Raw genomic sequence first — 57,671 nt, forward strand, 5'->3', positions numbered from 1 at the left:
AGTTATGCGTAATCTTCTGAACCGAGATGTTTCCTGCAGTTGAACCTGCAACATATACAGTGTAGATTTTTCCTGCGGCTAAAGTAGTGATGTCAAAGTTTCCAAGATTGGTAGTTTGTCCTGCTCCGTAAACCTGCAGAGAAAGAATACCAGGTGCCATTGCTACAAAGCTACTGGCATTATCGCGTCCAAGATTGGCAACGATGTTGGTGCCTCCGGCATTTCTGATATCGATACTTGCCGGTGCTGCATCGCTAAGGTGCACAAATCTCACTTTAGCCTGTCCGCTTGCAGGGGCAGTAAGGTCATCTTCATAAAGCTTTACCCTTGCAGATTGTCCGTCGCCAGCCAGGAATACAGTATACGTTTTGCCACGGTCAACATTAAAAGTACCTGTTGCATATGCTGTTGCTGAACCGTCATTGCGGAACTGTAATTCCAGGTTATTGCCAGAGTTGGTAATCACGTAATCTTTTTCATTACCAAACGCAAGCCCGCTTTGTACAATAGTTTTGTTGGCCAGGTAAAAACCCTGTGGGGTAGAAGTTGGAGAAGCATTTACAACTTTAATACTTGCAGTACCAGAATCATCCACGTCATTTTTGCTGCATGAAGAAATAAATACTGATACTGCCAGAACTGCTGCTCCGGTAAATAGATTTTTAAATAATGATTTTGTTTTCATATAAGTAATTTTTTATAGGTAATATGCACACAACATTAGTGTCGTGATTCTCCTCATTACAACTGTTGAACCATGATGTAAAATTATTTCTTATTCATGAGCCTGATGCGCTTATGTGGATAGTAAATCAGCGTGTTAGGGATAACTCAGGTCAATTTACAGGAAAGTCGGGTATTCTCAAAAGGTGTATATAAAAACAGACAATGCTGTTTTAAGCGGTAGTCAGCCACCAGGTGTTTCCAAAAGGATCTTCCACACCTCCGCATCTTCCGTAATCCATGTCGGTAACCACAGTCACGATAGAAGCCCCGTGAAATATCGCGCGGTTAAATGCTTCGTCGGCATCACCTACGTAAATAAAAAAATTACCAGCCGCTTTTCCATATTTATCCTTTGCCTCTGAGAGCAATATCACAGTATGCCCTATTTTGATCTCTGCATTCAGCACCGTGCGGTTATCTTCAGCCATATTGATTAAAAGTACTTCCGCATTAAATACAGTTTGGGCAAACTCAATAAAAGCTACTGCATTTACCAGCATGAGGTAGGGTATAATAGTCTGTTGATCTTTATAATTTTTCATTTGTCTTTGTCGTGCTTTTTTTGTCTTCAGGACTCACCAGCCGGTGAATGTCGTGAAGATTGTTACGGTTTATCATGTTGCATAACAAATAATTTTAGGAAGGGTTTGTTTTGAAAAAAACCGTTGTGGCGTGATGGCTCCTTTTTAAATATTAAATCATTTTAGCAACTTCATTTTTCCACTTTTTTGATTTCATAATAGGTTAATTCCTTGATAAATAATAAATTTGAAAGGTAAATCACATTCCGCTGCAATACTTCTGCTGTTTTATTTGCGCAATTCGCTAAGCATTCTAATTTCAAGTCAAACGCCTCCTTTTTATACAGTCTGACTATGAAGTTAAAGTTGTCAGAATGTAAAATTTAATCTTGCACGTGTTAATTTTTCCGATATTGTTAAGAACAATGATGGAAATTGTAATCTGATTTCTATTTTTGCCTGGATGAGAGGGATGGATTCTGCCTTAAAAGTCCGCTGTCTCAAAAATTAAGGATAACCAATTTCGATAATGCAAAACCAGGAAAAAAAAATCAGAGTTGCAATTTTAGGCGTAGGCAATTGCGCAAGCTCGCTCGTTCAGGGCGTAGAATATTATACAAAGTTTACTGATAAAACATCAGGTTTAATGGCTGATGATATCGGTGGATACAAAGCAGCAAACATAGAATTTGTTTGTGGATTTGATGTAGATGAGAGAAAGATCGGCAGCCCCTTAAAGGATGCTATTTTTGCCAAGCCAAACTGTACGATGGTATTAAATGCCGATATCGAGTCGCAAGCTCCAATTTACAGGTCTCCTGTAATCGATGGTGTGTCTCCTCAAATGTCTACCTATCCTGAAGCCAACAGGTTCGTGATCAAAGACGAACTTAAAAATACAGATCTGCTTAAGGATGGTATTTCATATGATAAAAACCAGGTGAATGCATTACGCGAGGAAATCATCGCTCATTTACGTGAGCATGATGCCGAAGTACTCATCAACTATCTGCCCGTTGGATCACAGCTGGCAACAGAATTTTATGCAGAGATCTGCCTTGAACTGGGCATCTCACTCGTAAACTGTATACCGGTATTTATTGCTTCTGATCCGGTTTGGGAAAAAAGATTTATCGATGCGGGTATCCCGATCATTGGTGATGATATGCGCAGCCAGTTTGGTGCAAGTATCGTATCTCAAATGCTGCAGGAACTTGCCTTTGAAAGAGGCCACCATGTGAAAGCACACATTCAAAGGAACGTTGGCGGCAACACAGACTTCCTTAACATGGAAGATAAGAACCGTTTAAAATCTAAAAAAATATCTAAAGAGAACGTGATCAGGGCGCAGAATGATATCAGGGGTATCTCTACGGAAGACAGTTTCTTGCATGCAGGCCCTTCTGAATATATAGCTTTTTACGGAGATAACAAGGTAGCTAACTTCCGTCTGGAATTAGAAGGCTTTATGGGTGCGCCCGTAGTGTTTGATGCACAGCTTTCTGTTCAGGATTCTCCTAACTCCGCAGGAGTGGTAATTGACGCAATCAGATACGTATACGTAGCCAGAGAATTAGGCCTGGTAGGCGCATTGAGAGGCCCTTCTGCATCTACACAGAAAACCCCGCCAGAGCAAATGATGTTCAGCGATGCAATCTATGAATGCCATGCACTTGCAAAACGTGAATTAACAACTTCTACAAGGAAACAACTGAAAGTTGCAGTAGCACAGGCTGTATAATATAAAAGTACAGACCTTATAAAAAATAAACCCCGCTTAGGATTCGGCCTGAGCGGGGTTTATTTTTTACTGGCAATTATGAGGTGATATTAACCCTTGTTCTTTAGTAGCTTATCAATCTTCTTCTCAAACTCTTCTTTAAATTTCGTGTAATACTCGCCAGTTCCCGGGCCAAAGAAATCCGTAGTGATCTCCGCTACCTTACCGCTTCTGTCCAGGATCAGTGTAGTAGGGAAAACCTTGATCCCTGTTAACTGTGGCAAAGTTTTTTCGGTGCGCTGCGGATCTGATACCGTAACCGGAGTAATGAGCAGGGGATAATGTACGTCAAAGCGTTTTTTGAATTTGCTTAAACTTGCTTTTGAGCGTGCCAGATCAGTAGTGTATTCATAGGCAAGGCCTATCATCTCCACACCGCGTTGTTTGTTTTTATCATAATAGGCACTCATGAAAGCAGTTTCATCCATACAGTTGGGGCACCATGAACCCATCAGCTGGATGACTACAACTTTGCCCTTAAAACGTTCATCTTTGATCGATACCTGTTTTCCGTCCAGGTCAACAAAAGTAAAATCAAGTGTACCATCCTGGCCATCTTTGATCCTGGTTAAGGTTTCTGAGGGTAAGAGCACATTCGGATCTTTTAATGCCGACCATTCCTGAACAGGCGCCTTGCTGCTGAACATTTTTGCTTCGCTTAGTTCTTTCCCCTTTACCTTCGCTGTAAAAAGCATGGCATGTACACCATCAAAGGTTGAAAGCTGTAGAAGATCGCCTGTAACAGTTCCAGCGAGAAATCGGTAGTCACCAGAGTTGGTAAGGATTGATCCTGTTACCACATTGCCCTTCTGTGCAAAGTTACCAATAGCAGGCCCGCCGCCTTTCATGAAATCAATTTTCCATTTTCCCTCAACGTTTACTGCTGCATTTCCGTTCACAGCTGCAAAGCGGTAAGCCTGTTTCGCAGTCGCGGTAAATGGCATTTCCAGATCTTTAACAGAACCTCTCTTAATCCATGTCCCGGCAATACTATCTTTTGATATGATTTTGAGTTTGAATGATGATTCAAATACCGGCATATCAATAAATAATGAATCGTTAACCCTGTTCACATCTTTTACCGGCACCCTTTCCAGGCCGTTTACCACATACAAAATCGTTTTTCCCTTTTGTTGTTCCACATCAAGATTAAAGATGATATTGTTTCCATCTTCTCTGTGCAGGGCGGCACGCCATCTGCCTTGCTGAAGGACCGGATCGGCTTTTGTGCCATACGACAGCAGGCCCAGCAAACTGAATATTGAAAGCGCTTTTAACATAGGTAAGTTTTTTATTGTCTTTGAAACAGGTGAATATAACAGTATAATTGATGCGAAGATAACATTCTTATTAAAATCTACTGATTATATAGAGTAACAGTATTGTCACCAATATAAATTGATAAAATAATCATCTGCCTGTCAGGCAAATTGCGTATATTCAATATGCCAGATTATTTATCATGAACAGGTTAAAGGTTATCTTTGTCACATTGCTGCTGTATGCCGGGCTCCCGGTAGTGCAGGGGCAGGAGAAAGCTGTGCCGGTCGACTTCTATGGTCATAATTTTTATTTTGTTCCAGAGGGTACAATCGCTGCAGACCTTCCCAAAGATCCTTCGGCAGCAGCAGTAAAGCAAGCATACACATCCATTGAAGCTGCCAACTACAGGCCGCTGATCGATTCGCTTTTGGCTTACAAGGAAAAATATCAGCTGAACGACTGGCTGTACTATCAGCTGATCCGCAAGGTGGCGCAGCAACTTTGCCCCAAAGAGCAGAACTATGGCAGCTATACCTTTTATAAATGGTTTATGCTGGTTAAATCCGGCTACGATGCCCGCCTGGCACTTAGCGGGCACAGGATGATATTTTATGTTTTCAATGATGAAGATATATCTGATATTCCGTTTTTTGAGGTAGATGGGAAAAAGTACATGTGCCTCAACTACCATGATTATGCCCAATCCAATCTCAATGATGATCCCCCGGTTCCGGTAAAAATTGAATGCCCATCCGCTAAAAATCCCTTTTCCTACAAAGTTACACGCATGCCGGATTTCAGTCCCGCCAGTTACACCGAGAAAAAACTGAACTTCACCTATGATCATCAGCAATATCATTTTACTATCAAACTCAATGCGGCGGTAAAAACTATCTTTGCCAACTATCCCGGAGTAGACTTTGAGACCTATTTTAACATTCCCCTCAGCAAGGAAACCTACAGCTCCCTGATCCCCTTACTGAAAAAAAACATCGGTAAAATGGACCAGAAGAAAGGGGTAGATTATCTGATGCGCTTTACACGCTACGCTTTTTTGTACGAGAACGACCAGGAGAACTTTGGCAAAGAAAAACGCATGTCCCCGGAAGAGACGTTATCTTCCACTTACAGCGATTGTGATGACCGCGCGGCACTGTTCTTTTACCTTGTCAAAGAGATATACAACCTTCCGATGATCGCTCTGCTCTACCCAAGACATATTACGATGGCTGTAGCCTTCAGTAAACCCGTGGGAGACCCTATCTGGTACGGGGGAAAAATCTATTCTGTGTGTGAAGCTACTCCCGAAATTGAAGACCTGCCTGTGGGCAAACTGGCAGCAAATCTTAAAAACGTACCGTATCATATTGTTTATCACTACGATCCCCTGTACTGATAACGCCCTGCGATTATTTTTTACAGAATCAAATATACACTTGTAAGCTGCGTGATAAAAGTGTACAATTGCAGTTGATGGAAATGCAACAAAAACTCAGGCCTGTCATGTTCGTAGGAACATCATCTGATGTAGGGAAAAGTGTGATCACAGCGGGATTTTGCCGGATATTTAAGCAGGACGGCTATGCACCTGCACCTTTCAAGGCGCAGAATATGTCGCTCAACAGTTATGCCACCCCCGAGGGACTGGAAATTGGGCGTGCTCAGGCCGTACAGGCCGAAGCTGCAGGAATTCCCTGTCATACAGATATGAACCCGGTTTTGCTCAAACCTACCTCAGATAAAACCTCGCAGGTGATCCTCAACGGCAAATCCATCGGCAACCAGACTGCAAAGGAATACTTTATGTCGGGCGACCGGTCTGCTCTCTTTGAGGAAGTTAAGCTGGCATATTCCCGTCTGGCCTTAAGATATCATCCCATCGTGATGGAAGGCGCAGGAAGCATTTCAGAACTCAACCTCAAAGCAAGGGACATCACCAATATGCGCATGGCTATTGCTGCCGGTGCCGCCACCTATCTGATTACTGACATCGACAGGGGAGGTATCTTTGCCAGTTTGTATGGTACCATGCAGTTGCTGGAGCCTGCCGAGCGGGCCTGTATCAAGGGGATTATCATTAATAAATTTCGTGGTGATGCCGCATTGTTCCAGGAGGGGAAAAAGATTATTGAAGAACTTTGCAAAGTACCTGTGATTGGCATCCTGCCATACTTCAGGGATATTTTTATCGAAGAGGAAGATTCCGTAGCCCTGGAACAGAAAAAAAGAGAGCCGGTAAAAGATAAGGTTAACATTGCCGTAGTGCTGCTCGGCAGGATGTCTAATTTTACGGATTTTGATCGTCTTGATAAAGATGAGCGGCTCAATTTATATTATACCCACACGATATCGGGAATCAGCGGAGCAGATATCATTATCCTGCCCGGAAGTAAAAACACAATCGAAGATCTGATCGGGCTCAGGAATAACGGAATGGCAGCAGCGATCATCAGCGCACATAAAAGTGGTAAAACGGTGATCGGTATATGCGGTGGTTATCAAATGATGGGCGAAACAATTTCAGATCCCCTGCATGTAGAATCATTGCACGGCGAAATTACAGGGCTTGGAATTTTGCCTGTACAGACCGTGCTGCTCGCAGAGAAAACCACCAGGCAATGCAGCTTCAGCTTCAGGGACCGCGCTGAGCAATGCAAAGGATACGAAATCCATATGGGCGAAACTACAATATCAGCCGGTACGGAACAGAAAAATCAACTCAGTATGAGGCATCAAACCGCCGTACTGTCTGACGGGCAGCCTGACGGTTATTATCTTTCAGATAAATGCTGGGGTTCCTATCTTCATGGAATCTTAGACAATGCCGTAGTGATCAATGATCTTGTTGCCCCTTATACAGATGTAAAGGTTGAAAGCAGAGATTACCAGTCCTTCCGCGATGAACAATATGATAAGCTGGCGGCCTTATTAAGGGCGAACCTGGATATTGAACAGGTTTATCAGCATTTAAAATACTAGCAATGCTTAAGGGACACGGAGACGACGGATATTTACACGGTAAGCCTGTACTAGCTGATTTCAGTACCAATGTATACCATGGCGGGGCACCCGCAGGTTTAAAGGAACACCTGTTTGCACAATGGGACAAGGTGATGCGCTATCCCGAAGTGATTGCGGAAAGCCTCGCTGAAAAAATCGCCGGAGCATACGGTCTTTCTGATCAAAATATCCTGGTGACCAACGGAAGTACAGAGAGCATTTACCTGATTGCGCAGGCCTTTAAAACCCGGAAATCTACAATCGTAATTCCTGCTTTTGCAGAATACGAAGACGCCTGCCGCATGCACGGGCATTCGCTTGATTTTATTCACTGGCAGGATTTCGGCGGAAAAATCGCTGCCGACCTCCTGTTTATCTGTAACCCCAACAACCCTACAGGTGAAATCATAGACAATCTGGAGCAGACTATTTGTCAGTTCCCAAAAACAATTTTCGTTGTAGATGAGGCTTTTATAGAGTTTACTTCTTCAATTACTTCTGTATTGGCACTTACGGTACGATATCCTAATCTGATCATTATGCGCTCGATGACCAAGGCCTACGCCATACCCGGTTTGCGTCTCGGATATATCGTTGCTTCACCAGAACTGATCAATTTGCTCAGATCAGAAAAGCAGCCCTGGACGGTTAATGCCATGGCAATGGAGGCAGGGCATTTTATCTTTGATCATATGGAAAATCTGGCTTTGCCACTGGAGCAGATATTAAAAGATAAAGATAATTTCGTCAGGGCACTGGCAGGTACGCCGGTCAGAACATACCCCAGCCACACTCATTTTTTCCTCGCAGAAACACAAGTTCAAAACGCTGCAAAGCTAAAAAGATGGCTGCTCGATAATTTCGATATTCTAATCAGGGACGCAGCAAATTTCAGGGGACTTTCAGAAAACCATATCAGGATTGCAACGTTAAGTCCTGAGAAAAACCAAATATTAATCAACGCTTTATCAGAATGGATACAGATATAATCATCATCATTCCGTTGCTGGCAGGATACCTGCTGGATCTGGTACTTGGCGATCCGTACCGTCTGCCACATCCGGTTCGCTTTTTTGGTACCCTTATCGGCATTGCCGAACGACGGCTGAATAATGGAAAATACCGTTTTTTGAAAGGCCTGGCCATGGTGCTGCTGCTTTGCACAGGCATATACTTATTTTTTTACAGCATTGTCCATTTTTTACTCGTGTATTGTGTGCCGCTGTACTTTCCTTTTGCTACCGCCTTTATATTTTACGGGCTTGCCAATCAAAGCCTGATAACAGAAGGGAAAAAAGTGTTCGATGCCCTGCAGCACAAGGGGCTGGAGGCAGGCAGGGAACAACTTTCCTGGATTGTAGGCCGTGATACCTCTCAGCTCAGCGCACAGCAGGTCCGTACGGCAGTTTTCGAAACCATGTCAGAAAACCTCAGTGACGGGGTAGTGGCGCCCTTGTTTTTCTACTTTATTGCAGGTGTACCGGGGATGCTTACCTACAAAATGATCAATACACTCGATTCTATGATCGGATATCGCAATGAAAGATATGAGTACTTTGGTAAATTCGCAGCACGGCTGGATGATGTTGCCAATTTTATTCCTGCGCGCATCACCGCAATACTGATGCTGCTGGTTACGCTAAGCTTCCGCGGATGGCGTTTTGTGCTCCTGTACGGACATCAGCATAAAAGCCCGAACGCCGGTTACCCTGAGTCGGCACTGGCCGGAATCCTGGATGTACGCTTCGGCGGACCAAACATTTATCATGGAAAGATGGTAGACAAACCCTATATTGGTGTCAATAACAGGCAAATCAAACACGAAGAATTCAAAGTAGTAAGCAGTATCAATCAGGGCGTTTGCCTCATCATGGTCCTATCCATTGTGATCTACTTTTTTCACTTTTAATCCAAAATGGACCATAACAGAAGATATGTGATCACCGGAGGGCCGGGTTCGGGAAAATCCACGCTTGTAGAAGGACTGGAAAAAGCAGGCTACACCTGCTCTGCCGAGATTTCAAGGGAGATGATCAAAGCTGAGGTGGCCAAAGGCTCCAACTGCCTTCCCTGGCTGGATATTTCCTGCTTTTCTGACAAGGTGATCGCCGAAATGACCCGGGCATGGAAAAAGGCTCCGGAAAACGAAATGACGTTTTTTGACCGTGGCATCCCTGATGTAATTGCCTACCTGCGGATTGCCAATCTCCCTGTTCCTCAAAGCTATCTGTCCGGTTTATCAGCGCATCCCTATGAAAAACGGGTGTTTATTCTTCCGCCATGGGAAGAGATTTATGTAAACGACTCCGAGCGCTGGCAAAGTTTTGAAGAAGCCACAGCGATCTACCATATCATCCGGGAAACCTATACCGGCTTTGGCTTTGAACTGCTCGAACTGCCAAAGGCATCCGAAGAGCTCCGCATTTCCTTTATTTTAGATGCTGTAAAATAATTGGTTCCTGATTTTATTAATGTTGAAATTTTTGTCTTAGGTTTGCAGCATTAGGTAGTATTTCTTAGGAAATGCTTTAATAGGGAATGCTGGTGTAAATCCAGAACAGTCTCCGCTGCTGTAAACCTCATCAAAAATAACTGTTAACAGGCCACTTTCCGCAAGGAGGGGAAGGCAGCAGTTAGAGGAAGTCAGAAGACCTGCCTTATAAATGTTTACTTACGCTTTCGGAAGAAAGGCTAACAGTTATGATGAGAAAAACAAACTATCCTTCACTTACAGGAACATTCTTCTGTTTGCTGGTTTTCCTGTTGCTGAGCAGTTCATGCAGGCAGGCGCCCGCTGCAAAAAAACAAACGTCCGCAAGAACCGGCAGTGCAGAAATCAGGTATGCCCAGGGCTTTCGTATCGACTATTTTGACAATTATAAGTTGCTGAGCATCTATTCCGGTATAGGGCATGCGGCCGATACTGCCCAATACGTGTTGCTCAAGAAAGGCGCAAAAGCTCCTGAGGGTTATACCAAAGCACAGCTGATTACCATTCCGGTGCAAAACCTGGTGGCGATGGCTTCCACACATGTGGCCCAGGCAGAATTTGCAGGCGTGACAGACGCGATCATTGGCCTCGGCAGTTTTAAATATATCACCTCTCCCGCTGTGCGGAAAAATATCGCTGCTGGCAAAGTAAAGGATGTGGGCGTTGACGGAACCATGAACGATGAAATGCTGATCAGCATGAAACCCGGTCTGGTGATCGTAATGGGCAATCCCGATGCCAAATTCACAAAATATGCTACGCTTACCAATGCCGGTGTACCGGTAATGCTCAATTCTGAATGGCTGGAAACCACGCCGCTTGGACGTGCCGAATGGGTAAAGGTAATGGCTGCATTAACCAATAAGGAAGAGTTTGTAAATGCAAAGTTTGATGCGATAGAAAAAGAATATCACCGTCTGGCAGAGATCGGCAGGAATGCAAAAACCAAACCTGCTGTTATCAGCGGAATGCCCTACAAAGGAGTATGGAACGTGCCCGATGGGGATAGTTATATGGCACAGTTTTTTAAAGACGCCGGAACAAAATACAAATGGAGCAGCGTAAAAGGTAAAGGCAGCCTCGCCCTCAACTTCGAAACTGTTGCGCCCGAGGCCCTAAAGGCAGATTTCTGGATCAATGCGGGTTATGTGGATTCTAAAAAAGATATCCAGGCCCTGGATGCCCGGTACGCTGACTTCAAACCCTTTAAAAGTGGGACAATTTTTAACAACAACAAAAGGGTAAACGACCTGGGATCTAATGATTACTGGGAATCAGGTTCGGTAAGCCCGCAGCTGATCCTGGCCGACCTTATCAGGATCCTTCATCCCGAACTGCTGCCGGGGCATCAGCTGGTATATTATAAACAACTGAACTGATTGTTGGCAGCGCTGCGCCGATTACACCGCTGGCTAAACTCATTTTCGCAAAATTTACACAATTGAACAAGTTAAAAATTCTGGTATTGCTGTCGCTGCTGGTGATTGCTTTCCTGCTTGATGTAGCCTTTGGTTCTGTGCATATTCCTGTAAAGGAAGTGATCAGGGTATTGTTTACACCATACGCCAGTAATGAAAGCTGGATCTATATTATTGAAAAGATCAGGCTGCCCAAGGCGCTCACAGCCATTATTGTGGGCTGCGGGCTATCCGTCAGCGGATTGCAGATGCAAACCATTTTCCGTAACCCGCTGGCCGGCCCCTCGGTGCTGGGCATTACCGCTGGTGCAAGCCTCGGCGTGGCCCTCGTGATGTTTTCCGTAGGCAGCCTCACTAGTTTGTACACCATCAGGGAACTGGGGCTGTCCGGAAGCTGGCTGATCATTATTGCTTCCTCTTTGGGTGCAGCGCTGATTATGCTGGTGATTGTATCCATATCATCCTCCTTAAAAGACAATGTCATTGTGCTGATCGTTGGGGTCATGATCGGAAATATCACCCTTTCGCTGATCAGTATCTGGCAGTACTTCAGTTCTCCGGAGCTGATCAAAGATTACCTGATCTGGACTTTTGGCTCGCTCGGCGGAGTCACCGGGAACCAGCTGCTGATCCTTGCAATCGTAGTTTCCCTGGGACTGGTGATCTCCTTTCTGTCCTCCAAAATGCTCGACGCGCTGCTGCTTGGAGATAACTATGCGCGCAGCATGGGCCTTACCGTAAAGCGCGCCCGTCTGGTCATTGTGCTCAGCACCAGCATCCTTGCCGGTGGGATCACTGCCTTTTGCGGACCTATCGCTTTTATCGGGATCGCAGTGCCCCACCTTGCCCGGGCGCTGTTTAATACTTCAAATCACCGTGTACTGATCCCTGCATGCTGCCTTATAGGGACAGTATTAATGCTTACCTGTGATATTGTAGCTCAATTGCCCGGAAGTCAGACAGTTTTACCAATTAACGTAATTACAGCTTTAATCGGTTCACCGGTGGTGATCTGGATCATTGCAGGGCCACGCAAACTAAGGGGATTCTGATGGAAAATGTGGTCTTACAAACTACCGGGCTTCATATCGGTTATCATGCCGGTAAAAAACAGGCCAGCACCATTGCCGGTCCCCTGGATTTATCCCTGTACCCCGGACAGATGATCTGTGTGCTTGGGCCAAACGGCTGCGGTAAATCAACGCTGCTCCGCACAGTTTCGGGTCTGCAGCAGGCAGTTTCCGGATCGGTTGTCCTAAACGGGCGCGATCTGTCCCGCTTAAAACCTGCTGAACTGGCACGGCAGATAAGTTTGGTGCTTACTGATAATATCCGAAACGGCAACCTCGATGTGTATTCAGTGATCGCCCTTGGCCGCTATCCTTACTCGGGCTGGCTTGGTATATTGAACGAAGCGGATAAAGCTGCTATCAGCAAAGCCGTACAGATGACAGGCACAGCTGAATTCCTGAACCGTAAAATAGATAGCCTCAGTGATGGCGAATGTCAGAAAGTATTGCTTGCGCGGGCGATGGCACAGGATACGCCCCTGATTGTTCTGGATGAACCCACCGCACATTTAGACCTTCCCAGTCGCATCCAGCTGATGCGGCTGCTGCATCAGCTGGCAAAAGAAAGCCCAAAGGCGATCCTTATTTCCACACATGAACTGGACCTGGCACTGCAGGTTGCGGATCAGATCTGGCTGATGGACAGCAATGGCCATCTGGCGGCCGGACTGCCGGAAGAACTGGTCTTAAACGGTGCTTTCCGGCAGGCTTTTGATAAGGACGGAATTTCATTTGATGCTGCAACGGGCACTTTCCCCGTCCATATCACCGCTAAGGAAGATGTAGCTGTACATGGCGATGGAACCGCCGCTTTCTGGACCAGGAAAGCCCTGATCAGAAAGGGCTACGCCATAAGTACATCGGGCAATGCCAGTATCCTGATTACGATAGCTGAAAACCCCGAAGCAACACAATGGACAATGAAAACGACAGGGACTGAACAAAAATTCTATTCGATCAGAGAATTTCTTGAGGCTCTGTAGGCCGTTCTCCCGTCATCACAAACAACAATAAATCAATATAAAACAAGCAAATGAATAAAAATTTACAATTTATATCTTTCAGAAATGTGCTGATCGCCGGGGCTTTAATCAGCAGTCCGGCACTGGCGCAGGATAAGAAAGCTGATACCATTAGAACCAATGCACTGGACGAGGTAGTGGTCACCTCTTTACGTACCGAAACTAAGAGACGCGATGTACCGCAAAATATCACGGTGATCAGCAAACAGGCGATGGCACTAACTGCCTACGGCGAAGTAACCGACTTACTTAAAAAGAACTCTTCCGTAAATATCATCCAGTACCCGGGGCTTTCTGCCGGGATCGGAATCCGTGGTTTCAGGCCACAGATCAGTGGCTTAAACCAGCGTTCATTGCTGCTGGTTGATGGCCGTCCGGCAGGTACGGCAAGTATTGCAACCATTAATCCTGCGGATATTGAACGGATTGAAGTGCTAAAAGGACCGGCATCAGCTCTATATGGTTCTTCTGCCATGGGCGGGGTGGTCAATATCATTACCAAAAAGTCCTTCGGCGATGTACACGGCAATGTATTTGCAGAATATGGCTCGTATGAAACCGCAAAACTGGGTGCCGATGCAGGCGGCAATATCACAAAGAAGCTGGATTTTAATTTATCCTTCCTCAGTTACGACAGGAATAAAAACATGAAACTGGGAAAAGGAAATCTTTTCAGGAATCTCTTTGATGCGGATAAAGCGGTAAAAAACTATACAACAGGCCCCGTTGAAGTAGATGATAACCGTTCTGATGGATTAAGGCGCGACTATACCAGGCTCAACTATAATACGGGAAGCCTGCGCCTGGGATATCAGATTGATGATACCTGGAGACTGGATGTAAGGGGAGAGCGTTTCGTTGCCAAAGGTGTAGAAGCGCCAAGTGATATCTTTTATGGCAATGCACAGCCCAGCACAAAAGATATCGAGCGCCACAATGAAGAAGCAACACTTTCCGGCAATCTGTTCAGTCACAAGCTGTCGCTAAAGGGGTATACTTCCGAAGAAAATAACCTGAACTATACGCTTACTGCTTCTGGTGTAAAAATTGCTCCCTACGCTTCCTTCAGCAGTGAAACCAGCTGGAAGGGTATACAGGCCAAAGATGCCTGGTCTTTAGGAAAGCATAACGTAATATTTGGTTTAGACTACAGCAATGCTGCCACCAGTTCAAAATCCTTTCTGGCAACAGGTGCAGAGAAAGCACCTTTTTCACCAAATTACAGTCTCAGCTCCGCGGCAGCCTATGTACAGGGCCAGCTGAACTTTCTAAACAACCGGTTGGTAATTAACCCCGGTATCCGTATGGACCTGATCACCTATGATGTAAAACAAACGCCCCTGTTAACCACCTATGCGGGCGGGAAACAGACCAATCCTTTTGTGAGCCCCAGTTTAGCAGCTCAGTATGCAGTAACAAAGCTGTTTACTGTACATGCAACTACAGGAAGGGCATTTGTTACCCCTGATGCTTATAATGTGGCGGGATACTCCGAAATCCTGTCGGACGGCAAAGCTACCGTTACCCAGGGAAATCCCGGCTTAAAAAATGAAAACAGTATTTCCTGGGACGCAGGTTTAAGAATCTCAAAATCTGAACTGGGTTTAAGCGCTGATTTTACGTATTACAGCACTTCGGTTAAGGACAGGATCACTACACAGCGCAGCATTCCGCCTGCCACACAATTAACTCCCGGTGGATTACAGATCAATAGCATCACTACCTACGTTAATGCGAATAAAGCAAATATCAATGGTTTCGAGGCAGATTTTGCCCTGGATTTTGGAACACTGGCACACAAAGACTATGCACTGAAGCTGTTTGCCGATGCTACAAAATCTGCTAAAGCTAAAGAAGTAACGATTGCCGCTGACGGCACCCAAACGGCGAAGGATATTTATAACGTGGCTGATTTTACGGCCAGCTATGGCCTTGAATATAACAATTTAAAAGGGCTTGACCTGCGTTTGAGCGGACGTTATGTGGGTAAACGTAATGATACGGATTTCAACGATCCGTTGTCGCCGGAAATTGTTTACCCTGAGTTTATGACCCTGGATTTTGGTGCCGCATACACCTACAAAAAGAAACACACCATCAGTTTCCTGATGAACAATATCACAGATGAGAATTATTATGAAAAGCGCGGGTACAATCTTGCAGGCCGTAACTTCTCCCTCAAATATGCTTTAAGCTTTTAAATGAAATCAGAGCTGATAAAAAATTCTTAAATTTAAACCTTGGCTTCATCGTTGTGATCAACAGGCAGCGATGAAGTTTTAAATCTATACGATGAAGATATATACTAAAAAAGGAGACAAAGGAACTACCGGGCTTTTCGGCGGCAAACGGGTAAGCAAAGACGATGTAAGGGTAGAGTGTATCGGTACGCTTGATGAAGTCAACTCGACGATAGGTTTTCTCCGGGTAAAACTGGGCGATTCACACGAATGGCAGCCTAACCTGCACAAGATCCAGAAAGATATGATGGACATGATGTCGCATCTGGCGCGGCCTTCGGATACCAAAAAGATCAATACCAATCCTATGCCGGCAGATGGGCCTGAGTTTTGTGAATCCTGGATTGATGAACTGGAAGGCGCAATGACACACCCCTCTGACTACTTTATACTTCCCGGCGGAAATGAAATCTCGGCCTTATGCCATATGATCAGGACACAAATGCGCAGGGGCGAACGTCGTTTGGTAAGTCTCATTCAAACGGATGAGGTAAATGAAATTATTCCGGCATACATCAACCGACTGTCTGACCTGTTCTTTACACTATCGCGTGCAGAAATGGACAAAGCAGGCGTTGCCGAAGAAAAATGGCAGTTGTTCCTGTATAAAAAGTTTAAGAAAGCCGAACCTGCACCTGAATCTTAATTTATGCTGATTTATGTAAGTGGCGGGGTAAGAAGCGGCAAAAGTGCCTGGGCGCAGCAGCGGGCAAAAGAATTGACTGCCCAACCAGTGTATATCGCCACAGCAAAAATCTGGGACGAAGATTTCCGTATGCGTGTACAGCGACATCAGGATGAGCGCGGGCCGGAGTGGACTACTTTCGAAGCTTACCGCGACCTGCACTTGTTACCTTTAAAAGGCCGCATTGCAGTGATCGACTGTGTAACCTTGTGGCTGACTAACTTTTTTATGGATCATGAGAATAATATTGATCTGTCTTTAGCAGATTTTAAGAAAGAAATTGATCAGTTATGTTCCATCGACGCTACATTTATTATCATTTCCAATGAACTGGGGATGGGCATGCATGCCGATACGGAGATCGGGCGTAAATTTGCAGACCTGCAGGGCTGGGCAAACCAGTATGTAGCGGCCAGGGCAGAGGAAGCTGTTTTTATGGTTTCGGGCTTGCCTTTGCATTTAAAGAAATAAAAAAACGCAAGTAATTGAACTCATGATCAACCGGGAACTGAAACTTTTTTTTACCGCATTGTCCTTTTATACCAGGTTGCCGGCGCCAGCTGCTATGCGCGATGAGCCTATTGGCTTATTAGCTGATGCGATTAAATACCTTCCCCTGATTGGCTGGATTACCGGATTTGTTGCTGCTGCGGTTTATCTGCTGGCAAACTTTCTTTTTGGGAATGCCCTGGCCGTGCTTTTTTCGATGCTTGCCGGCCTGTTGCTGACGGGTGCTTTTCATGAAGATGGGTTTGCGGATGTTTGTGACGGATTTGGCGGGGGATGGACAAAAGACAAGATTCTGGAAATCATGAAGGACAGCCGGCTCGGCACTTATGGTGTGGCCGGACTGATCCTGCTGCTGGGCATCAGGTTTATAGCAATTATCCAGGTCACGTCAGACGTAAATGCAATCGTGATCCTTGGTATTTTTGTGATCGCACATTCGCTGAGCAGGTTTTCGGCAATGATCGTTGCCTCCAACCATAGTTATGCGCGCAGTTCGGAGAGTAAGGCCGGTGTTGCGGTAGCAGAGAAAAGCAAGGCCGCTAACCTTATTGTCGCGGCCATATATACATTACTGCCTCTCGCGGGCCTGATCTTTTACACCGGGGAATCTACTATTGCTTTCATCCTGATTCCTGTGGTTTTAACCAGTTATTATCTTGGCTATTATTTTAAAAAATGGATAGGGGGATATACAGGAGACTGTCTTGGCGCCGTACAGCAGATAACGGAAGTGGTGATTTATCTTTCTTTGTTCCTGGTATGGAAATTTATCTGATCAGGCATACGACACCTTTGACGGAAAAAGGCCAGATCTACGGAAGGACAGATGTAGCGCTCGGTGAAAGCTTTCAGGAAGAAGCAGCAAAGATTCTGGCACAATTACCTGTCCATATGGATGCTGTATTTTCCAGTCCATCATTAAGATGTACCCGGCTTGCGGCGGCTATTACAGATCATTATTCAGAAGTTTCCGGCGCTGAAACACGGGCTGTCGATGAACTGCCTTTTCAAACAGATGAAGCTTTGTATGAACTCAATTTTGGCGACTGGGAAGGTAAAACCTGGGATACTATAGACCGCGCAGCATCAGAAACCTGGATGAGCGATTTTGTACATCTCTCACCACCAGGCGGCGAAACCATGCTGGAAATGCAGCACAGGGTTTCTAATTTCTGGGATCGATTACTGCAGCAGCCCTACAAGAATGTATGCGTAGTTACACACGGGGGAGTAATCCGTATTCTCCTGGCCAGGTACAAATCGGTTCTGCTTAAAGATTCCTTTTCTATAAAGGTAGGCATGGCAGAAGTTTTTAAACTGTCGGTTTCCGGCTGATCAAACGGATCTCATCACCAACACGGATCATCCCGCTGCCCTGATGGATCAGGTTTTGCCCAAATAATACCTTTTTATTAATGGTACGGTATCCGGCCAATGTTTTTAAAGGCTCCTGGCCCTTTTCACCCGTTTGCTGGTCGATCGTAGTAAGAACACAGCGGGCACATGGCTTTACTGCTGAAAACAGCATTTCCCCAACATAAAAGCTGCCAAAGCTGTCTTCAATGTGCGGCTCTCCGCCTGTAAACACAAAATTAGGACGGAACCTGTCCATCCTTACCGGCACCTCAAGTTTTTTATTGAGCCCGTCAAGTGAAGCCTGACTAATCAGCAGACATGGATAACCATCCGAAAAGCCAACGATTTCATTATTTTCTGCGTACCTGGGATCTACCAGTCTTCTTGCATCTGCCGGCATTTTTACAAGCCGAACGGACATCTGCATAAAATCAGAAAACCACTCATTTAAGAGTTTGCTCACCTCCAGGCCTGTGGATTCGTCATCCCAGATGGAAACAGGAATGCTGAGGCCGGTATTTTCTTCCACTGAGAAGGAGATTGATTGGGCAGGGTCTTTTTTATGGGTTACTGTTATTCTTTCTGCGTCGATGCCCACCTGCAGCATCGCCAGTTCAAAGTATTTCCTTTGGGTAACGAACACGCCTTTTTCATCTATCAGCATCCATTTCCGGTCGTATTTTAAACCTGTTTCTACAAGTTCAGCTTGTTGCAAACTGATGCCTCCCAAAGATTTAACCGGATATATATAGAGCTCAGACAAATAAAAGTTATTCATTGCATAAAGTTAAAAAAACCTGAGGATAATTCTTCATCATATTTTACCCGGACTTTGCTGTAGGCAGGTACTCAGTAGCCCCAAAGTAAGGAAACACTCACAAGTCATAAATGACAGAAAATGAGGACTGAATGACGCGCTGCTGATTACTTACTGATGACTTGCTTACAGCAAGCTCCGGGAAAGCTCCGGACAAACTTAATACAGCATTGATCATATACATTGATATTTATAATTAAATCAACAGATCTATTATGAATTTGCTAAATTTGAATAGCGGAAGAAGGATAAATCTGACGGGGAAGTAAATTTACATACATGGGACTATTCGATATTTTTAGAAAAACTGATACGGCAAAAGCACAGGCAGAGGATAAAACAAAACAGGCACCAGCAGCGAAAGCAGATCAGCCTGATCAATCTTCTGAACCTATTGCAGCAGTTGCAGCAGAAATAAAGTCGCCAGTTACCCCTCAGCGCAATTCCGGCGATCTTAAAAAAACTCAGGCACTGGCTACATTGCTTGAGATCCCAAAAGAAGAGAGAACTGAAACCTGGGTAAACCAGTTTTTAGCCGATCTTCCATTTGCTGCCCTTCGCTGCGGAACGCCGCAACTGATTGCCGGTCCGGATGGGTTTCCCTATTTCCAGTTATTCATTCCAGCGCCCGGCGAAGAATTCCAGTCCTATGTGATCGATGAGATGATTTCTGGTTTCCTTGTAGAAAGAGGATACGGGGTTGTGCTTAATCCCGGAGCAGGTCAGCCCGACTGGGTATTAACCTACGGAGATCTCCTTAACTATCATTTGAACGGAGCTTTCTTTACACTTGACAGCCTATTCAGCCACAGCAGTAATATCACAGAAGAAGTTGCCGCTGGCGAAGAAATAATGGTGGGCCAGCCATCAGAAACCATCCTGCCAGCACAGACGAGAAAATTATTGAAAGACTTTTTTGAACTCAACGGTATCCAGGGACCAAAAGTAATGCTGATGATGCGCAAAAACGCTGAAGAAGTTAGTCAGGATCTCGCTTTTAACATCACCCCCGATTCTTTTGAATCAGAGGAGCACTACCGCAACATGATGCAAACAGTAACCTGGTACCTGCCAAGGCATTATTCTGTGGTCGGCTTACACGACAGCCATGTAGAAAACGGTTTTATGTCCTTGTAACCGGATATTGAGCGTATCACGCACCTTATTAGTCGCAGATAATGAATATCAAAACAACTCCCATTTTAATTGCAATTCTGGTCTTCATCTCAATAACTGGATTTTATTCCACTAATGATGCACCATCTGATGGATGGACAGAAATAGGGTTTCCATATCCTTTTTACACATTTACTGGCGGTAAAATTGATCCGGCTGCTGTTAATGAAATAGAGATGGGATTTATTTTGAGATATTTCCTGATCGATCTGCTAGTGTTAGCTCTTTTTATTTACGTTTTCAACTATGCAGACAAAACTTACAAAATTGTCAAAAAATAAGATAGAAGTAAAGATACCCCTATGCCTTTGTAACCCGCTCCGGCGCTGCTGCGGATAACCAGTTTTTTCCTTCTGTAAACCGCGTCACAAGCATTGCCGCTACGGTATCTCCTGTAGAGTTCAGGAGCGTAGCCATTGGATCTACCAACGTACCGATAATCATTGCCGGTGGAAGCGCCTCTGGCGGAAAACCATATGCAGATATAAACAGCAGTTCTCCAACATACCCCCCGTTAGGGATACCCCCTTCAACTACACTCACCAGAACTGTCATCCCCAGTGCAAGCATGATCGTCTCTGCACTGTCGAAGCCTTTCCCGAACAGCGCAAACACCACGGCCATCTTGATGATCGAAGAAATACTTGAACCATCTTTATGCAGCGTAGCTCCTAAAGGAATAGTCACATTTGAAATGTACTCCGGTATTCCCATTTTCTCAGCAGCCTCCAGGTTAGCCGGGATATTGGCGATGCTGCTGCAGGTACCCACTGCAGTGGCCGAGGGTACAATATTGTTCTTCCAGTATTTCTTAATGCCTCTCACTCCGCCGGCCACAAAAGCATAAAAGCTGAACAGGAAGACAAAGTAAAAAGCGCCTACACCATAATATATACCCAAAGAGCGCGCATACGTACCAAATAACTGCGGACCAAAAACACCTACCTGATAGGCAAAATATGCACCCAGCCCTACGGGCGCAAGTTTCATGATGATCACGAATACATTTTTGAACACCTCATTTCCCGCCTGAAGAAATCCCGCAAATGCAGCGCCCTGACTGCCCGCACGCAAAGTAGCAAAGCCAGTGAGCACCGAAAATATAATCATCGCCAGCATACTCTTGCGTGACAGCAGTTCAAAGAATTCGCTGGTCGTGAGCAGCTGCGTAAGCTGGTCGCCAAAAGGCTTTTTAACAATGGTTTCTGTAAGCCTGGCTGCCCCCATATGCTCGTGGATAGAGAATATCCTTACCGCGAGGATCGTCAGCATCGCCGAGATCAGCACGGTAGCCAGAAAAACAAGCGCCATCACGGCCATCATCCTGCTCAGCTTGCCCGTCTCCTTTAGGCCCCCGATTGCAGAAGCAATGGAAAAAAATACCAGCGGGATCACAGCCGTGAACAGCAGGTTGAGAAAGATCTCACCGATCGGCTTCAAAACACTTACGCGGCCGCCAAATACCAGGCCCGCAATGCTGCCCGCCACGATGCCTGCAATCAGCCAGATGATTCCCTTATAATTAGTGTAAAAGCTGTTCATGTAGCGAAGATAATCTTAAAAACTTTAATTTAATATTTAAGACAGAAGTTATACACTATAAAAGATTTATATATTTTTTGTTTATTCTGGTTTGATTTTTGGGGTTAAAAGATAGTTTAAACCCTAAAATTTAACGATGTCCTATAGAATTCCCTGGCGCAGGCTTTCCGGTTCTGTTGTATTATTGCTGCTGCTAACGCTTACAAGCTTGAATTCCAGTGCACAATTGTTTAACCAGGATAGCCTCAAATTAATCTCAGCTCAGTTTTCTTTTGCAGAAGGCCCCGCCGTGAACAAAAGGGGAGATGTTTACTTTACTGATCAGCCGAACAATAAAATATGGAAGTACAGTGCTGATGGAATTCTTTCATTATTTAAAGGCCCGGCGGGCCGTGCCAATGGTCTGTATTTCGACCGCAGGGGAAACCTGCTGGCATGTGCCGATGAGCAAAATGAACTCTGGTCCATCAGCAAAAGCGGTAAAGCAACAGTTTTGCTTACAAATGTTGACGGAAAAAAACTGAACGGCCCCAATGATCTCTGGGCAGACCGCAAGGGAGGCATATATTTTACTGATCCCTATTATCAGCGAGACTACTGGACAAGGAAAAAGCCGGAACTAGAGGGGCAAAAGGTTTACTACCTGCCGCCAGGCAAAGGAGCCAAATTGCGGGTAGCAGCGCAGGATGTTTCCAAGCCGAATGGTATCGTTGGATCGGCAGATGGTAACTATCTTTATATTGCGGATATCGAAAAAGATAAGACCTATCGCTATACCATCGCTGCGGACGGCAGCCTGAGCAGTCAGACTTTAGTGATCAATCAGGGATCTGATGGCATGACCATTGATAACCAGGGCAACTTTTATCTCAGTGGCAAGGGCGTATCAATTTATAATCCGGCGGGCAAGTTAATCGGTCATATTGATGTAAAAGAGCCCTGGACGGGAAATGTTTGTTTTGGCGGAAAAAATCGGAGCGATCTGTTTATCACCGCATCAACTGCCATCTATACGATTCCTATTCATGCCAAAGGAGTAGAATGAACCATACTGAGTAGGTAAAGTTTGAAAATTTATATAATATTGAATTCTGTTAATGCCCCGGCATTGGCAACACCTTATATTGAATAATGGAAAGAAGATCTTTTGTGCAAAAGGCAGGGCTGTTAACTGCCGCTTTATTTTCCGGGAAAGTGTTTTCCTTTGCGGCAGAGCCGGATTTTCCTGTAGTGAGAAGAGCGCAGGCCCTGCGCCGCTTTAACAGCAGAGCGGTAGAAAATGTGATCAATGAATTTAGTTCTAAAGTAAAGAACAAAGAATTTACCTGGCTGTTTAACAACTGCTTTCCAAATACCCTTGATACCTCCGTTACTTTTACTGATTTTGAAGGCAAACCCGATACCTTTCTGAGCTGTGGTGATATGGATGCCATGTGGCTGCGTGACAGTTCTGCGCAGGTATGGTCTTACCTGCCGCTGATGAGAAAAGACAAAGCATTGAAAGACCTTGTTGCAGGCGTGATCAACCGCCAGGTAAAATATATATTGAAAGATCCCTATGCAAGTTCTTTCTTTAATGACCCTACCAAAACTTCCGAATTTAAAGAAGACCTCACCAATATGGTCCCCGGTGTTCATGAAAGGAAATGGGAGATAGATTCTTTATGTTATCCCATACGCCTGGCTTACCGCTACTGGCAGCAAACTAAAGATACCAGCCATTTTGATGCGAACTGGCAGGAGGCCATGAAGACAATCCTCAAAACCTTCAAAGAACAGCAGCGCAAGGAAAACAACGGGCCATACCATTTTCAGCGTGCTACAGCATGGGCCACAGACAGTTTGCCGATGCAGGGTTTTGGCTATCCTGTAAAACCGGTTGGACTGATCTGTTCCGCTTTCCGGCCCGGTGAGGATGCTACAGTTTTCTCCTTTCTGATTCCATCTAATTTCTTTGCAGTTGTCAGCCTTCGTCAGGTGGCAGAACTTTTCAGAGTGATCAAGGCAGATGAAAAAATAGCTGCCGAAATGGACGCAATGGCAATGGAAGTAAGACAGGCCCTTCAAAAATATGCAATCATCGAACACGAAACTTATGGAAAAGTGCTGGCCTACGAGATCAATGGTTTGGGCAGCTACCACCTGATGGATGATGCCAGCATTCCCAGCCTGCTGGCGATGCCTTACCTGGGTGCCATGTCTATGAGCGACCCTGTTTATCTGAATACCAGAAAAATGGTGCTTTCAGCAGATAATCCATTTTTTTATAAAGGTAAAGTTGCCGAGGGAGTAGGGGGACCGCATATTGGGAAAAATATGGTGTGGCCCATGAGCATCATTGCACGGGGGTTAACCAGTACCGATGATGCCGAGATCAAACAATGCCTGGCCATGCTGCAGAAAAGCCATGGTGATACCGGGTTTATCCATGAATCTTTTCACGTTGATAATCCGCGCCAGTATACCAGGGCTGCATTTCCATGGGTAAATTCCCTGTTTGGAGAATTCCTCTGGAAAACTTATCAGGAGCGTCCGGAGCTGCTGAACACCGGCGCTTAGGCTAAAAGCGTGCAAAAAATCCTATAAGGGAATCATGTTCGTCTGCAGCAATTGTCATTTGAATGAAATTATGAATATGGCTTAACATTAAATTAACATTAGGATAGCCATATTTGCACATGTTCTTAGAAATACTCGCCGGCGCATTTTACCTTTTTACGATTATTGCTGCATTTAAAATGGAAACTCCCCTAAAGGGTTTGCTGTTTATGCTTACTGTGCTGGCAGTCAGTGGAATTTTGTATCTGTTTATCCTGTTTCCCGGTATTTCCGGAATTGTAGTTACAGTGATGCTTGCGGCTTTCATTCTAAAACAAGGAAGCCGTTAAAAAATTGAACCACCTGAAAGCACAATTCAGATGGTTCGGGATAGGAAATAAAAAGGGTATTAACAGTTAAGGATAAGCTTATCTAAAATTTCTGATCAGTCTGGTGATCTTAATGCGCTTGGCTGTGTCAGCTGGTTGTGCACTGACCAGGCCCCTTGCCCAAACAGTATAAATTTCTTTACTGTCCAGTTTTACATCAGTCAGTGTAGACACGATTTCATTTGTAGCCGTATTTCTCAGGTTCAGGGTGATGCCCGTTTTCGCAGTTACCGGCTTAAATCCGGTATATTCTTTGTACGCCCTGTTGGTAAATGCAGTGGTGTCACCGCTATACTCAAGACTGTAGGCCGGTGCATCCGGTGAAAGGTTAATAAAGCGGACCTGCGCTTTTCCATCAGGAGTACTGGCAGACCAGTCGTCCCTGATTCTAAGGAATGACAGCGTATCTGCTGAGTTTACAATAAAGATAGAATGGTAGCGGTCATTTTCCAGATCGATCTTTTGTGTAAGGATACTCGTTGTATTACCGGAAACGGTAACTTTCCCTGTTCTGGTACCGGTTACTGCCAGCCAGTAACCCGTACTGTTCCCATAGTTGAGAGCGGTACTGCTTCCCACAGTCGAATTGTTCACTTTTTGATTATCGAGATAAAAATCCACTGAAGGTCTTGTAGGAGAGGCATTGGTAACGCTGAAGGCCGCCTGGTTGGGAATAATTACTTCATCGTCATGCTTGCAGGAACTGAGACAGATCGCAACATAAGACATTGCTGCTAAAATGTAGACTTTTCCGGGTTTTTCTGAAAATAGAGTAAGATTAAATTTCATGTTTAAAAGTTTTAATTTGCAATATGTATTTGGAGTGTAAAACGAACGGTCTTTACACAACGCTACAGATTTTTTGGTATTTTTGTAAAACGTATGATCTGTAGCGTTTTGGATGCGGTAAACGTTTTACCGCTGAATGCTGCGTTGGACGCATACGAAAAATTGTAAAATTGGCAGAAAAGAGAGGCTTAGCGTAGCGTGGATAAAAAAGATACAATGTTCCGGGAGATCATTGCGGGTCTGAGTGCGCGTGATGAGCGTATACAAGAACGTATCTATGTTCATTACTGGGGTTATCTCATGGGAATTTCCACCCGGTATTTCAAAGACCGGAATATTGCCAGGGAAGTGGTGAACGATAGTTTTATGAAAGCGTTCAAAACGATGTACGATTTCAGGCATGGCGGCGACCTCCTGGATTTCCAGAAAATATTTAAATCCTGGCTGTCTACCATTACTGTACGTACCGCATTGGATAAAATACGGGCGAATAAGACTGCTTTGACTTATGTGGAGGAATACGAGGAAGTGCAAACCGGCCATGTAGAAGTTGAACATAAGCTCTATGCAGAAGACATACTTAAACTGCTGGATGAGCTCCCCGATCTGCACCGGGCAGTCTTCAACCTCTATGAGATTGAAGGTTTCAGCCATGATGAAATCGCATCAATGCTAAATATACCCGTCAGTTCCAGTCGTACATATCTAACCCGCGCAAAACAAAAATTGAGAGAGCTTTATAAAAAGAGTATAAAAATTACAGATGGAACAGTCTAATAAAGAATTAATAAAGGAGATAGCTGATCTTTTCGAAGATTACGAGGAATCCTATGTTCCGGGCGAATGGGAGTCATTCCTGAAACACAAGAAAAAGAAGTACCCCTTTTTTCCTAACTGGATTAAAGTTGCCGCTGTGCTTTTCCTGATCGTTTCTGTGTTTGCATATAACAGGAGAGATCTGCTGCAGCAGGATGGAAAAGGAAGTCCTGCCGCCCAGCAACAGACTGCAAACACTACCGGTGCTGCAAAAAAGAGTAACGGCCCTGCAGAAAAACCTGCCGGCGCAGCCCAGCAGCTTTCTGCCGTACGTAAATCCACTACAGTTAACTCATCAAAAAGCAATTCATCAATCATCAGTTCTTCAGCTTTAAACTTTTCACAATTCAAAGCTGTAAATACTAATCCAGCAACTGTAAGCCCTCCAGCTTTTAGTACTGCTGAAAAGACAGCCGCTGCAGACCAGGGCAGCGTAGTAGTTGCTGAAAATAAAATCAATGCCTCTGCAGCAACCATAGTTCCTGCACCATCCCTAAACCAGGCCCTTGCGCAAACCCAGTTAAAAGCTGATGCCGCAGTCCCTCCGGCGCAGCTGACAAAGGACAGCCTGATGGCGCCGAAAAAACCTAAATTAAGCACATCAGAATTCCTGCTTGCAGAATCTAAAAAAGCTGACAGAAAAGAAATCAAGAAGCCAGCAGTTTCCAAATGGGACTTTGGTTTGCAGGTGATGCCTACAGCTACACATACCAACATGAACTTTGGTGGCGGACTGGTTACTGCTTATCACATTTCAGACAAGATTTCATTAAGTTCAGGGATCACCCTGATGCAACTGGGTTCCGGCGAAAATGTATCCTCAGCGGCACCTGCAGCTGCTTCTGGTGTGGCTTATTCCATCGTGAAGTCTTCGGCAGAGAGCCGGCAGCTCCTGGCTGTGGATGCCAATATTAAAGCTATTGACATACCCCTCGGGCTGGTGTATAAAGTAACCAAACATTATTATACCAGCGCCGGGATTTCATATTTTAATGTGCTTAGCGAGAAAAGAAACAATACGTACTCGGAAACGGTTCCGGTCAATAAAATGAGCAGGGATCCTTCCACCGGTGAGGTGATGAGTTTCAGTGCGCTGGAGACCCAGCAGGTTGATGAAGAAGCTACCGACCGGCCGCTGAAAGGAAACAGCTACCTCGGCTTTTTTAACTTTTCTATTGGCCGCCGTCAGAATATTTTTAAACAGTACAACATCCAAATCGAGCCTTTTATCAAGGTGCCTATCGGAAAATTATCTTCACAAGACCTGAATTTGATGAACAGCGGAATTAAATTTCAACTTTCTTTTTAGCCTGTTCCAATTTTTTTTTCAAAATGCTGTCCGGTTGATTCAATTCGGACAGTGTCGCTGCGCTGTTGTAAATTCCAGGTTAAAGAGGATAATTATCTGTTTAATTAACAGTCTGTTATGTTGTTTTTAAGGCGGCTAAAATGTTTTATTATTTTAGATTTCTACTCCAAATAATTTTCATCAGAAATATTCTAAGAATAAATTTTACAGATGTTTTTAGGCTATATAAATAATTCTAATAGTATTGCAATAAATTTCAATTTCTTTTTGTAATATTTATGTTAATTAATTGCTATTTTTATTTTCAAACAAACACCAATTAAAATATTTGAAGATGAAAACACTTGGACAAAAATTTAAAATTCTCCGCCAGAAGAAGGGACTGAACCAAATGGCAATGGCAGAACTGCTGGACATTTCTATTCCGGCCTACTCCAAACTTGAAACCGGGATCACTGATCCAAACTTCAGCCGGATACACCAGATTGCCAGTGTCCACCAGATCGACATCAGGCAGTTGCTAAGCACGGGAGAAGATGAGAAGAGCGAGCAGGAGGGAGAAATCGAGAGGCTCAGGCTCCGCGTGCTCGAACTGGAATCCAGCGTAATCCGTTTGCAGGGCAAGCTGATCGATCTTTATGACAAGGAAGACCGCAGAAACAAGGCGGATTAGCAAGTATTATGGTATAAATCCGCTGTTTCATGACAGAAAAAACTTCATGTTAATTTAACGTTATTATCATACGAGTGTCGAATTTGATTCAGGAACTTTTTATTTCATAACTTTTATAATACTTTTGGACCATAATTGAATTTCGGTCTAATGATTTATTATGTTGGTGAATGGAAAAGGATGAGATTGTAATAGAGGAGATATTATCGGGAGCAAAAAAGTTATTTGGAAAACATGGTTTAAAGAAAACAACCATGGAGGAAATCGCTACAGCTGCCGGTAAAGGAAAGAGCACGCTCTATTATTATTTTCCAAGCAAGAATGAGATTTTTGAGGCCGTTGTTGAAGACGAAATGAAAAATGTAGTGAAGCGTATACGGGAAGCCGTAAACGCTTCACTAACAGCAAAGGAAAAATTGAAAGCCTTTTTACAAGCCCAGATTACATCCATCATTGGTTTTCATAGCTTTAGGGAAGTTCTTTTTGATGATTTGCTGGCCAGCATGAGAATGCTGATCTGGATCAAATCAAGATATGAACAAATTCAGATTGATATGATCAAAGAAATCCTTCTGGGCGGTTGTCAGTCGGGAGAGTTTAAAGATATGTCGGCCGACAGGATGAACAAAATGTCCTTCGTTATGGTGACGGCATTCAGGGGGCTTCATTTTCCTTTATCTGTAGAATTATCTGAATTACAGACCAATGAATATTTCGATGAAATGATCGATATGTTGATAGCAGGTATAGGAAATGATACTGTAAAAAAGAAAATTGAATAAAAAAAACAATCCGGATAGGGTGTTGCACCACTGAGGTGTAGTACCTTTACAGGGTTACAAAAATTAGTGAAAAACGTTAATTTCATTATTTGACAATAATATTATAGACTAAAATACGGTTATGGTCTAAGAATAATTTACTTTTGTCTATCTTAAAATTAACATATTTTTAATATATTAGATCATGTTTCATTGCGGTATTTTTAGTATCAATCTGTATATGAATAAAATAAACTTATGAATCTATCTGAAGTAAACATTATACAATTCAGGCATGCGTAAAAAATTGGGCGATAGGATTGCAGCATTTCAAGATGCAAATGCAATAAAGGAAAAAGGATTATACCCGTATTTCAGATCAATAGAGTCAGCACAAGACACTGAGGTCATCATTGATGGTAAGAAAGTTTTAATGTTCGGGTCCAATTCTTATTTAGGATTAACCAATCACCCGAAGATTAAGGAAGCTTCCAAAGCAGCAATACAGAAATATGGAACTGGCTGTGCCGGATCAAGGTTTTTAAATGGAACACTCGATATCCATCTGGAACTGGAAAGAAAGCTTGCCGCGTATGTTGGTAAGGAAGCTGCTGTACTTTTCAGTACAGGATTCCAGGTTAACCTAGGGGTTATTTCCTGCCTGCTGGATAGAAATGACTATCTTATTCTTGATGAATATGACCATGCTTCCATCATTGACGGCAGCCGTCTCTCATTCTCACGTTCGATTAAATATGCACACAATGATATGGACGACCTGCGCAAGAAATTAAGCAGGCTGCCGGAAGATTCTGCTAAACTGATTGTTGCCGACGGGATATTCAGTATGGAAGGGGACATTGTTAAACTTCCTGAAATTGTAGCACTGGCAGAAGAATTTGGTGCCAATATTATGATGGATGATGCACACAGCTTAGGTGTCATTGGTTTCAACGGTGCCGGCGTATCTTCTCACTTTAACCTCACTGACAAAGTAGACCTGATCATGGGTACTTTTAGTAAATCGCTTGCATCGCTCGGCGGATTTATTGCTGCCAGTGAAGAAACGATTGAATTCATCAAACACAGGGCCAGGTCACTGATGTTCAGTGCAAGTATGCCTCCTGCATCTGTCGCAAGCGTAATTGCTGCACTTGATATTATTGAATCAGAACCAGAACGTATCGATAAACTTTGGGATAACACAAACTATGCAAAAAAACTACTTTTAGATGCAGGATTTGATATAGGACATACAGACAGTCCGATCATACCTGTTTATATCAGAGATAACACAAAAACTTTCCTGATCACAAATATCCTGCACAAGAACGGAATATTTGTAAATCCTGTTGTTTCTCCTGCTGTACCATCAGACTCTTCGCTAATCAGATTTTCACTGATGGCGACGCACACTTTTGCTCAGATAGAGGAAGCAATTGAAAAACTTTATGCTGCTTTTCAGGAAGTAGAGCTGATGCCTGCAAAGGTAAGTATATGATACACATCGTTGCCGCTGATGGCACCATGGTGATTGACAATTTGATAAATGCTATTTCATAAAATTACATCCACAAGCTTTGGCATAGGCTACATCGGTAAAGGAGCAGGTACTGCTGCTGCTGTTGTAACTTGCCTGGTTTGGTTTGCTGCCCACCCGGACAGTAATAATTTTATACCTGCATTAATTGTAACGGTGCTCATTACGGCCCTGGGCATATGGTCTGGCAACATAGTAGAAACTATCTGGGGCAAAGACCACAACAGGGTAGTGATAGATGAAGTAGTGGGAATGTGCATTACGCTGCTATGGGTTCCCGTTACACCTCTGAACATTTTAATGGGACTCATACTGTTCCGCTTTTTTGATATTTTAAAACCACTTTTTATCAGGCGCCTGGAAAATTTACCGGGTGGCTGGGGAGTGATGTTTGATGATATTCTTGCAGGTGTTTATGCGAATATCGTGCTGCAGATTATTTTAAGATTTATTATTCACTGATATGGCGACTTTCGTAAAAGCTCAGGTCGCGTCTTTATCGGCCTCAATTATTGACTTTCTTACCACATTAGTCTGTACGCAGGTGTTTCATGCCTGGTATGTGGCTGGAAGTGTGATAGGTACAACAGCAGGCGGTGTAGTCAACTTTATGATGGGCCGCAATTGGGTGTTCGGTACCAAAGAACGAAATATCAACGTTCAGATCTTTAAATACGTTTTAGTCTGGGCCGGAAATCTATTACTGACCACCGCAGGGGTCTTTCTCGTTACCCATTATCTGCACGTAAATTATATCTTATCAAAAATCATTGTATCCGGTACAGTTGGAACAGGTTATAACTTCCTGATGCAAAAGAAATTCGTATTTATTTAAATGAGAATGCCATGAGCTTAAATCGCTTCAAAAAAATTATATATTCCCTTGCCTTAGCCCTTCCCTTTATTGCGTTAAGCGCATCAGCACAAACTCCTGCCCCGGTACAGGCACCCGCAAGAACTGTGGTTTCAGGAGTAGTTACAGATGCTGCAGATAAAGACCCGGTACCTTATGCTACCGTTTTATTCCGTGGTACACAAATTATCACCAAAACCGATGCCGATGGGAAATTTACGCTGGCCACCAGCGAATCGCACGATCAGATACAGGTAAGTTATGTGGGTTATAAAACCGCATATCTTCCGGTTAAACCTGGTGAAACCCAAACTGTCAATATCAAACTGCAGAACGAATCAGAAAATCTGAAAGAGGTAACCATCACTTCCAATAAAAGGCCTGCCTACAGAAATAAGAATAACCCTGCGGTAGAACTGATCAGAAAGGTAATTGAAAATAAAGCTAAAAATCAGAATAAGAATTACGACCATGTAGAATACCAGCAGTATGAGCAGATGTTATTCTCGCTCAGTAACCTGTCTGATAAATTCAAAACCAAGCGTATCTTCAAAAACTACCAGTTCCTGTTCCAAAATCAGGATTCTACAAAAATAGGAGGCAAGAATATTCTTCCTGTGTTCCTTGAAGAAAAAGTTTCCCAGAATTACCTGCAGAAATCGCCCGAAAAAAAGAAAACGATCTATACCGGTGACAAGCATGTAAATTATGATGCCAAGTTCATCGATACCAAAGGACTGAGCAAGTATTTCGAAAGGATGTACGCCGATGTAAATATCTACGAAAGCAATATTTCCCTGATGAGCAACCAGTTTCTGAGCCCGATTGCTGATGCATCGCCTACATTCTATAAGTTCTTCATCACTGATACGATCAAAACGAGTGTGCCTAACCTGATCGAATTGTCGTTCATTCCAAGAAACAATACCGACCTATTGTTTGAAGGCAAGATGTACGTAACAATGGATGGCAACTATGCTGTTCAGGATGCTTACCTCACGGTGAACAAAAACATTAACCTTAACTTTGTACGTGCCCTCGAAGCCAAACTTGATTTTGAGAAAAACCCCGACGGCCGTTACCATTTATCTAAAACCAACCTGATTGTTGATTTCGGGATCAATAAATCAAAAGGCGGTGGCTTTACCGGACAGCGTACTGTGATTATCAAAGATTATCAGATTAATAAACCACAGCCCGAAAGTGTATATGAAGGCCCGGCGCTGAGCACTGCTGCAAATGCAGAAAGTCAGCCTGATCAGTTCTGGACAAGTCAGCGCACGGATACTACGCTGAAAACTAATCTAAATATCTACAAGAATATTGATACCCTGCAAACCATTCCTTCCTTCAAAAGGACGGCAGACCTGCTTACCCTGTTCTTTGCCGGATATAAAAACTTTGGCAAGTTTGAAGTTGGGCCAGTAAATACTTTTTACAGTTTTAATAATGTAGAAGGCCTGCGTCTGCGTTTGGGTGGCCGTACCACCCCGGAACTGAGCAAGAGATACTATTTTGAAACTTATGGGGCATATGGTCTCAAGGACGAAAAATGGAAGTACTTCCTGAGCGGCACGTATTCCCTGAATAATAAATCCATCTATGCCTTCCCGCAGAATTATATCAGGGGAAGTTTCCAGAGAGATACAAAAATCCCTGGTCAGGATCTTCAGTTTGTACAGGAGGATAACTTCCTGTTATCATTTAAAAGGGGACAGAACAACACACTGTTATATAATGATTTTTATAAGATCGATTATATGCATGAGTTTGAAAGCCACTTCTCGTACCAGGTCATTGCACGTAAATGGACGCAGCGCCCGGGCGGATCTTTATACTTTAACGACTTTCAGAACAACACTCTAAACCCTGTTGATGCTTTAACAACAGCAGAGCTAAGCCTCAACCTCCGTTATGCACCAAATGAGAAGTTCTACCAGGGCAAAATATACAGGGTGCCGATCATTGATAAATTCCCTATTTTTACACTGAAATACACAGCCGGTTTAAAAGGTGTGGTTGGCGGACAGTACAATTATCAAAACATCATTGCCAGGATCGACAAGAGATTTTATCTGTCGCAGCTGGGCTATTCTGATGTGACAGTAGAAGGGGGAAACACTTTTGGAAAGGTTCCTTTCCCTTTGCTGACCATCCACCGTGCCAACCAGACTTATTCATACCAGCTGGATTCATATAACTTAATGAACTTCCTCGAATTTGTGAGTGATCATTATGCCAGTGTAAATATTGACCATAGTTTCAACGGTTTCTTCTTTAATAAGATACCTTTGGTAAAGAAACTGAAACTGAGAGAAGCGATTTCTTTCAAAGCGTTGTTTGGCGGACTGAGGGAAGAGAATAACCCTAACCATGATCCTTCGCTGTTGCAGTTCCCAACCAACGAAGCCGGACAGGCCCGTACTTTCGCCCTGGGCACTCAGCCTTATATGGAAGGAAGTGTGGGTATCGGTAACATATTTAAGGTGTTACGTGTAGATATGGTGAAACGTTTTAATTACCTTAACAATCCTGAGGTATCCGAATACGGTATCAGGGCAAGAGTTAAATTTGATTTTTAAAGACAAGTATAAAAAATACAGTTATGCAAGCAATATCATTTCGTGATCGTTTACAGCAGACGATCTATAAGGTCATCAATCCTTTTGTGAAGGGCCTCATCCGGATTGGTCTGACGCCAAATGCGGTAACTACCATTGGCCTGATCCTGAATATTGGTGTAGCTGTAATCTTTGTCTTTGGCGCAGAAGAAAGCAACAGGGGAGATCTTTCCTTTGTGGGCTGGGGCGGCGCGCTTGTACTTTTCGCCGGACTTTTCGATATGCTCGACGGGCAGGTAGCGCGGCTGGGAAATATGAGCTCAAAATTTGGTGCGCTGTATGATTCCGTACTCGACCGTTACAGTGAGCTTATCATGTTCCTGGGGATCTGTTATTATCTGGTTTCACATCACTATTTCTTAAGCTCTTTATTCGCCTTCATCGCGCTCATCGGCTCAATGATGGTGAGCTATACACGGGCGAGGGCAGAAGGACTGGGCATTCAGAGCAAAGGCGGATTAATGCAGCGCCCGGAAAGGGTAGTCACCATCGGCATCTGTGCGCTGGCCTGCGGAATCACCGGACATTATATTGGTGGTGACTACAAGATCTATGTTCCCGGGATCTCTTTCCATATTTTTGAGACCATGTCCATCTTCACCATTCCGATTACCATCATGGCCATCATGACCAATATCACTGCCATCAACAGGCTCAGGGATGCAAAGAAGGTAATGGATGCTGCAGAATTGCTGGAGCGCGAGGCACTCGAAAAAAAAACTGAAAACAAAAGCCTGAGAGAACACGCCGCACCGGTTGTGGTGGTGGGGCTTATTTTTATGGCTGCTGTGTTTAATTTCGGTAATGTAAACCCGGCTTTGGCACAAACGCAGGACCAGAGCAATCCTTCACCGCTTAAATTTCCGGTTCCAAAGGGCGTCAGCAACCAGCTGTTTTATTTACAGCGCGATCCCAATACAAATACAATCATTTGCGAACTCAATACCAGTGCCAATGGCCAGGTAGTAAAAGATGAGCCCGTTTTGGTATACTGGCTCCGTTATCAGGAAAACGGCGAAAAAAAAGACCTGGGCTATATTCAGCGTAAGTTTGCTTATGGTATAGAATCTAAAAGCCTGGGCAAAGACCAGTACGAACTGCGTTTTGTATCGCACAAAAAACTGCCCATGTATCTTGTTAAATCTGATAATGATCAAAAGTATCATGTATATGTGACAGTAAATAACAAAAAGATTCAAATAGAACGCATATTTTTGCGGATAGAAGGTGGTTCGTTTTGGCTTCCGAACGTGAAATATGTCGAGATCAAAGGCATGAACGCCGCGAACAATACCGCAATTACAGAACGAATTAAAATTTAAGGTGATTATGAAGAAAAATTTTATTTCGAATTCCTCTGATTCTATCAGGATTTTTAAGAATGATCTCTTTGAAAATTTGTCCAAGGTACATTACTATGTGCCTTTGATTGTTTATATACCGGTGATCAGCTACCTCGGCTGGAAATCATTTACAGCTACGCAGCTTGGGCTGCTTCATTTCCTCGGATGGCTCCTTACAGGGCTCCTGCTGTGGACCGTTACAGAATACGTTTTACATCGCTGGGTATTCCATTTTTACCCCAAGTCTGAGTTTGGAAAAAGGATACATTTTATTTTTCACGGCGTGCACCACGATTATCCGAATGATTCGAAACGTTTGGTATTGCCGCCATCGGCCAGTATCCCAATGGCACTGGCATTGTACTTCCTGTTTTTATACCTGCTGCCAGCCGGTACGATCTATGCTTTCTATACCGGATTCCTGATCGGCTACCTGATCTATGATATGACGCACTATGCGCTGCACCATGCAAACTTTAAAAGTTCTTTCTGGAAAAAACTGAAGCAACACCACATGTTACACCACTACTCTGACTCTACCAAAGGTTATGGAGTGAGCTCTGCACTATGGGACAAAGTCCTGGGTTCAGATTTTAATAAAAAATAAATGTCTGAATACCCTGGGTCTAACAAACCATTTTACGCGCTCAAAGACATCATCCTCATTTCGCTGTTGTCTGTATTTTACCTGTGCTTCTCCTGGTTCTTGATAGGATTTAACAGCAACCAGGTGGTATTGGTCCTGCTTTTCAACGGACTGTATTATGCGTCTGTAGTCACCAGAAAGTTTATCCTTGGCTTTTCCATCTTCATTATATACTGGATCCTGTTTGATTACATGAAGGCTTTCCCCAATTATGCCGTCAGCAGTGTTCACATCGCTGATCTTTATCATATGGAGAAGCACATTTTTGGAATATTTGCCCATGGCCGTGTGCTCACGCCAAATGAATTTCTCAGGATGCACCATGCACCAGTGCTCGATTTTATCGGGGGTATTTTTTACCTGATGTGGATCCCTGTGCCGCTGGCATTTGCCGCATACCTGTTTTTTGCAAAAAAAGAACTTTTTATCCGCTTCTCGCTCACCTTTGTTTTTGTGAACATGATCGGGTTTGTAATTTATTATATGTATCCCGCAGCACCGCCATGGTATGTACAATACCATGGATTTGTGTTTCTCGCGCATACGCATTCCAATCCGGCCGGACTGATCAGGTTTGATCACCTGCTGAATACCACGATTTTTGAATCGATTTACAGGCAGGGCTCCAATGTTTTTGCCGCAATGCCATCGCTTCATTCTTCATACCCGGTGATTGTGGTATACTATGGTATAAAGAACAGAATGGGCGCCATGAACCTGGTTTTTGGCACGGTGATGATAGGGATCTGGTTCACAGCAGTCTATGCCAGTCACCATTACGTCCTCGATGTACTGGCAGGGATTACCTGCGCAATTATCGGCATCAGCGTATTCAACCTGTTGCTTAAACATACCACACTGGGAGCTTTCGTAGAAAAAATGCGTTCGGTTATCGCCTAGAATTGTCTAAATTAGTGCATTAATCGCATTGAAAGAATTGGCAGCATTACCCTCCATCAGACTATCTGAACTCACCGCACAGATCCATGATACCATTAACGGTGTTTTTGGCTCCAGAACGTTTTGGGTAATAGCCGACGTTACCAATTATACTTTTAAGCCCCAGAGCAACTTCCATTACTTTGAACTTGTAGAGAAGGATAAGTCCTCTGCAAAAATCCTGGCCAAGATCAGCGGCAGGGCATGGGGAAATGCAGCGGTAAATATCTCTAATTTTGAGAAAGCCACCGGGCAGCAGTTCAAAAATGATATCAATGTTCTGGTACAGGTGGCTGTGCAATATAATCCTGCCTTTGGCCTTCAGCTCAACCTGCTGGATATCGATACCAGCTTTACCCTCGGACGGTTTGAGCAGCAGCGCAAGGAAACACTGCAAAGGCTGCTGAGGGATAATCCCTCGTTTATCAGGCTTGAGGACGGCCTGTACCGTACGCGTAACAGTGACCTGCCGCTCAAGCGCGTATTGCAGCACATTGCTGTGATATCTTCTGATACTTCTGCGGGCTATCACGACTTCAGGCACACCCTGGAAAATAATACTTTTGGTTATCATTTTGAGATCGATGATTACTTTGCCCTGGTACAGGGAGAAGGCAATGCAAAGCAGGTACTGGCGCAGCTGATTGCGGTATTTGATTCCGGAAAACCCTATGACGCACTGGTCATCATCAGGGGCGGAGGCTCGCAGATGGATTTCCTGATCTTCGATAACTATGAGCTCAACCGCGCCATTGCGAAGTTTCCCATCCCTGTAATCACCGGCATCGGCCACCAGAAGAATGAAACTATTGCCGATCTGATGGCGCATACCGCTACCAAAACGCCTACAAAGGTGGCAGAGCTGCTGATTGCGCACAACAGGGGCTTTGAGGATGCACTACTGTCCTTACAGCAGCAAATGGTGATCAGGACCTTCCAGATGATGAACCATCACAAAGAACAGCTCAACCGGCTCAACCAGATCACGATCAATTCATCAAGAAACCTGATCCATGAAAAACACCGGGACATCCTCAACCTTTCGGGCATGATCCTCAGCAACCCCAGGATTATCCTCTCCAATAAGAAACGCGACCTGGATAACCTGCTGGCCAACATACGTTCGTTCAACAGGATGTATTTTGTAAACCAGTCGCGCTATATCGCTCATTTTGAATCTATCGTGCGGTTGATGAGCCCGCAGAACATACTGAACAAAGGCTTTGCGATCCTGAAAGTGAATGGTGAGATTGTGAGCGATGCCGCACAGATCGAACCGGGCACCGAGATGACCGTAACGCTGGCCACAACAGAAATTAACACAAAGGTACTAGCTAAAACATCCCGCAATGGAAAAGAATTTGAACTATGAGGAAGCCTACCAGGAGCTTGCCGCGATTGCCGCTGAGATCGAAACAGAAGCGGTATCAGTAGACGTACTTGCTGAAAAGGTAAAACGCGCTTCTGTGCTGATCGCCTTCTGCCAGGCAAAATTAAGATCTACCGAAACTGAGGTGAACAAAATTATAAAGCAGATGGAAAACCAACCCTTATAACTACCTTCGTCTAAAAATAAAGATATGTTAGTTTACAGCGCGGAAGAAGAAGAAGCATTTTTTGATCAGATTGATCAGGTTTATGTACTTGCAGAGTCAGACGACACCGAAGCAGCGGAAGCTTTGCTGCTGGAGATCGAAGGGCAGATCCCTGATCCTAAAGAGTATTGCAGTGTGGGCGTGATTATGCTCGACAGTATCTACGCATTTTATGAGCAAACCGGTCAGCTGGAAAAAGCATTGCCTTTTTTCCTGAAAGAAACGGAGTTCCTGCAGGAAAAGATAAAAACAGACCAGGTAAAAGGTACTGTTCATTTTTTAACAACAGGAGCGATCTATTATGCGCTTCAGGATTTAGACCAGGCAAGGGTATATTTCAGGATCGCCTATGAACTGGGCAAAAAGAAAATCTTTGCAGATTCACATCCCGATTTCCTTTTTATTGCACTGGCTGCAGATGAGGATTTCGAAGATTTTAAAAGAAACTTTGTTCCCGCAGAAGAGGGTGATGACGAAGGGGAAGAACTGACTGACGAACAGCAGGACCTGATGGACGATTACTGCGAAAAGGGCAATGCCGAGATGGACGAGGAGCATTATGCTGCAGCGGCCGACTGGTTTGCAAAAGCTTACGCTGTACTGCCGGAACCGAAGGAAGACTGGGAAGCTACCGGATATATTACGGCTTCTCTGGGAGATGCCTTGTTTAGCGCCGGCAAATTCGCTGAAGCGAAGGAGCAGCTGCTGATAGCTAACGAGTTCTACACGGCCGAAGAAGCAAATCCTTTTGTGTTACTGCGCCTCGGAGAAGCCTGTTTTGAACTGGGTGACGAAAAGCAGGCACTGGAATTTCTTTTGAGAGCTTATGAGTTGGAAGGCGCTCAGCTGTTTGAAGATGACAAGAAATATCTTAAATTTTTAAAGAAACATCACGATATATAATCAAATGATAGCAGTGGCTTATGCAATCATGAGCTGCTGCTCTATTACTGATACCAGGAAAGATATGTCAAAGGGTTTGTTCACTACTTCATCCGCACATATTTCCTTTACTACTTCCGCTTTTGGATGTGTAGACAATACAATCACGGGAATGTGACTGGTATCTTCTGCAGCTTTAATCGCTTCACATAGAGCAGTGCCTTCTGGAGTAGGCTGAATAATATCCAGTAAAATCGCATCCGGGCCAAAGTCTTTGATATGTTTAAACATATCATTTTCTGAACTGATCAGGTCAAGTTCATATCCTTCCTCGGTTAAGATAACAGCAATTAATTCAAGTATATCCTTGTTTTTCTCTAACACTAATATCTTTTTCTTCATCACATTCAATTTCAAGCAGGATGATAATCAGAGGGGTATGATCCCGGAAAACAAATATATATAGAAAAATACTAATCTTGCAGAAAATTTGTCACAGTATATGTTTTTTAATCATATTCGTGATCTCGTCCAGATCAAAGGGCTTGGCGATGAATTCGTCTGCACAGGCCTGCTGGATCACCTGCGTTTCTGTGGCATGGGCCGACATGATAATTACGGGTATATGTTGTGTTGCAGGAGATTTTTTCAGCTCCAGGCACAGATCAAGGCCATTTCCGTCCGGCAGCATCACATCCAGCAGGAAAAGGCCGGTATCTTCAGCCAGCGGCGGCTGTTCCCTGAAATCAGAAATACTGTCCGCAAGTACTACTTCGTATCCCATTTCAACAAGGATATAACATACAATATACCTGATATCTTCGTCGTCTTCAACTATGTGTATCCGTTTTGCCATATACATCTATTAGTGTAGCTATTATAACAAGGTATACGATGAAAAATTGATTTAGTATCAGATCCTGAAATAAAAAGTGAATAAAAATGTTGGAATGGGTATTTATTTCGTAAAAGTTATATATTTGGCTTCATATTAAAGATTAAAACATGGAAAAATTTACAAAATTAAAAGAACTGCTTGCTTCTGCCGAAGCTGATGTAGAGAAGTTTTACAATGCTGGCAACAGTGCTGCAGGTACAAGAGTACGTAAAGCAATGCAGGATTTAAAAGTTCTTGCTCAGGACATCCGTGCTGAAGTAACAGACAAAAAAAATTCAGCTAAGTAAGATTAGCACAACCTAACCTGAAGAGGGTATATCAAAATAGAGTGTCTGCAATCTTACCGGTTGGTTATACTCTGGATTGTTATTCCCTCTTTTTATTTTTAATATTATGCCTTATATCGCGCATCCAGACCGCTATACAAATATGCAATACCGCCGCTGCGGAAAAAGCGGGCTTAAATTATCTGCCCTCTCGCTCGGCCTGTGGCACAATTTCGGCCATGTAGACCAGCTGCAGAATTCTACCAATATCATCAAACTGGCATTCGACAGTGGTATAACCCACTTTGACCTGGCCAATAATTACGGCCCGCCTCCGGGCTCGGCAGAAGAAAACTTCGGAACCATCCTGAAGCAAAATTTTGCATCATACCGCGACGAGATGGTGATCTCTTCCAAAGCGGGATACACGATGTGGGACGGCCCGTATGGCGACTGGGGTTCAAAGAAATACCTGGTGTCAAGTATGGACCAGAGCCTGAAACGTATGGGGCTGGATTATGTGGATATTTTTTATCACCATCGCCCGGATCCTGAAACTCCGCTTGAAGAAACAATGGCTACGCTGGATCTTTTTGTACGTCAGGGAAAAGCTTTGTATGTGGGGATTTCAAATTACCAGGCGCCGGAAGCTGAAGCAGCGATTAAGTTGTTGCGCCAGATGGGCACGCCATGCCTGATCCATCAGCCTAAATATTCGATGTTCGAAAGATGGATCGAAAATGGCTTGCTGGATGTTCTGGGAGCAGAAGGAGTGGGATGTATCCCGTTTTCTCCCTTAGCTCAGGGATTGCTGACCAACAAGTACCTGCACGGTATTCCTGAAGATTCAAGAGCGGCAAAACCAACAGGTTTCCTGCAGCAGTCCCAGATTACGCCAGAAGTGCTGAAACAATTGAACGCATTGAATGCGCTTGCCGGAGAACGCGGACAAACACTGGCGCAAATGGCGCTGGCCTGGATTCTGCGCGACGAGCGGATTACCTCAGTGCTGGTAGGGGCAAGCCGTCCTGAACAGCTGATGGACTCGCTGAAATGTCTGGAGAACCTCGATTTTACTGCGGAAGAATTACAGGGTATCGATCAGATACTGGCGAATCAGGTTTAATCCGCAGATCAGATAATTTCCGCAACGGCGGAAAGGCTATTACAATTTACAATGCTACGGAGAATATACCTTAGATTCCCGTATGATAACATATTATGACTTTAGAAGAGAAGATTAAAGCATCGGAGACGAGGATTTTTAAAGCGGTATTCCCAAATACAACGAATCACTATGATACGCTTTTTGGAGGTACGGCAATGATGATGATGGATGAAGTGGCTTTTATCTGTGCTACAAGGTTCAGCAGGCAGAAAATGGTCACGGTAAGCAGTGACAGGATAGATTTTACGCATCCTATTCCGGCAGGGACTATTGTTGAACTGGTGGCCACGGTGAGCCATGTGGGGAATACGAGCATGAAGGTGAGGGTGGATATATTTGTGGAACAGATGTATTCCGAACTGCGCGAGAAAGCAGTGAGCGGGGAGTTTTCTTTCGTCGCTATGGATGAGTATAAAAAGCCAACGCCAATTCTTAAATGAGGTGTTGCGGCTTCGTTTTTCGCATTTCTGATGTATTGATTGGATAGGTAGATCTGCCTTCGGTAAAAAAACACATGTACTGCTTCACACCCCATTCTTCATTTGATTTAGATTAGCATCTAAATCAAATAAACAATGCACGGTGTGAATCAGCACATGTGTTTTTTTTTTAAGTGCATCTTTTGGATCATCTAACCCCGCAGGTTGGCCTCGCGATCAGCATGTATTATTTTCAACTGACTGTTTTCGCCTTGCAACCGGTATATTGTCTTTGCAACCGGCCTCATAGCCTTTCGACCGGCATATTTTCCTTGCGACCGGCTATCTTAGCCTTGCGACCAGCTGCTGTCCTTTCGACCGGCATATCGGCCTTGCGATCGGCATGCATACAGGTTTGGGTTGCGTCTCCCGGTTTTAACCCTATACCTGATACCAATAATCTACAATCCGAGCTTTTTGCTGATCGCGCCAGGGATACCACCTTTGTGCAGCAGGATCGCGGTAGTTTTGTATTTCACGTAATTCTTTGTTACATACAGGTAGCCCTTGTAATCGTTGGTTACGCCCCATGAGTTTTTTACGATATAGTATTCGCGGCCGTTCTGATCTTTGGCAAGGCCAACGATGTGCATACCATGGTCGTCCGTGGTTTGGTAGTTGTCAAAGGCCGTCTGGCGGATTTCCTGGGTGATTTCCATTTCGGGTTTTGGCTCGCTGAACATCGCGGCAGTTTCCTCGGCCGTCATGTCTTCTGCAGCTTTCGCCGGAACGTAGGCTACGCCATTTTTATAGGAGAAGGATTTTTCGCTGACATCTGTGGCCCATGCTACAGAATAACCTTTTTTCAGTGCATTGTCGATGATCTCAGTGATCTCATTTATGGGAACGTTGGATACCTGATCAAACGACCAGTTGTCTGGCACCAGCAAAGTGAATTTGGAGTAGAAAGGGTGGTCGCTGAAGGACGAAAGTTCGATGTAATCATCAGGCTTAATGCCCACTACCTCTTTCGCAAAAGTTTGCGGGGTATATGTTTTGCCCTGGTAGTCAAATTTTTTCGGCACTTCGCCCAGGTAAGAATCGATCATTCCGGCGTAGGCTTTTTCCCAGTTGGGTGTCAGGGTCCCGTTTGCATTTTTTACGACGGCTTCAAGCATGGCTGAAGTGATGGCGCCCATTTCGGCAAATTTGTTCTTTTTGGTACCGTAGTTGAGGCCGGTATAGTTGATTTGTGGTACCGCGCCATATTTCCTGTACATATTGATCACGTCGTGCAGCGCACCGCCATCGCCCAGGGTTACTGCGCCGTGCATGCGCACGTAGTTGATCCCTTTTTCCACGTAGGCATTGCGGGCAGAGTAGATTTGAGAAAGCACAACAGGTTTTTTGCCCATTCTGATCATCTCTGATTCAAGGAAAGAGTTGGTAGAGTAGCTCCAGCAGGTGCCGGAAGAGCCCTGGTTTTGTACAGGTGTGTTTTCAAGGTTGATGATGTCGGTGAATTTGAAGCCTGCGGTGCTGTTGGCCGACTGGTTATTTTTAAGCGAGTTAACCAGGTTGTCCTGGGCGTAGCCAAAGGCTGATGATAAAAGTAGTCCCGAGGCCAGGAATAAGGGCTTGATCAATGATTTAGTCATATTTGAATTTAGTTCTGCAACTTAATTGCGTTTGTTTATCTTTGTCGGGCAATGTAGCAGTTTTAGCAGATTGATGAAAAAATAGCAAGGATTTTGAGCGCTGCGCAACATGAAAATTACGAAGAAATCATCCGGGTTTAATTTTTTTAACTATTTGTGGCCGGCCTGCTCGGGCCGATATGATAAAAGAGTAATTTTACGATAAGATAGACAAGAGCGAATGAAAGCGAAAGAAGTAACACTCCTGACCGGGTTTTTGGGTGCCGGAAAAACAACGGTGCTCAATGCGGTTATCGCCAAAAAGAAAGATACACGGTTTGCGATTATAGAAAACGAAATCGGGGAGGAGAGCATTGATGCAGGGCTGATCCTGAAAAGCGAAGATGATATTATGGAGCTGAATAACGGTTGCCTTTGCTGTACGCTGAACGATAATATCTACGAACTGCTCAATAACCTGTGGGACAGAAGGGATTCCTGGGACCACCTGATCATTGAAGCAACGGGCATTGCCGATCCCGCAAACATTGCCCATCCTTTCCTTACCAGTGATAATGTAAAACGTGGTTTCGATCTTAAAAGGGTAATCTGTATTGTGGATGCGGAACTGATCGAGGACCAGCTGAAGGAACATCCGGAGGCCATTAAGCAAATTGCATTCAGCGACCTCATCCTGCTCAATAAAGTAGAAAAAGTAAGTGCCGGATATGTGACAGCGCTTCAGGCAATTCTAAAATCAATCAATCCTTTTGCAGAGACGCTGATCGCCGAAGGGCAGAACTTCCAGGTCACGAAGCTGTTTGCCCGCGAGCGTTTTGCCAACTTTTACAGCAACCCCAGGCCTGTAGCTACCCCTAAAGGGATATTCAGCCTCAGCAGCGCAGCACCGGAAAAACAGCCGCTGGTTGCATTTGGTACGTCGCATAACAAGCATGAGCACAGCGATATTGAGACAATCCTGCTCAAGTATAAGGAGAGCATGAATATCCAGGAGCTGGAACACCGCATGATGGTTTTCCTCATCGCGCAGTCGGCCAATGTTTACCGGGTCAAGGGCATTATTTACAGCCACCTTTTCGAAAGCAGGATTGTGCTGCAGACCGTTGGCAAGTCGCTCGCCATCACGCTGGGCGAAACCTGGCTGCCCGATGAGATCCGCGAAACAAAGATCGTGGTGATCGGAAAAGGCCTTAAATTATATGGTTTCGATAAAATGTTCCGAACCTGCCTTTATTCTCCGTCGGATATAAAATAAATCAATTAAATTGGCCACATGTTAAGTGGTCCTAAAGCTGTTTTGCCCATTGTATGTGTGGCGGTTTCCTGCATGGTGCTTTCCGGTATCGTGCTTTCCTGTTCCTCGCGGAAGGTTATAAATGGCCCCCTTCCTCAAAAGGGAGTGGAGCGCTCGCTGGCGGTGTACCGTAAAGCTGTCCTCAGCGATATTCAGTACACGCTCGACCTGGAAATTCCGCTGCAGAAAACAAATGATGTGGCTGCGCATGAGACGCTCAGTTTTACGCTCAGCAATCCCCATCTGCCTTTGCAGCTTGATTTTAAGGAAGATCCTGCCAAAATCAGTAGTATGGCCCTCAACGGGCAGCAGATCAATGTAGATTACCAGCAGGAACATTTACTGCTGCAGCCTCAGCTGCTGAAAAAAGGCATTAACGTAGTACAGATTGATCTTTCCGCAGGCAACGGGGCACTTAACAGAAACTCCGACTATCTCTATACCTTATTTGTGCCCGACCGCGCCAGGACGGTTTTTCCTTGTTTTGACCAGCCCGACCTGAAGGCCGTTTATACGCTTACCCTGCATGTGCCCGAAAGCTGGAAAGCGATTGCCAATGCAGAAGTAAGGGATTCCCTAATTGGCCAGAATTATAAAACTTATCATTTTAAACCTTCAAATCTGCTGAGTACTTATCATTTCGCTTTTGCAGCAGGTGATTTCAAACTGTTTTCAGGAGCGTTGGGTGAGAGAAAAACTGATTTCCTGTACCGTGAAACCGATAAAACCAAGATTACACCGAGCTTGCCGGCAATCTTCGCGATTCATTCCTCCGCACTGGCCTATTATGAAAAATGGACCGGCATTCCTTATCCCTTCCAGAAGTTTGGTTTTGTGGCTATTCCCGATTTCCAGTTTGGAGGTATGGAACATCCCGGCGCAATCCAGTACAAGGCATCATCGCTGTTTCTCGACGGGGGCGCCACCAAAGACCAGCTCAATTCCAGGAATACGCTGATCGCGCACGAAACTGCACATATGTGGTTTGGCGATATGGTGACGATGGACTGGTTTTCGGATGTCTGGATGAAGGAGGTGTTTGCGAATTTTATGGCCGACAAGAGTTCCGGAGAAACCGGGGGCAAGGATGATTACGCCCTTAAATTCCTGATTGATCATTTCCCTGCTGCCTATGCGGTAGACCGCAGCACCGGTGCAAACCCTATCCGCCAGCCGCTGGATAACCTGCAGGATGCCGGATCACTTTACGGCAATATCATTTACCATAAAGCGCCCCTGATGATGCAGCAGCTGGAAAACCTGATGGGGAAAGACCGGTTTCAGCAGGGCGTAAGGGAATATCTGCATAAATTTGCCAACGGAAATGCCTCATGGCCGGACCTGATACAGATCCTGGACCGCTATACGCCGGCCAGGCTCCAGGCCTGGAACAAGGTCTGGGTAAATGAAAGCGGAAGGCCCGTAATCAATTATACAATGACCACCACGGATACAAAGATCCGTAGTCTGCAGCTGATGCAGCGCCCAGAATACGGGCAGCAGCGTGTATGGCCGCAAACTTTTGAAATTACTTTATTCTATCCCGGCTCCGTTAAAGTGCTGCATGTAAACCTGAAGGGAGAAAAACTCATACTGAAAGAGGCCGAAGGGCTGCCGGAGCCGCAACTGATCCTTTTCAATTCTGCCGGTGATGGTTACGGCGAATGGCCTGTAGATCCGCGCTTGCCGGAACAGTTACTGCTGCTCCAGAAGCCTCTTCACCGCGCCACGGCCTACATATCCCTCTATGAGCAGATGCTCAGCGGAAATATTGCAAGTCCGGCAAGGTTACTGGGGCTGTTTGGCAAAGCCCTGGAGAAAGAGCAGGAAGAGCTCAATGTAAAACTGCTCAGCAGTTATATCAGCAGCCTGTACTGGCAACTGAGCAGCCCGCAACAAAGGAAAAGCTTGTCTGCCGTACTGGAAAATCAAATCTGGACAGCGATGCTGAGACAAAAGAGCAGTAACAACAGGAAGCACCTGTTTAAGCTGTATCAGGATATTTTTATGAGCACCGAAGCCCGTAACCGCTTATATCAGGTATGGCTTGATCAGCAGCCCCCTGCAGGGATAGCACTGTCGGAAGACGATTATACCAGTCTCGCGTTTTCCCTTGCCCTCAGGGATGATGCGGATGCTACGATACTGGCGCAGCAGGCTGGAAGGATCAGTAATCCCGATCGCAAGAGCCGTTTCGAGTTTATCGTGCCGGCGGTCTCGGGCGATAAAACCAGGCGTGACAATTTCTTTAACAGCCTCAAATCATTGCTCAACCGCACAAAGGAATCAAATGTACTGGCAGCATTGTACTATTTGCATCATCCCTTGCGCCAGGCATCCAGCGTACGCTATTTACAGCAGAGCCTGAACATGCTCGAAGAAATCAGGACAACTGGTGATATCTTTTTTCCGCAGTCATGGCTGCAGGCTACGTTTGGCGCATATCAGTCTAAACAGGCAGCAGATATCGTCAGGGCGTTTTTAGTTGCGCACCCTGATTATAATCCCAGGCTAAAGGCCAAAATCCTGCAGAATACGGATAACCTGTTCAGGGCAGAGAAGCTGCTTAAGTAAGCGTCCTGGTTAAGAGGTGATAAGCATCTCAGTTAAGAGGTGAATAAGCATCTCAGTTAAGAGGTAAATAAGCATCTCATTTAAGGGTGAATAATCATCTCAGTTAAGAGGTAAATAAGCATCTCAGTTAAGAGGTGAATAATTTCTCTGTTAATAGTGAAATTATTCGTATATTAGTGTTTTAAAATATTCATGTTTAATTTTTTAAAATATGTCAGCTCCCAGCACATTACTCCTGGATAAAAGAACAGAAACGCTCCGTGTCAAGTTTGGTGCGATCGACGTAAGTGATGATATGAAGGTTTTTCAATATGCAAGGCAGGGCCTTAAACCGGGCTTGTTCTATGATTTTGCAGAGGCAATCAATGTTTCCAATAAGTCGCTCGCCGATCTGATCAATATTTCTTCACGTACCATCAGCAACTATAAAGAACAAAAGAAGTTGCTGGAGCCTGTTTACGGAGAGCACCTGCTTAAGCTGATTGGCCTGTATAAAAAAGGAGTGGAGCTGTTTAGTACGGTAGATGAGTTCAGCTATTGGCTAAACAAGCCTTTCTGGAATTCAAAGGAGCGCCCCATGGATTGGTTAACTACACCGGGAGGGGTTGATCTGGTGGCCGATGAGCTGGTCAAAATGGCTTATGGCGATGCCGTTTAATCTTTGCGGATGGTCGTTTTCAGGATAGGGCATAAAAATTATGCAACAACGCTCAATGCTTCCGGCGTAAACGGCAGGTGGGCTGCAGCAGGCAGGCCAGTGATCTATTGTGCGGAAAATATACCGCTTGCTTTTCTCGAAAATATGGTAAGGCGGCAGGGGGTAGGTTTTAACCATGATTTTAAGATCGTATGTATAGAAATTCCCGATGATCTGCTCGTCAGCCATGTAGAAGAGCGGCAGCTGGATCCCGACTGGCGCGATCCTTATGATTACAGCCACTGTCAGCCCCTGGGCAACCAATGGTTTGATAACTTAAGAATGCCCGTATTAAAGGTGCCCTCGGCAGTAATGCCGGAATCTTATAATTATGTGATCAATACCCTGCATCCCGATTTCAGACGGATAAAGATCATCGCAGTTACGGAACTTGTTCCGGATGCAAGGATCGAAGACATTCTCAAAAAATATGACAATCATTCAGTCCAATAAACAATACATTTGAATCATACAACAGATATATCATGAGCGAAAAAATAAACATCGGCTGGATCGGGCTCGGCAACATGGGTACCCCAATGGTTAAAAATCTTGTTAAGGCAGGATTTAACGTCACCGTATATAACCGCAGTGCGGATAAATCAGAAGCACTCAGTAAAGAAATTAAGATAGGCGTAGCTTATTCAGCGGCAGAACTCGTGCCTGCTTCGGATGTGATCATCACGATGCTGAGCGATGACGAAGCCGTTAAGCAGGTTTACGAAGGTGAAAATAACATCTTTTCTGCCAGTATTGCCAAAGAACTGACGATGATCGATATGAGCACCGTATCACCTCAAACTACAAAATATCTTGCCGGCCTCTGTGCAGAAAAAGGGATTTCATATCTCGATGCACCTGTTGCCGGCAGTGTAAAGCCAGCAGAAGAAGCGCAACTGGTGATTATGGTTGGCGGCGACGAAAGCGTATATGAAAACGTAAAGCCTGTATTTGACGCGCTGGGTAAAATGTCCGTGTACCTGGGCGAAAGCGGCAAGGCCAATGTGGCCAAGCTATCTGTAAACCTGATGCTGGGCGTTGTTGTCCAGGGCCTGGCAGAAGCCGTGATCTTTGCGCGTAAAAATGGCCTGGAGGCGGCGCAGCTGCTTCCGCTGATCAACGCGAGCGCAGTAGGGGGCGGCCTCACCAAAATGAAAACAGAGAACATCCTGAACAATGATTTCAAAGCCGCATTTGCCCTCAGGCTCCTCACTAAAGATATCAGGCTTGCAACGGAAAATGGCATGGATACACCGGTAGGGAAAACTGTTTATACAACATTACAGGCAGCAAAAGAAAAGGGACATGGTGAGGAGGATATGATCGCTGTGCTCAAATACTTATCAGGAGAATAAGGTTTTAAAAGTTCAGGGAATAGGATATGGCAGCATAACAAATGGGATTTAAGCTCCTGAGGTTTATATTTTTTGGCAACTACTTTGTTGGTTTGCTTGCGGTTGCCTTAACAATCGAGTCTACCCTCCAGTTAAATGTCCCCTTCAATTCCCTGAGCTATTATACCCTGCTCTTTCTGGCGCCCATCATTTACTATACGTATGCCTACATGGGTGCTACAAGCAGCAGCAACAGCCAGAATCCGCGGACAGCCTGGTATGGCAAACATCATAATTTTATACACTGGAGCCAGATGATCCTGGCAGGCACCGCCTTCGCAGTATTTCTGCATATGCTGAGCCGCGACTACATGGCTATCCTGCATCTTCCGCTGCTGTACTGGATCATCGTCTCGGTTGTGCTGGGGATGGCTGTACTGTACTACGGGCTGGTGCCAGTTTTCTTTTTTAACCTCAACCTGAGAAATACAGGCTGGCTTAAACCCTTTATCATAGGCTTTATCTGGGCTGCTACGGCAAATTTACTGCCGCTGATCCTGTTAAAGATCGAGTCGGGTGTCGACTTCACCGAATCTCCGCTCTGGTTTTTCCTTTTTATCAAAAACTGGATGTTCTGTACCGTAAATGCGATTATGTTCGACATGAAGGATTATGCAATTGATTCCAATAGCCAGCTGAAAACCTTTGTGGTACGCATCGGGTTAAAAAAAACGATCTTTTATGTATTAATCCCCCTGCTGCTGCTCGGGATGGTGTCGCTGATGGTTTTTGCGTATTTCGAGCATTTCGCGCTGCAGAGAATGCTGATGAACATGATCCCGTTTATACTTACACTGATCGTTGCCTATTCAATGAATAAACGCAAGAAGATCTTTTACTACCTGATCGTTATTGACGGCCTGATCCTGGTCAAAGCAGTCTGCGGAATTATAGGGATGCAGATCGTCTCAGCTTAAAGGATAAAATATGAACAATAATTATGATCCGATTGCCCCGTATTACGATGTGCTCAGCAGGCTGGTCTACTTTCGCGCACAGCTCAAAGCCCAGACAGACCAGTTATCATATATCCCCGCAAACAGCAGCATACTCATCGCCGGGGGAGGCACCGGCTGGATCCTTGAAGAGATCGCCAGGATACATCCCTCAGGATTAGACATCAGCTATGTAGAGATTTCCGGAGAAATGCTCCGGCTCTCAAAAAAACGTGATGTAAAAGAAAACACCGTCACTTATATCCATGCTGCCGCAGAAGACCTGGAGATCAGCATCACTTATGATGTGGTCATCACCGCATTTCTGTTTGATAACTTCTCAATGGATAAAGTGAGCTTGGTATTCCAAAAATTCCACAGCGCACTAAAAAAAGAAGGGCTCTGGCTATTCTCCGATTTCTATTATAACGAAGCCACAGGCAGGCGCTGGCAAAAGTACCTGCTCCGTATGATGTATTTCTTCTTCAGGCACATTTCAAACGTAGAAGCCAGCGCGCTCATCAACACAGAACAGCATTTTCAGGAACAGTCTTACCGCTCCTTAAAAACTGCATCATACTATGCAGGTTTTATCAAAGCTGTGGTTTATCAGAAATCTTAATTTGCTCTCCCCATACTTATTTTAATCGCATTTTAACACAAGTGTAAACCGAGTGTAACCACAATGTAACAGTACTATTGTAACAATAGTGCAGGTAATCTTTTTTGCAACCTAAGATGCCCTATATTAGTGAAATGGCGATTTAAGCCCAACCAACCCACAATTATTTGATTTTAATAAGTATTGATTTGAACGGAATAATTCCTTGTTCAGACTTGTAAATTACATTTGTTGTGTACTCATAACACTAAGTAGAATATCAATTTAATTTAATTGAATTAAAGATGCCCCGATTACCCGTTTCCACCCTTCTTTGTTGTTCTTTTTTGTGTGCCAATCTTGCTGTCGATGCTCAGACCTTAAATATGAAAGAGGCCATTAGTACTGCGATCGCGAATTACGGAACCATCAAAGCAAAAACAAATTACGTAAATGCCTCCGAAGAAACTATAAAGCAATCTAAAAGAGAGTATCTTCCAAACTTCACCCTCTCAGCCCAGCAGGACTATGGAACGGTAAACGGACAGACCGGTCCGCTTGCGCCCCTTGGCGGCGGACTAAACGCGTCCTCATCCGGACCAACACTCGCCAGTCAGAACTGGAATGCCGCATTTGGTGCCTTGTATCTCAGTAATATCAACTGGGACTTTTTTACGTTCGGTCGTATCAAGGAAAGGATCAAGGTTTCCCAAACACAACTGGCCCGTGACAAGAATGACCTCAGCCAGGAGATCTTTCAGCATGAAATAAGGGTGTCAGCTGCCTACCTTAACCTGCTTGCTGCACAGCGCCTCGCTCAATCGCAACAGCGCAACCTGGAAAGAGCGATTGTCTTTAAAGACAATGCAGTAGCACGTGCGAAAAACGGACTGATCGCCGGAGTAGATTCTGCACTGGCCAATGCACAGGTTTCCAGCGCAAAAATCTTGCTCACCAATGCCATTGATCTTCAGCAGGAGCAGGCTAACCGTCTGGGTGTTCTTCTAGGTGTAAGCTCAACAGCGTTCACCCTGGATACAGCATCAATCAACCATGTTCCACACGCAATCCTGCTCAAAGATACTACTGCGGATCTTGCACAACATCCAACGCTTAAATACTACAGGGCAAGAGTTGATCTCAGCAATGAACAAACCAATTATTATAAACGACTGAAATACCCAACCTTCTCGTTCACCGGCACCTTTCAGGGCAGGGGATCGGGTTTTGGACCAGAGTACGTGGGTAACCAAAATATATATTCCAGCAGTTACAGCGATGGGATCAATCCAACCCGCGCAAACTACCTGCTTGGTGTAGGTGTAGTCTGGAACCTGAGTTCCATCCTTAAAACCAACCCACAGGTGAGGGGACAACGTTATACCACCTACGGCTTGGAAAACGAATATCAACTCATAGACCAGCAGCTGCATGCCCAACTTGCACTGTCAGAAACAAAGATCAGCAATGCTATGGCCAACTATATGGAAGCACCGGAACAGGTAAAGGCTGCCGCACAGGCTTATCTTCAAAAAAGCGTGCAGTACAAAAACGGGCTGGCTACCCTGGTAGATCTTACCCAGGCGCTGTTTGTACTTAACAGGGCAGAGACCGACCGCGATATTGCCTATACCAATGTATGGCAGGCCCTGCTGATCAAATCAGCCGCAATGGGCGATTACAATATATTTATTAACGAATTTTAAGCTGTTCCTCAAGATATGAATTTAATACGTTTCGCACTGCGTAAACCCATCTCCATTATGGTGTTTGTTGCAGGTATGCTGTTTTTCGGTATCAGTGCCATGACCAGTATCAAGGTAGATATCCTGCCACAGATGAACCTGCCGGTGATCTACATCGCGCACCCTTTTGGAGGGTATACCCCAGACCAAATGGAAGCTTATTTCGGTAAGAACTATGTAAATATCCTGCTTTTCGCCAATGGTATCAAAAGTATCGAGACCAAAAATACACAGGGTTTGATGCTAATGAAGCTGACTTATTATGAGGGCACCAATATGGCCCAGGCCGCGGCAGAGCTCAGTGCCTTGTCCAACAGGGCGCAGTCCAGCTTCCCGCCCGGCTCACAGCCACCTTTCGTGATCCGTTTTGATGCGTCGTCACTTCCCGTTGGCCAGCTGGTGCTTAGCAGTGATAAACGTACCAATGATGAACTCCAGGATCTGGCCAATACCTTTGTAAGGCCATCCTTTACCTCCGTTCCGGGCTTATTGGCACCGGCACCATCAGGAGGTAGCCCGCGTTCAATCGAGATCAATGTTGATCCCGGACTGATGCGTTCGCACAACCTAACTGTAGATCAGATCGTGAATGCCATCAAGGTAAATAACCAGACTGCTCCTTCAGGAAACGTGAGGATAGGCGACCTCAACTATATTACGCCGACAAACTATACCATTGATAAAGTAAAAGAATTTGAAAACATTCCGCTTTTTAAAGGCGCTGTACAAAATATCTATCTGAAAGATGTAGCCGTGGTAAAAGACGGTGCAGATTTAACACAGGGTTACGCCCTCATCAACGGAAAACGTTCAGTATATGTGAACATTGCCAAATCCGGTGATGCCTCTACCTGGGATGTGGTAAAAGGATTAAAAGCCAACCTGGCGAAAATCCAGACCACACTGCCAGAGGATGTAAAACTGTCGTATGAGTTCGACCAGTCGGTTTACGTAATCAACTCTGTAGAGAGTCTGATCAAGGAAGGTGTAATCGGTGCGGTACTGACAGGTTTAATGGTACTGCTCTTTTTGGGCGACAGGCGTGCGGCGCTGATCGTTATCTTAACGATTCCTACCTCTATCATCTCGGGCGTACTCTTCCTGAAACTTTTCGGGCAAACGATCAATATCATGTCGCTCTCCGGACTGGCCCTCGCGATCGGTATCCTCGTGGATGAATCCACGGTAACGATAGAGAATATCCACCAGCATTTTGATATGCACAAGCCCAAGGCACTGGCCATCTGGGATGCCTGTAAGGAGATCGCTTTTCCAAAATTGCTGATCCTCCTGTGTATCCTGGCGGTATTTGCACCAGCCTTTACCATGACAGGTATTCCCGGAGCCTTGTTCCTGCCACTGGCACTGGCCATCGGCTTCTCCATGATCGTTTCCTTCCTGCTGTCACAAACCTTTGTACCGGTAATGGCCAATTGGCTGATGGTTGCCCACCCTTACAAACATGAGAAAACAGATGATTCCATTACTGTGGATGAAGATCAGTTTAACCAGACAGGGCTTAGCTTGGAATCTGAACATAATACGATGGATCAGAAAAAGATCCTTGTAGATAAACAGGAATTCAACCACCCTGAAAAACTCACCAAGTTCGACAAGTTCAGGAACCGCTTTATGGGCGTGATCGACGGGATGTTCAAGTATACCAAAACCGTGGTAATTACCTACGTGGTAGTCATTATCGGCCTTGCCGCCCTGATGCTTGTTACGATCGGACGTGATGTACTGCCAAGGGTAAACGGCAGCCAGTTCCAGCTGAGGATGCGCGCACCTGCCGGAACAAGGCTGGAGCGTACCGAAGAAATGGCCGGTAAGATCCTGAAAGAAGTAAAACAGATCGCCGGAGCAGAGCATGTAGGGATTTCCTCGGTATATGTAGGTCAGCACCCCTCACAATATTCGGTAAACCCGATCTACCTGTTCATGGGCGGTCCGCATGAAGCTGTATTCCAGGTTTCTCTGAAAGACTGGGAAGGGGATATGGAAGCCTTTAAAGACGAACTTCGTGCCCGTACCAGAAAAATCATGCCTGAAGTAAAACTGTCTTTTGAGCCTATCGAGATGACGGATAAAGTACTGAGCCAGGGATCGCCGACACCAGTGGAGGTAAGGATCTCCGGCAAGAAGAAAAAACTGAATGAAGAATATGCCAACAAAGTGCTGGCCAAATTAAGAGCCATCAATTACATGAGAGATGTGCAGATCGCACAGCCTTATCAGTATCCTGCACTGAACGTCAATATCGACAGGGTACGTGCAGCACAGCTGGGCGTAGATCTGAATGATATTTCAAGGTCACTCGTTGCTTCAACTTCATCATCCCGTTATACGGAAAAGAATACCTGGATCGACCAGAAAGCCGGCCTCTCGTACTCGGTACAAGTGCAGGTGCCTTTCAACCAGATGAAAACCAAGGATGATATGGGCGAAATTTCGCTGATGCAAAATGCGACACGGCCTACATTAAGCGATGTAGCGACCATCAAAGCGGACACCACTTATGGCGAGTCTGACGATGTGGGCGCTACGCCATTCCTGTCAGTAACGGCAAACATGCGCAATACAGATTTGGGAACAGCCAATAAGGATGTAGCCAAAGCCCTGGAAGCTGTAGGCAAGCCGCCGAGAGGGGTAACCATCGAGCAGATCGGTATGGGTAAAGTACTTGATGAAACGCTGGTGAGCTTACAAAACGGATTACTGGTTGCCATTGTGGTGATCTTCCTGATGCTTTCGGCCAACTTCCAGTCGTTCAGGGTGCCGCTGGTAGTACTGGCCACTGTTCCTGCGGTTGTACTTGGATCACTGGTTGTGCTGCTGTTATGGGGCTCAACGCTCAACCTGCAGTCGTACATGGGGATTATCATGTCGGTGGGTGTATCCGTAGCAAACGCCGTGATGCTCATTACCAATGCCGAAGAGCTGAGACAGCAAAACGGCGATGCGCTCAAATCTGCGCGCGAAGCTGCAGGCTTACGTTTACGTCCGATTATCATGACCAGTGCGGCCATGGTGGTAGGTATGCTGCCAATGGCGATCGGTGAAGGTGAAGGCGGAGACGCCATTGCACCACTGGGAAGAGCCGTAATCGGTGGACTGATTGCTTCTACCTTTGCAGTATTGCTGATTCTGCCAATGGTATTTACCTGGGTACAGGGCAACGTTCCTTTAAAATCACCTTCATTGGATCCTGAAGATGAAGAAAGCGAACACTACATCAAAGGATTAAACGAGGCATAAAAAATTAGATTAAGAACATAGATCAAACATAGATGAACACAACAATATTCCGCCGCAGAACAGTTTTATTCAGCAGCATCGCATTTCTCGCTTTCCTGAGCAGCTGCCACCATAAGGAAGAAACAAAAGACCCCGGAACGGCATCAGTAGGCATCCCCACTTTTACGCTTCAGAAAGAAGCGCTGTCTACTTCCCTGCAAATGCCGGGAGAACTGATCGCTTACCAGCAGGTAGATATTTATGCCAAAGTGAGCAGCTTTGTGAAAACACTGAATGCGGATATCGGTTCTGAAGTAACCAAAGGACAGCTGCTGATGACCCTCGAAGCACCGGAGATCAGCTCGCAGCTGAATGCCGCTGAATCCCGTTTGCAATCACAGCAGGCGGTCTATACGGCCAGCAAAGCCAATTACGACAGGTTGCTTGAAACCAGCAAAACTCCGGGTACGATCTCTACAAACGATCTGGACCAGGCCATTGCCAAAAGGAATTCAGACCAGGCACAGCTCAATGCCGCAAAAGCAGCATACAAAGAAGTGGGCAGTACATTAAGTTACCTGCAGATCCGTGCGCCTTTCAACGGGATCGTTTCTGCAAGAAATGTGAATTTAGGTGCATTTGTTGGGCCTACAGGATCAGGATCTGCACTGCCGATCTTTACGATCCAGGATCAGAAACACCTCAGGCTGCAGGTTTCCATTCCTGAATTGTATACAGGATACCTGAAAGAAGGCGACGTAGTGAGTTTCAGTGTAAAGTCAAAACCAAACAACCTGTTCACTGCAAAAGTAAAAAGGTTGTCTGGCGCCCTGGATGCGCGTTTACGCTCAGAAAGAATAGAGATGGACGTTCCCAACCTCACCAAACAGCTGCTGCCGGGCATGGTAGCCGATGTTTCTATCCCTTTACCGGCAAATGTGAGCACTTTCATCGTGCCTAAAACTGCCGTAGTAGATGGAGCGGAAGGAATTTATGTGATCCGTGATAAAAGTGGCAAGGCCGAAATCGTACAGATCAAAAAAGGCCGCGAAACGGATGACAAAATTGAGATTTTCGGCAATATTGCCGAAGGAGACAAGCTGGTTACACAGGCAACTGAAGAAATTCGTGCCGGTGACCCTATCAAACCATAAATTTACAATTAACTGGGGGACATACTGTAAAATTTGCGCATTTTTAGGGCGTGAAAAAAAGTATGTCCCTTTTGGAATGGTATCAGATGTTTGCTGCAAACAGACCAGACGTGATTATTCCCAAATCCAGCCTTGATGTCCCAACCGGGCACTTCAACGTGTTCAAGCGTTTGGGCTACTGCACACTTAACCCTTCACCCTATAACCGCAGGGATTTTTATAAGATCTCGCTGATCCTGGGCAAGGGCGTACTCCATTATCCAAATGAAAAAATTGTGATCGACGGCCCTGCGCTGCTGTTCAACAATCCTACGATCCCT

General features: G+C 44.8%; 56 protein-coding genes and 1 riboswitch (2 of these 57 running past the window's edge). Of the genes, 47 read left to right on the forward strand and 9 right to left on the reverse strand.

Features of this window, described 5'->3' with window-relative positions; genetic code table 11:
- Together FN831_RS23980 and FN831_RS23985 are read right to left on the reverse strand one after the other, a co-directional pair.
- Positions 1–685, reverse strand: partial view of a DUF4397 domain-containing protein gene (locus FN831_RS23980; RefSeq protein ID WP_142530750.1) — the 5' portion only. The gene continues 2 nt to the left of window position 1, outside the view; the window shows 685 of its 687 coding nt (coding positions 1–685); its start codon is at positions 683–685; the stop codon is cut by the window's left edge — 1 of its three bases falls inside, at position 1.
- A 211-nt stretch (positions 686–896) separates the two neighbouring features.
- On the reverse strand, positions 897–1,268 hold the full coding sequence (locus tag FN831_RS23985; RefSeq protein ID WP_142530751.1) for a VOC family protein: 372 nt from the start codon (positions 1,266–1,268) through the stop codon (positions 897–899).
- 508 nt (positions 1,269–1,776) lie between these two features.
- Here FN831_RS23985 and FN831_RS23990 point away from each other — a divergent pair.
- The gene (locus tag FN831_RS23990; protein ID WP_142530752.1) at positions 1,777–2,988 is read left to right on the forward strand and encodes an inositol-3-phosphate synthase; all 1,212 of its coding nucleotides are present in this window, start codon (positions 1,777–1,779) and stop codon (positions 2,986–2,988) included.
- 89 nt (positions 2,989–3,077) lie between these two features.
- On the opposite strand, the gene FN831_RS23995 is transcribed toward FN831_RS23990, so the two are convergent.
- A complete protein-coding gene (locus FN831_RS23995) occupies positions 3,078–4,307 on the reverse strand; it encodes a peroxiredoxin family protein (protein WP_142530753.1) in 1,230 nt (409 codons plus the stop codon).
- A 182-nt stretch (positions 4,308–4,489) separates the two neighbouring features.
- Between FN831_RS23995 and FN831_RS24000 the strand changes: the two genes are divergently transcribed.
- The 13 genes from FN831_RS24000 (at position 4,490) to cobC (ending at position 18,061) form a co-directional block, all read left to right on the forward strand.
- The gene (locus FN831_RS24000) at positions 4,490–5,686 is read left to right on the forward strand and encodes a hypothetical protein (protein WP_142530754.1); all 1,197 of its coding nucleotides are present in this window, start codon (positions 4,490–4,492) and stop codon (positions 5,684–5,686) included.
- Between the two features lie 77 nt (positions 5,687–5,763).
- The gene (locus FN831_RS24005) at positions 5,764–7,269 is read left to right on the forward strand and encodes a cobyric acid synthase (protein WP_221931399.1); all 1,506 of its coding nucleotides are present in this window, start codon (positions 5,764–5,766) and stop codon (positions 7,267–7,269) included.
- A gap of 2 nt (positions 7,270–7,271) precedes the next feature.
- A complete protein-coding gene (locus FN831_RS24010; protein WP_142530755.1) occupies positions 7,272–8,279 on the forward strand; it encodes a pyridoxal phosphate-dependent aminotransferase in 1,008 nt (335 codons plus the stop codon).
- Entirely contained in the window at positions 8,264–9,199 is a 936-nt protein-coding gene (cbiB, locus tag FN831_RS24015) for an adenosylcobinamide-phosphate synthase CbiB (RefSeq protein WP_142530756.1), read from the forward strand. The genes FN831_RS24010 and cbiB overlap by 16 nt, the downstream gene beginning before the upstream one ends.
- A 6-nt stretch (positions 9,200–9,205) precedes the next feature.
- The gene (locus tag FN831_RS24020) at positions 9,206–9,742 is read left to right on the forward strand and encodes an AAA family ATPase (RefSeq protein WP_142530757.1); all 537 of its coding nucleotides are present in this window, start codon (positions 9,206–9,208) and stop codon (positions 9,740–9,742) included.
- 36 nt (positions 9,743–9,778) lie between these two features.
- A riboswitch (cobalamin riboswitch) is annotated at positions 9,779–9,964 on the forward strand.
- Positions 9,965–9,990: 26 nt separating this feature from the next.
- Positions 9,991–11,160 carry an ABC transporter substrate-binding protein gene (locus tag FN831_RS24025; protein WP_142530758.1) on the forward strand — a complete coding sequence of 390 codons (1,170 nt, stop codon included), beginning with the start codon at positions 9,991–9,993 and terminating at the stop codon, positions 11,158–11,160.
- A gap of 62 nt (positions 11,161–11,222) precedes the next feature.
- Positions 11,223–12,251: an iron ABC transporter permease gene (locus FN831_RS24030; RefSeq protein WP_221931400.1), complete on the forward strand. Its 1,029-nt coding sequence runs from the start codon at positions 11,223–11,225 to the stop codon at positions 12,249–12,251.
- Positions 12,251–13,252 carry an ABC transporter ATP-binding protein gene (locus tag FN831_RS24035; RefSeq protein ID WP_142530759.1) on the forward strand — a complete coding sequence of 334 codons (1,002 nt, stop codon included), beginning with the start codon at positions 12,251–12,253 and terminating at the stop codon, positions 13,250–13,252. The genes FN831_RS24030 and FN831_RS24035 overlap by 1 nt, the downstream gene beginning before the upstream one ends.
- Positions 13,253–13,302: 50 nt before the next feature.
- Positions 13,303–15,492: a TonB-dependent receptor gene (locus FN831_RS24040; protein ID WP_142530760.1), complete on the forward strand. Its 2,190-nt coding sequence runs from the start codon at positions 13,303–13,305 to the stop codon at positions 15,490–15,492.
- A gap of 91 nt (positions 15,493–15,583) precedes the next feature.
- Positions 15,584–16,177, forward strand: a complete 594-nt coding sequence (locus tag FN831_RS24045) for a cob(I)yrinic acid a,c-diamide adenosyltransferase (RefSeq protein WP_142530761.1) — start codon at positions 15,584–15,586, stop codon at positions 16,175–16,177.
- 3 nt (positions 16,178–16,180) lie between these two features.
- Positions 16,181–16,687, forward strand: coding sequence for a bifunctional adenosylcobinamide kinase/adenosylcobinamide-phosphate guanylyltransferase (locus FN831_RS24050; RefSeq protein WP_142530762.1), 507 nt, complete (start codon positions 16,181–16,183; stop codon positions 16,685–16,687).
- A 22-nt stretch (positions 16,688–16,709) separates the two neighbouring features.
- Positions 16,710–17,501, forward strand: coding sequence for an adenosylcobinamide-GDP ribazoletransferase (cobS, locus tag FN831_RS24055; RefSeq protein WP_221931401.1), 792 nt, complete (start codon positions 16,710–16,712; stop codon positions 17,499–17,501).
- Positions 17,486–18,061 (forward strand): alpha-ribazole phosphatase, encoded by a 576-nt coding sequence (gene cobC, locus FN831_RS24060; protein WP_142530763.1) that lies wholly within the window; start codon positions 17,486–17,488, stop codon positions 18,059–18,061. Before cobS ends, cobC begins: the two co-directional genes overlap by 16 nt.
- Here the strand turns inward: cobC and FN831_RS24065 are convergent.
- Complete coding sequence (locus FN831_RS24065) at positions 18,039–18,860, reverse strand: MOSC domain-containing protein (RefSeq protein ID WP_142530764.1); 822 nt, start codon at positions 18,858–18,860, stop codon at positions 18,039–18,041. The two genes, cobC and FN831_RS24065, sit on opposite strands and share 23 nt — an antisense overlap.
- 318 nt (positions 18,861–19,178) lie before the next feature.
- Between FN831_RS24065 and FN831_RS24070 the strand changes: the two genes are divergently transcribed.
- Together FN831_RS24070 and FN831_RS24075 are read left to right on the forward strand one after the other, a co-directional pair.
- Positions 19,179–20,036: a hypothetical protein gene (locus FN831_RS24070; protein WP_142530765.1), complete on the forward strand. Its 858-nt coding sequence runs from the start codon at positions 19,179–19,181 to the stop codon at positions 20,034–20,036.
- A gap of 41 nt (positions 20,037–20,077) precedes the next feature.
- Positions 20,078–20,356, forward strand: coding sequence for a hypothetical protein (locus FN831_RS24075; RefSeq protein WP_142530766.1), 279 nt, complete (start codon positions 20,078–20,080; stop codon positions 20,354–20,356).
- A 19-nt stretch (positions 20,357–20,375) separates the two neighbouring features.
- On the opposite strand, the gene FN831_RS24080 is transcribed toward FN831_RS24075, so the two are convergent.
- Positions 20,376–21,617, reverse strand: a complete 1,242-nt coding sequence (locus tag FN831_RS24080) for a dicarboxylate/amino acid:cation symporter (protein ID WP_142530767.1) — start codon at positions 21,615–21,617, stop codon at positions 20,376–20,378.
- Positions 21,618–21,753: 136 nt separating this feature from the next.
- Here FN831_RS24080 and FN831_RS24085 point away from each other — a divergent pair, with 136 nt between their 5' ends.
- The 3 genes from FN831_RS24085 (at position 21,754) to FN831_RS24095 (ending at position 24,505) form a co-directional block, all read left to right on the forward strand.
- Positions 21,754–22,662, forward strand: a complete 909-nt coding sequence (locus tag FN831_RS24085; protein ID WP_142530768.1) for an SMP-30/gluconolactonase/LRE family protein — start codon at positions 21,754–21,756, stop codon at positions 22,660–22,662.
- A gap of 86 nt (positions 22,663–22,748) precedes the next feature.
- Entirely contained in the window at positions 22,749–24,176 is a 1,428-nt protein-coding gene (locus tag FN831_RS24090; RefSeq protein WP_142530769.1) for a glycoside hydrolase family 125 protein, read from the forward strand.
- Between the two features lie 119 nt (positions 24,177–24,295).
- Positions 24,296–24,505 carry a hypothetical protein gene (locus tag FN831_RS24095; RefSeq protein WP_142530770.1) on the forward strand — a complete coding sequence of 70 codons (210 nt, stop codon included), beginning with the start codon at positions 24,296–24,298 and terminating at the stop codon, positions 24,503–24,505.
- A 78-nt stretch (positions 24,506–24,583) separates the two neighbouring features.
- On the opposite strand, the gene FN831_RS24100 is transcribed toward FN831_RS24095, so the two are convergent.
- Positions 24,584–25,333, reverse strand: coding sequence for a DUF4397 domain-containing protein (locus FN831_RS24100; RefSeq protein ID WP_142530771.1), 750 nt, complete (start codon positions 25,331–25,333; stop codon positions 24,584–24,586).
- Positions 25,334–25,549: 216 nt separating this feature from the next.
- Between FN831_RS24100 and FN831_RS24105 the strand changes: the two genes are divergently transcribed.
- The 14 genes from FN831_RS24105 (at position 25,550) to FN831_RS24170 (ending at position 39,332) form a co-directional block, all read left to right on the forward strand.
- Positions 25,550–26,110, forward strand: a complete 561-nt coding sequence (locus FN831_RS24105; RefSeq protein WP_142530772.1) for an RNA polymerase sigma factor — start codon at positions 25,550–25,552, stop codon at positions 26,108–26,110.
- Complete coding sequence (locus FN831_RS24110) at positions 26,097–27,458, forward strand: hypothetical protein (RefSeq protein ID WP_142530773.1); 1,362 nt, start codon at positions 26,097–26,099, stop codon at positions 27,456–27,458. The genes FN831_RS24105 and FN831_RS24110 overlap by 14 nt, the downstream gene beginning before the upstream one ends.
- 334 nt (positions 27,459–27,792) lie before the next feature.
- Positions 27,793–28,131, forward strand: coding sequence for a helix-turn-helix domain-containing protein (locus FN831_RS24115; protein WP_142530774.1), 339 nt, complete (start codon positions 27,793–27,795; stop codon positions 28,129–28,131).
- Positions 28,132–28,301: 170 nt separating this feature from the next.
- Positions 28,302–28,913 (forward strand): TetR/AcrR family transcriptional regulator, encoded by a 612-nt coding sequence (locus FN831_RS24120; RefSeq protein WP_142530775.1) that lies wholly within the window; start codon positions 28,302–28,304, stop codon positions 28,911–28,913.
- Between the two features lie 274 nt (positions 28,914–29,187).
- Positions 29,188–30,393: a serine palmitoyltransferase gene (gene spt / locus FN831_RS24125; RefSeq protein WP_142530776.1), complete on the forward strand. Its 1,206-nt coding sequence runs from the start codon at positions 29,188–29,190 to the stop codon at positions 30,391–30,393.
- Between the two features lie 48 nt (positions 30,394–30,441).
- Positions 30,442–30,894, forward strand: a complete 453-nt coding sequence (locus tag FN831_RS24130; RefSeq protein ID WP_142530777.1) for a phosphatidylglycerophosphatase A family protein — start codon at positions 30,442–30,444, stop codon at positions 30,892–30,894.
- 1 nt (position 30,895) lies between these two features.
- Positions 30,896–31,267: a GtrA family protein gene (locus FN831_RS24135; RefSeq protein WP_142530778.1), complete on the forward strand. Its 372-nt coding sequence runs from the start codon at positions 30,896–30,898 to the stop codon at positions 31,265–31,267.
- Between the two features lie 11 nt (positions 31,268–31,278).
- A complete protein-coding gene (locus FN831_RS24140; RefSeq protein WP_142530779.1) occupies positions 31,279–33,867 on the forward strand; it encodes a DUF5686 and carboxypeptidase-like regulatory domain-containing protein in 2,589 nt (862 codons plus the stop codon).
- 23 nt (positions 33,868–33,890) lie between these two features.
- The gene (locus FN831_RS24145; RefSeq protein ID WP_142530780.1) at positions 33,891–35,228 is read left to right on the forward strand and encodes a DUF4833 domain-containing protein; all 1,338 of its coding nucleotides are present in this window, start codon (positions 33,891–33,893) and stop codon (positions 35,226–35,228) included.
- Between the two features lie 7 nt (positions 35,229–35,235).
- Positions 35,236–35,856 carry a sterol desaturase family protein gene (locus tag FN831_RS24150; protein WP_142530781.1) on the forward strand — a complete coding sequence of 207 codons (621 nt, stop codon included), beginning with the start codon at positions 35,236–35,238 and terminating at the stop codon, positions 35,854–35,856.
- On the forward strand, positions 35,857–36,795 hold the full coding sequence (locus FN831_RS24155; RefSeq protein ID WP_142530782.1) for a phosphatase PAP2 family protein: 939 nt from the start codon (positions 35,857–35,859) through the stop codon (positions 36,793–36,795).
- A gap of 28 nt (positions 36,796–36,823) precedes the next feature.
- Positions 36,824–38,206 carry an exodeoxyribonuclease VII large subunit gene (xseA, locus tag FN831_RS24160; protein ID WP_246101733.1) on the forward strand — a complete coding sequence of 461 codons (1,383 nt, stop codon included), beginning with the start codon at positions 36,824–36,826 and terminating at the stop codon, positions 38,204–38,206.
- Positions 38,184–38,390 carry an exodeoxyribonuclease VII small subunit gene (gene xseB / locus FN831_RS24165; RefSeq protein ID WP_142530784.1) on the forward strand — a complete coding sequence of 69 codons (207 nt, stop codon included), beginning with the start codon at positions 38,184–38,186 and terminating at the stop codon, positions 38,388–38,390. The genes xseA and xseB overlap by 23 nt, the downstream gene beginning before the upstream one ends.
- A gap of 24 nt (positions 38,391–38,414) precedes the next feature.
- The gene (locus FN831_RS24170; protein WP_142530785.1) at positions 38,415–39,332 is read left to right on the forward strand and encodes a hypothetical protein; all 918 of its coding nucleotides are present in this window, start codon (positions 38,415–38,417) and stop codon (positions 39,330–39,332) included.
- Between the two features lie 18 nt (positions 39,333–39,350).
- Here the strand turns inward: FN831_RS24170 and FN831_RS24175 are convergent, their stop codons facing one another.
- Both FN831_RS24175 and FN831_RS24180 read right to left on the reverse strand, forming a co-directional pair.
- Positions 39,351–39,713 carry a response regulator transcription factor gene (locus FN831_RS24175; protein WP_142530786.1) on the reverse strand — a complete coding sequence of 121 codons (363 nt, stop codon included), beginning with the start codon at positions 39,711–39,713 and terminating at the stop codon, positions 39,351–39,353.
- 91 nt (positions 39,714–39,804) lie between these two features.
- The gene (locus tag FN831_RS24180) at positions 39,805–40,167 is read right to left on the reverse strand and encodes a response regulator transcription factor (protein WP_185960595.1); all 363 of its coding nucleotides are present in this window, start codon (positions 40,165–40,167) and stop codon (positions 39,805–39,807) included.
- A 149-nt stretch (positions 40,168–40,316) separates the two neighbouring features.
- Here FN831_RS24180 and FN831_RS24185 point away from each other — a divergent pair, with 149 nt between their 5' ends.
- The 3 genes from FN831_RS24185 (at position 40,317) to FN831_RS24195 (ending at position 42,083) form a co-directional block, all read left to right on the forward strand.
- Positions 40,317–40,496: a histone H1 gene (locus tag FN831_RS24185; RefSeq protein ID WP_142530788.1), complete on the forward strand. Its 180-nt coding sequence runs from the start codon at positions 40,317–40,319 to the stop codon at positions 40,494–40,496.
- A 106-nt stretch (positions 40,497–40,602) separates the two neighbouring features.
- The gene (gene mgrA, locus FN831_RS24190; protein ID WP_142530789.1) at positions 40,603–41,601 is read left to right on the forward strand and encodes an L-glyceraldehyde 3-phosphate reductase; all 999 of its coding nucleotides are present in this window, start codon (positions 40,603–40,605) and stop codon (positions 41,599–41,601) included.
- Between the two features lie 95 nt (positions 41,602–41,696).
- Positions 41,697–42,083 (forward strand): acyl-CoA thioesterase, encoded by a 387-nt coding sequence (locus FN831_RS24195; protein ID WP_142530790.1) that lies wholly within the window; start codon positions 41,697–41,699, stop codon positions 42,081–42,083.
- Positions 42,084–42,523: 440 nt separating this feature from the next.
- On the opposite strand, the gene FN831_RS24200 is transcribed toward FN831_RS24195, so the two are convergent.
- Positions 42,524–43,720, reverse strand: a complete 1,197-nt coding sequence (locus FN831_RS24200) for a C1 family peptidase (RefSeq protein WP_142530791.1) — start codon at positions 43,718–43,720, stop codon at positions 42,524–42,526.
- Between the two features lie 220 nt (positions 43,721–43,940).
- Here FN831_RS24200 and FN831_RS24205 point away from each other — a divergent pair, with 220 nt between their 5' ends.
- From FN831_RS24205 to FN831_RS24255, 11 genes are all read left to right on the forward strand, one after another.
- Positions 43,941–44,975, forward strand: coding sequence for a CobW family GTP-binding protein (locus tag FN831_RS24205; RefSeq protein ID WP_142530792.1), 1,035 nt, complete (start codon positions 43,941–43,943; stop codon positions 44,973–44,975).
- A gap of 18 nt (positions 44,976–44,993) precedes the next feature.
- Positions 44,994–47,588 carry a M1 family metallopeptidase gene (locus FN831_RS24210; RefSeq protein ID WP_246101735.1) on the forward strand — a complete coding sequence of 865 codons (2,595 nt, stop codon included), beginning with the start codon at positions 44,994–44,996 and terminating at the stop codon, positions 47,586–47,588.
- Between the two features lie 211 nt (positions 47,589–47,799).
- Entirely contained in the window at positions 47,800–48,246 is a 447-nt protein-coding gene (locus FN831_RS24215) for an antitoxin Xre-like helix-turn-helix domain-containing protein (protein WP_221931402.1), read from the forward strand.
- 9 nt (positions 48,247–48,255) lie between these two features.
- Positions 48,256–48,738: an RES family NAD+ phosphorylase gene (locus tag FN831_RS24220; RefSeq protein ID WP_142530793.1), complete on the forward strand. Its 483-nt coding sequence runs from the start codon at positions 48,256–48,258 to the stop codon at positions 48,736–48,738.
- Positions 48,739–48,770: 32 nt separating this feature from the next.
- Positions 48,771–49,640, forward strand: coding sequence for an NAD(P)-dependent oxidoreductase (locus FN831_RS24225; RefSeq protein WP_221931403.1), 870 nt, complete (start codon positions 48,771–48,773; stop codon positions 49,638–49,640).
- A gap of 41 nt (positions 49,641–49,681) precedes the next feature.
- On the forward strand, positions 49,682–50,596 hold the full coding sequence (locus FN831_RS24230) for a UbiA prenyltransferase family protein (RefSeq protein WP_142530794.1): 915 nt from the start codon (positions 49,682–49,684) through the stop codon (positions 50,594–50,596).
- Positions 50,597–50,606: 10 nt separating this feature from the next.
- Positions 50,607–51,236: a class I SAM-dependent methyltransferase gene (locus FN831_RS24235; RefSeq protein ID WP_142530795.1), complete on the forward strand. Its 630-nt coding sequence runs from the start codon at positions 50,607–50,609 to the stop codon at positions 51,234–51,236.
- 365 nt (positions 51,237–51,601) lie between these two features.
- Complete coding sequence (locus FN831_RS24240; RefSeq protein ID WP_246101737.1) at positions 51,602–52,921, forward strand: TolC family protein; 1,320 nt, start codon at positions 51,602–51,604, stop codon at positions 52,919–52,921.
- A 15-nt stretch (positions 52,922–52,936) separates the two neighbouring features.
- Positions 52,937–56,218 carry an efflux RND transporter permease subunit gene (locus FN831_RS24245; protein WP_142530797.1) on the forward strand — a complete coding sequence of 1,094 codons (3,282 nt, stop codon included), beginning with the start codon at positions 52,937–52,939 and terminating at the stop codon, positions 56,216–56,218.
- A gap of 32 nt (positions 56,219–56,250) precedes the next feature.
- Positions 56,251–57,351, forward strand: a complete 1,101-nt coding sequence (locus tag FN831_RS24250; RefSeq protein ID WP_142530798.1) for an efflux RND transporter periplasmic adaptor subunit — start codon at positions 56,251–56,253, stop codon at positions 57,349–57,351.
- Between the two features lie 62 nt (positions 57,352–57,413).
- On the forward strand, positions 57,414–57,671 hold the start of the coding sequence (locus FN831_RS24255) for a helix-turn-helix domain-containing protein (RefSeq protein WP_142530799.1). 675 nt of this gene lie beyond the right edge of the window; only the first 258 of its 933 coding nucleotides appear in the window; the start codon lies at positions 57,414–57,416; its stop codon lies beyond the right edge, outside the window.

This window comes from Pedobacter westerhofensis, assembly GCF_900182595.1.
Taxonomy (GTDB): domain Bacteria; phylum Bacteroidota; class Bacteroidia; order Sphingobacteriales; family Sphingobacteriaceae; genus Pedobacter; species Pedobacter westerhofensis.

Bases quoted from the DNA above. Each gene is read 5' to 3' on its own strand.
- FN831_RS24210 (WP_246101735.1), top strand. From the start codon at position 44,994: ATGTTAAGTGGTCCTAAAGCTGTTTTGCCCATTGTATGTGTGGCGGTT.
- FN831_RS24085 (WP_142530768.1), top strand. From the start codon at position 21,754: ATGTCCTATAGAATTCCCTGGCGCAGGCTTTCCGGTTCTGTTGTATTA.
- FN831_RS24175 (WP_142530786.1), bottom strand. From the start codon at position 39,713: ATGAAGAAAAAGATATTAGTGTTAGAGAAAAACAAGGATATACTTGAA.
- FN831_RS24045 (WP_142530761.1), top strand. From the start codon at position 15,584: ATGAAGATATATACTAAAAAAGGAGACAAAGGAACTACCGGGCTTTTC.
- FN831_RS24065 (WP_142530764.1), bottom strand. From the start codon at position 18,860: ATGAATAACTTTTATTTGTCTGAGCTCTATATATATCCGGTTAAATCT.
- FN831_RS24095 (WP_142530770.1), top strand. From the start codon at position 24,296: ATGTTCTTAGAAATACTCGCCGGCGCATTTTACCTTTTTACGATTATT.
- spt (WP_142530776.1), top strand. From the start codon at position 29,188: ATGCGTAAAAAATTGGGCGATAGGATTGCAGCATTTCAAGATGCAAAT.
- FN831_RS24150 (WP_142530781.1), top strand. From the start codon at position 35,236: ATGAAGAAAAATTTTATTTCGAATTCCTCTGATTCTATCAGGATTTTT.
- FN831_RS24005 (WP_221931399.1), top strand. From the start codon at position 5,764: ATGGAAATGCAACAAAAACTCAGGCCTGTCATGTTCGTAGGAACATCA.
- xseB (WP_142530784.1), top strand. From the start codon at position 38,184: ATGGAAAAGAATTTGAACTATGAGGAAGCCTACCAGGAGCTTGCCGCG.
- FN831_RS24130 (WP_142530777.1), top strand. From the start codon at position 30,442: ATGCTATTTCATAAAATTACATCCACAAGCTTTGGCATAGGCTACATC.
- FN831_RS23995 (WP_142530753.1), bottom strand. From the start codon at position 4,307: ATGTTAAAAGCGCTTTCAATATTCAGTTTGCTGGGCCTGCTGTCGTAT.
- FN831_RS24235 (WP_142530795.1), top strand. From the start codon at position 50,607: ATGAACAATAATTATGATCCGATTGCCCCGTATTACGATGTGCTCAGC.
- cobS (WP_221931401.1), top strand. From the start codon at position 16,710: ATGATCAACCGGGAACTGAAACTTTTTTTTACCGCATTGTCCTTTTAT.
- FN831_RS23990 (WP_142530752.1), top strand. From the start codon at position 1,777: ATGCAAAACCAGGAAAAAAAAATCAGAGTTGCAATTTTAGGCGTAGGC.
- FN831_RS24225 (WP_221931403.1), top strand. From the start codon at position 48,771: ATGAGCGAAAAAATAAACATCGGCTGGATCGGGCTCGGCAACATGGGT.
- FN831_RS24170 (WP_142530785.1), top strand. From the start codon at position 38,415: ATGTTAGTTTACAGCGCGGAAGAAGAAGAAGCATTTTTTGATCAGATT.
- FN831_RS24180 (WP_185960595.1), bottom strand. From the start codon at position 40,167: ATGGCAAAACGGATACACATAGTTGAAGACGACGAAGATATCAGGTAT.
- FN831_RS24245 (WP_142530797.1), top strand. From the start codon at position 52,937: ATGAATTTAATACGTTTCGCACTGCGTAAACCCATCTCCATTATGGTG.
- FN831_RS24115 (WP_142530774.1), top strand. From the start codon at position 27,793: ATGAAAACACTTGGACAAAAATTTAAAATTCTCCGCCAGAAGAAGGGA.
- FN831_RS24120 (WP_142530775.1), top strand. From the start codon at position 28,302: ATGGAAAAGGATGAGATTGTAATAGAGGAGATATTATCGGGAGCAAAA.
- FN831_RS24090 (WP_142530769.1), top strand. From the start codon at position 22,749: ATGGAAAGAAGATCTTTTGTGCAAAAGGCAGGGCTGTTAACTGCCGCT.
- FN831_RS24110 (WP_142530773.1), top strand. From the start codon at position 26,097: ATGGAACAGTCTAATAAAGAATTAATAAAGGAGATAGCTGATCTTTTC.
- FN831_RS24250 (WP_142530798.1), top strand. From the start codon at position 56,251: ATGAACACAACAATATTCCGCCGCAGAACAGTTTTATTCAGCAGCATC.
- FN831_RS24200 (WP_142530791.1), bottom strand. From the start codon at position 43,720: ATGACTAAATCATTGATCAAGCCCTTATTCCTGGCCTCGGGACTACTT.
- FN831_RS24195 (WP_142530790.1), top strand. From the start codon at position 41,697: ATGACTTTAGAAGAGAAGATTAAAGCATCGGAGACGAGGATTTTTAAA.
- FN831_RS24240 (WP_246101737.1), top strand. From the start codon at position 51,602: ATGAAAGAGGCCATTAGTACTGCGATCGCGAATTACGGAACCATCAAA.
- FN831_RS24155 (WP_142530782.1), top strand. From the start codon at position 35,857: ATGTCTGAATACCCTGGGTCTAACAAACCATTTTACGCGCTCAAAGAC.
- FN831_RS24205 (WP_142530792.1), top strand. From the start codon at position 43,941: ATGAAAGCGAAAGAAGTAACACTCCTGACCGGGTTTTTGGGTGCCGGA.
- mgrA (WP_142530789.1), top strand. From the start codon at position 40,603: ATGCCTTATATCGCGCATCCAGACCGCTATACAAATATGCAATACCGC.
- FN831_RS24105 (WP_142530772.1), top strand. From the start codon at position 25,550: ATGTTCCGGGAGATCATTGCGGGTCTGAGTGCGCGTGATGAGCGTATA.
- FN831_RS24075 (WP_142530766.1), top strand. From the start codon at position 20,078: ATGAATATCAAAACAACTCCCATTTTAATTGCAATTCTGGTCTTCATC.
- FN831_RS24230 (WP_142530794.1), top strand. From the start codon at position 49,682: ATGGGATTTAAGCTCCTGAGGTTTATATTTTTTGGCAACTACTTTGTT.
- FN831_RS24135 (WP_142530778.1), top strand. From the start codon at position 30,896: ATGGCGACTTTCGTAAAAGCTCAGGTCGCGTCTTTATCGGCCTCAATT.
- FN831_RS24220 (WP_142530793.1), top strand. From the start codon at position 48,256: ATGGTCGTTTTCAGGATAGGGCATAAAAATTATGCAACAACGCTCAAT.
- FN831_RS23985 (WP_142530751.1), bottom strand. From the start codon at position 1,268: ATGAAAAATTATAAAGATCAACAGACTATTATACCCTACCTCATGCTG.
- FN831_RS24070 (WP_142530765.1), top strand. From the start codon at position 19,179: ATGGGACTATTCGATATTTTTAGAAAAACTGATACGGCAAAAGCACAG.
- FN831_RS24185 (WP_142530788.1), top strand. From the start codon at position 40,317: ATGGAAAAATTTACAAAATTAAAAGAACTGCTTGCTTCTGCCGAAGCT.
- FN831_RS24080 (WP_142530767.1), bottom strand. From the start codon at position 21,617: ATGAACAGCTTTTACACTAATTATAAGGGAATCATCTGGCTGATTGCA.
- FN831_RS24035 (WP_142530759.1), top strand. From the start codon at position 12,251: ATGGAAAATGTGGTCTTACAAACTACCGGGCTTCATATCGGTTATCAT.
- FN831_RS24020 (WP_142530757.1), top strand. From the start codon at position 9,206: ATGGACCATAACAGAAGATATGTGATCACCGGAGGGCCGGGTTCGGGA.
- FN831_RS24010 (WP_142530755.1), top strand. From the start codon at position 7,272: ATGCTTAAGGGACACGGAGACGACGGATATTTACACGGTAAGCCTGTA.
- FN831_RS24025 (WP_142530758.1), top strand. From the start codon at position 9,991: ATGATGAGAAAAACAAACTATCCTTCACTTACAGGAACATTCTTCTGT.
- FN831_RS24145 (WP_142530780.1), top strand. From the start codon at position 33,891: ATGCAAGCAATATCATTTCGTGATCGTTTACAGCAGACGATCTATAAG.
- FN831_RS24000 (WP_142530754.1), top strand. From the start codon at position 4,490: ATGAACAGGTTAAAGGTTATCTTTGTCACATTGCTGCTGTATGCCGGG.
- FN831_RS24100 (WP_142530771.1), bottom strand. From the start codon at position 25,333: ATGAAATTTAATCTTACTCTATTTTCAGAAAAACCCGGAAAAGTCTAC.
- cobC (WP_142530763.1), top strand. From the start codon at position 17,486: ATGGAAATTTATCTGATCAGGCATACGACACCTTTGACGGAAAAAGGC.
- cbiB (WP_142530756.1), top strand. From the start codon at position 8,264: ATGGATACAGATATAATCATCATCATTCCGTTGCTGGCAGGATACCTG.
- FN831_RS24215 (WP_221931402.1), top strand. From the start codon at position 47,800: ATGTCAGCTCCCAGCACATTACTCCTGGATAAAAGAACAGAAACGCTC.
- FN831_RS24050 (WP_142530762.1), top strand. From the start codon at position 16,181: ATGCTGATTTATGTAAGTGGCGGGGTAAGAAGCGGCAAAAGTGCCTGG.
- FN831_RS24140 (WP_142530779.1), top strand. From the start codon at position 31,279: ATGAGCTTAAATCGCTTCAAAAAAATTATATATTCCCTTGCCTTAGCC.
- FN831_RS24040 (WP_142530760.1), top strand. From the start codon at position 13,303: ATGAATAAAAATTTACAATTTATATCTTTCAGAAATGTGCTGATCGCC.